A 42437-nucleotide genomic window follows, 5' to 3' on the forward strand; every position below is an offset into this window, starting at 1 on the left:
AAATAGTTTAAAATATTCATGCGTTTGTCGTGTTCCAGTCTTGAAAAATAAGTGAAAAATTGGTATCATATAATATAAAATTAAAAGAATAAATATAGATATTTATGATACAATGTAAAAAAAGGGGATGGGACGAGAATATAGTATGAATAAAAGGGAAATTGGGTTTAAGTATGAGAATGTGGCGAAGGAATATTTGATTTTGCAAGGGCTTACGTTTGTTGAGAGTAATTTTTATACTAGGTTTGGGGAGATTGACTTGATTTTTTTTGAAAAGAAGAGTCAGACGCTGGTGTTTGTGGAGGTCAAATATCGGAAGAATGATTTTTTTGGATCGGCGATTGAGATGGTGACGGAGGAGAAGCAGAATAAGATTCTTGCGAGTTCACAAATTTATCTTTTAAAAAAGGAATGGGATAAAAATGTAAGGTATGATATTGTTGGAGTAAGTCGTGGCTCTAGCAGTATTGAGTGGTTAAAAAATGCGTTTTGAGGTGATTGTATGAGAAATGATGAGAAATGTTGCAAATGTGGAGAAGAAATGTTTGAAATGAAAAAGGTGGCAATTCCTACAAAAAAAGTTGCTGGAACACAGATTGCCATTGATACATTTTATTTGAAAATATGTAAAAATTGCGGATATACAGAGATGTACTCAACTAAAATAGTTCAAAAGGTTGAGGATCCTGTTGAAGGATATTAAATTTTTTAAGGAAATAATATTTAATTTTAAAGGAATTTTATTTAGAAACCAGGATATAATTTCAGGGGTGGAATTAGTTGAGTACGGTATTGTATCGAAAGATACGAAAAATATTCTGAAAAGTTTGAAAAAATTGCGAAAATTAAATAATATTTATTATGTATGGGATTACAATAAGGAGTTTAAGAGGTTAATTTATTCTTATAAATATAACCATAGAAAAATTATGGCAAAGTTGATTGCCGAATTGATAAAGGAAGAATTTTATTATGTCTTGAAACGTGAAAAGATAGATATTGTCGTGAGTGTACCTGTCAGCAGGAAAAGAAAGAATGAAAGAGGGTATAATCAGGTTGATGAGATTTTGAACTGTCTAAAAGTGAATTATGTTCGGATTGAGAGGGTAAAAAATACTAAAAAGATGGCTGAAATTTTGGACGAAGAAGAAAGAAACAGGAATATTGAGGGAGCTTTTAGAATTTCTCAGAATATTGATTTGAGCAATAAAAAAATTTTGATACTTGATGATATTGTAACGACAGGAGCGACACTTCGGGAAATAAAAAATAGCATTTTAAGGCAATTTGATAATAAAGATAAAAAAAATGGAAATAATATAAAAATTACCGTTTTTTGTCTGGCTGCGGCTAGGGAGATTAAGGTAAATAGAGGAGAAATATGAGTTTTAAATTAAAAATGAAAGTTTTATTGTTTTTGGTAAGTTCAGTTGTTTCATTTTCTGCACAAAATGAAAATTTTCAAATGAATATTAAAAATAATGATATAAACAATCGTGAAGATTATTTGATTAGTGCAGTAAAAAGAAAAAATAAGAATAAACAGGAAAATATTGAAAATTCAGAGAATAATGAAACAGGGCAAAATGAGGAAAATTCAACAGAATCATTGAAATATAGCCAAAGAAATGATGGAGTTATCGACTTGAATTCATTAGTCCATAGGGAAGATTCTGAATTCAGGGTACTTAATGGAAATAATGTAAAGATTATGTTAAGAACGAAAAATAACGATGTTTATTCTGCGGAAGTTGTCTACAATGGCGGGAAAAAAATGATGCGTGGAATTGGAAATTATGGTGGTAATGAAATTTTTATGGCTGAAATTCCGAGCAATGTGTCAAGTTATTATTTTGTATTAACTGATGACAAGACTAAATATTATATGGGAAGAAATATCACAAAAAATCCTGTAAATGTAGAGAAATTTGAATATTCACGTTCTACAAAATTAACAACAATTCCAGAATGGGCTAGAGGCTCAGTTGGATATCAGATTTATATTGATTCATTTAGAAATGGCGATGTGGATAATGATGCGATTTTTAATGAATTTGGGACAGATGACTTTTCAGAGCCTACTGGAGAAATTCGTTCAGGAACATCTAAAAAAGACTTAGTACTGGCATATTGGGGTGGAAATGAAAAACCGCAGTTTTCATTGAATGAATGGAACAGTAACTATGAGGAAAAAAATGAATGGGAAGAAAATACGCTAAATGACGTGCAGAACTACACACGTTACTATGGTGGGGATTTACAGGGAATAATTGATAAACTTGACTACATCAAAAATCTTGGTGTGGAATACATAATTTTATCATCGCCATTTTATTCGCTTTCAAACCATAAATATGATACGATTTATTTTAATCATGTGGATCCGTATTTTGGCTACATTGAGCAGACTGGAACATCAAAAGGGCTTGATATAAAGGCAAAAGTTCATAATAACAATGGAGATAAGGAGTTAAACTTGCTTATTTTCAATCCTGAAACGGATAAAAATTTACTTGATGAGGATTTATTGAATGTGAAAAGCTGGATTTGGACAGATTCTGATTTACAATTGGCAAGCCTTGTAAAACAGGCTCACCAGAAAGGTCTGAAAGTAGTTCTGGAAGTGGCTCCTGATACAACATCGAGCAGATTTTTTGCTAGAAATAATAAAGAATTTTCCAACTGGTATTTAAAGGATACTGTACTTGACTTAAAAAATCCGCAAGTTAGAAATTATATTGAAAATGCAATGAAAAAATGGATTTTAGGGCCTGATGAGACTTTTAAGAAAGATGTATATGATGACGGAATTGACGGAATAAGATATGTTTATTACGACAACGAGAATAAAGAATATCTTGCACAAATTACAGAAAATTTGAAAAAATATAAACCTGACTTGCTAATTACAGGAGAGGTTTCAAACAGTATTACAAAAGATGTTGAAGATGGAATTTATGACAGTGGAGCAGACTATAATATTGTCAATAATATTATAAAATATACTGTAAATACTAATCCAAATTACCGAATCAACGGCGTAGAATTTGCAACAAAATTAAATGAAATTTATAACAGATATTCAAGCAATCGTTTTAATATGACACAAGTTTTTATTGGGTCACTTGATACAGATAGAATCTTTAGTGGAATGATAAATCCGAATAGAGTTTATGATAGAAATAATCAATCGGATCAAGGATATTTGAATATTCGTCCTGATTTATATGACGGAACAGCTGTAAGTAAGCTGAAAAGAGTCGTTGCAATGCAAATGATGCTGCCTGCGACACCAGTTATATATTATGGTGATGAAAAAGGAATGTGGGGAGCAGATTCGCCACGAAATAGAAAGCCTATGTTGTGGGGAGATTACGCACCATACGATCCTGAGACAGATAGTATAAGTAAATATAAAGACAGACTTAGAAGTTTTCCTAGTGTTGTGGAAGTAAACGAAGTTCAAAAATGGATTTCGTATCCTGTAAATAGCAATGCAGATATAGAAAATCATTATAAAGCCTTACTAAAAGTCAGAAAAGAACATAAAAATTTATTTAAAAATGGTAAATTAAGAATCCTTGAAGTTTACAGTGATCCCAAAACACGAGGTCGTATTGATTCAGAAATATCAGATTATTTAACTGATCAGAATAGACGGGCAAAATTGTACCAAGGGCGTGATTTTACACCAGCAAGACCAAATACAGACTTTATTTCCTACGAAATTTCAGCTGGAAATGAATCAATGATTATTGTAGTAAATAACGGAGCAGACGAATACCCATTATCATTGCAAGTACCAAAATTATTTGGATTTTACCGAAATCAGCTAAATTTAAAGGAAAATTACGCAATTTCTGATAAAAAAATTCAAATTGACGTAAAACCTTATGAAGTCAAAGTTTTATATAGTAATGCAAAAAATATGTTTGATTCATTTAGACAAAATAAAAATTAAAAATACGGGGGCAAGTCCCCCTTTTTAAAACAGAAATTATAAAATGATAGAAAAAGGAATAGATAAAATGATACAAAATTCTAAAATAGGAACGTTGGAAGTTGTTACTGGAAGCATGTTTTCAGGAAAAAGCGAGGAACTTATAAGAAGGCTTAGAAGGGCTGAGTATGCGAAGCAGAAAATTGTAGCATTTAAACATGCTATTGATAACAGATATGGGGAAGAGGGAGTATTTTCACATGGGAATGACAGTTTTAGGGCTTATCCCGTGAGTGATGTTTCTCAAATGGAAGAAATTATGGAAAAAAATGTTGATGCGGAAGTAATTGGAATTGATGAGGTGCAGTTTTTTGGAGAAAAAATAGTTGAGTTTTGTAAGAAGTATGTGGAATATGGGAAAAGAGTGATTGTCGCAGGGCTTGATATGAGCTTTAGGGCAGAGCCTTACGAGCCAGTGCCAGAACTTATGAGTATTGCCGATCAGGTGGATAAGCTTCACGCAATTTGCATGATTTGTGGAAAGCCTGCTTATGCGAGTCAGCGTCTTATAAATGGGGAGCCTGCTTATTATGACGATCCGCTGGTTATGGTTGGCGCAAATGAAAATTATGAGGCAAGATGCCGAAGGCATCATATTGTAAGGCACAGAACTGATAAAAAAGGAAAAATATATTTTATAGTCGGAACGGAAATTAATGTTGGCAAGAAACTTGTTGAAAAAATGTATGAAGAGCAGCTATTTGAAAATAAAAAAGTAACAACAATAGTTATAAAAGGGCAAATGGAGGAAAATGAAAAAAGTGATTTAATAAATTTACGTGAAAAAATAAATTTGGCATTGATTGAAAACGACTATATCTTTGTTAGAATTACTGGCGGACTTTTGTTAAAGTTGGAAGGAAGCTACAGTATTCTGGACTTTATGTGTGAATTTAGAAAAAATTCAGAAGTTATCATTGTTTCAAAAAATAAAAAAGGTGTACTTAACCAGATTTTATTAACAGTGGATTTATTAAAAAAATCGGACTTGAACTTGAAGGAAATTGTCTATAAAAATGGGAGTAGTCACGCTGGGGAAGAAAAGGAAGAAAATGGTGTTATTGAGAAAATATCGAAAATAACGGAAGTTAAATATAGAGAATTGTAAAAAATAATGAGAAAAAAGGAGAAATATGAGCAGTATTTTAGATGAATTAAATGAAGAGCAGAGAAAAGCTGCGGAAAAAATAGAAGGGCCTGTATTGATACTGGCTGGAGCGGGAAGTGGTAAAACACGTACAGTTACTTATAGAATCGCACACATGGTAAAAGAAATAGGGATTTCACCGCTTAATATTCTGGCACTTACTTTTACGAATAAGGCGGCAAGAGAGATGAAGGAAAGGGCTACGGCACTTATTGGACATGAGGCGAATAATCTTGTAGTTTCTACATTTCACTCGTTTTCGGTAAGATTGCTTAAAACTTATTCTGAAAGAATTGGATATGGGAGAAATTTTAATATTTATGATGTGGATGATCAGAAATCGATTATTACAAAGATAAAAAAGGATATGGGAATTAAGGATAATGATGGTGTTCAGCCGGGAAAACTTGCAAATAGAATTAGTAAATTGAAGGAACAGGGGATAGGAATTAAGGAGCTTGAACGTGAAATTGATATGAGAATTCCTGCGAACAGGCTTTTTGGTGAGATTTATCAAAAGTATGATGAAGTTTTGAAGGCAAATAATGCGATGGATTTTTCAGATTTGCTTTTGAATGCGAGAAAATTGCTGGATGATGCTTTTGTTTTGGAAAGAATACAGGAAAGATATCAGTATATTGTGGTGGATGAGTATCAGGATACTAACGATATTCAGTATGAAATGATTAATCTGATTGCAGCAAAATATCGGAATATTTGTGTTGTAGGAGATGAAGATCAGAGTATTTATGCGTTTCGTGGGGCAAATATTAATAACATTTTGAATTTTGAGAGAGATTACAAGGAAGCATTTACGGTAAAACTGGAAAGAAATTACCGTTCTACAAAAAAAATACTGGATACAGCCAACGAGCTTATTAAAAATAATAAAAGCTCAAAAGGGAAAACACTTTGGACAGATGGTTCTGATGGAGAAAAAATCAAGATTTATAATGCAATGACTGTTTATGATGAAGCGGATTTTATTGTGACAGAGATGAAGAAAAAGAAAAGAGACGGTGCCGATTACAAGGATATGACGATTTTGTACAGGACAAATGCACAATCAAGGGTTTTGGAGGAAAAACTACTGTCTGCAAATATTCCTTACAAAATTTATGGCGGGATGCAGTTCTTTCAACGTAAGGAAATAAAGGATATTTTGGCATATTTAAGCCTTTTAAATAATAAAAATGATAATCATAATTTTTATCGTATAATTAATGTTCCAAAACGTTCTGTTGGAGAAAAGACGCTGGAAAAAATACAGGAAGTTGCAAATGAAAAAAATATTTCGATGCTTGAAGCGCTTCATTATATTGATGAAATTCCTGTAAGAGCAGCTACAAAACTTGCATTAAAGGAATTTTACAATTTAATGCAAGGCATTTACTCAAGCCTTGAAGAAATGTCAATTAAGGAAATATTTGATGAAATTCTTATAAGAACACGTTATATTGACTCAATTGAAGACAATAAGGAAGACAGAGTTAGAAATATTGAGGAATTGTTAAACAGTATTACTGAAATTGAAAGGCAAAATCCAAGCATGTCCTTGAATGAATATCTTGATATGATTTCGTTAAGTTCAGCGACTGATGAAATGGAAGAGGATGAAAATTATGTAAAACTTATGACAATTCACAGCTCGAAAGGACTGGAATTTGATTATGTATTTCTTGCAGGAATGGAAGACGGGCTGTTCCCATCAATTTCTTTTGACGCTCCTGAAGAGGAGCTGGAAGAAGAGCGTAGACTTTGTTATGTGGCGATAACTCGTGCTAAAAAAGAACTGTTTATTTCCTATTCTTCATCAAGAAAAATTTGGGGAAAAGATGACAATTTACGTCGTCCATCAAGATTTATCTACGAAATGAAGCAAGATAACCTAGAGTATGTGGGTGGAAAATACGGAAGTTTAAAAGGGCAATCTTCAGCTCCAAGAAGTTTTACACCGAAAATAGAAAACTTTAATCCATTTTCTAAGGACAAACTAGGAACATTTGGTAAAAAATCAGGCTCTCAAACAACTTCAAATGTGAATTCTAAATATAAAGTTGGAGATGTGGTTAATCACAAGAAATTTGGACGTGGAAAAATAAAAAAAATGGATACAAAAAGCATGATTGTGGAATTTATGGTTGGAGAAAAGAAAATAGCGTTAGTGCTGGCAGATAAAATTTTGGAAAAATAAAAAAATCTTATTACAGTAAAAATCTTTTTGTTTAATTCAAAGAGGTTTTACTGTATTTTTTGTATATTTTCAAAGGGAAAAGAGTTATAATTGAATATACAAATAAAAAAATATAGGGAAGGAGAGTATGATTTTTACGTAACTTGCAATTATCATACAAAATAAAAATGAAAAATTTAATACTATCGACAGATTCTTATAAAATTACTCATCCATTTCAATATCCAGCAAATATGACGTATATGCACGATTATATCGAAAGCCGTGGTGGCTTGTACGGATATGTAAAATTTTTTGGACTGCAATATTATTTAATGGAATATTTAACAAAAAAAATTACAAATGAAATGATAGATGAAGCTAAGGAAATTTGCGAATTGCATGGATTGCCATTTTTTGAAGAGGGATGGAGGTATATTGTAGAAAAACTGGATGGGAAATTGCCACTTAGAATTAGAACCGTTCCAGAAGGCAGTGTTGTAAAAAATCATAATGTGCTGGTTACAGTTGAATCAACTGACAAAAATGTGCCTTGGATTGTGGGCTGGGTGGAAACATTGCTGTTAAAAGTATGGTATCCAATTACAGTTGCAACATTTTCATACAAGGCAAAACAGATTATAAAATACTTTTTAAAGGAAACAAGTGATAATGTGGAGTCAGAATTGAAGTTTAAATTGCATGATTTTGGTTATCGTGGTGTTTCCAGCGAGGAAAGTGCCGGAATTGGAGGAATGGCTCATCTTACAAATTTTTATGGAACAGATACCTTAAATGCACTTGTCTTTGCCCGTAAATATTATAATGAAAAAATAGCCGCTTACAGCGTGCCTGCTTCTGAACATAGCACAATGACTTCATGGACTCAGGAATATGAAAAAGAGGCATACGAAAACATGCTTGATAAATTTCCAAAAGGAATTGTTTCAATCGTTCTTGACAGCTATAATTTTTTTAATGCGGTAGAAAATATTATTGGAAAAGAGCTGCGTGAAAAAATATTGGCAAGAGATGGAATGGTTACAATACGTCCAGATAGCGGAGATGCAATTACAAATATTTTATTTGCACTCGAAAGTCTGGAGAAGAATTTTGGGTATACTGTAAACTCCAAAGGATATAAAGTGATTAACAAAGTCCGTATTTTACAAGGTGATGGAATTAATGAAGATACAATCTGGGATATTTATAAATCTTTAAAGGATAATAAGTATTCTGCTGAGAATGTTACTTTGGGCTGCGGAGGATCTCTTTTGCAAGGAAATGAAAAATCTGGCATTAACAGGGATACTCATAAATTTGCCATGAAATGCAGCTGTATAAAAATTGGAAATGAAGTTAGAGATGTTTACAAAAATCCTGTTACAGATAAAGGAAAAGTCAGTAAAAAAGGACGGCTTGACCTGATAAAAAATAAAAATGGAGAATTTGAAACAGTAAATATTTCAGATTTACCTGAAAATCAATATCATGAAGATTCCGTAATGGAATGTGTTTTTGAAAATGGAAAAATTTTAAAAACATATACTTTTGAAGAAGTAAGAAAAAATGAAAGTTTATTGTATAATCCGAGTTTAATTAGAGAAGTATCAAAATAGAAATGATAAAATTAGATAAAAATAGTTTAAATTAAAACTGTAAAAATCATACAATTTAAATTTTTACAAACGATGGATAAAATTACGAAAGAAGGAAAAAATGAAAAAAATATTATTATTAGGAGCAGCTGCAGTAGTTCTGGCTGCCTGTGGAAATAAGCCAAAAACACAAAATGAAACAGGACAGGCAGGACAGAATACAGAATATACACAATATTTGGATACTTTAAAAGCTGATAATAATTTAAAAATTACAATGGGAAAAGTTCCAATAACAATAGTTGGAAAAGAATTAAAAGTTGGCGATAAAATAAAGGAAGTACCTCTAGTAGTGAATACAAAACTGGAAGAAAAAAATATTTTTGAAGATAAAAATATAAAAGTAGTTTATACAGCGCCATCGCTTGACACAAAAGTTTGTTCATTGCAGACAAAACAGTTAAATGAAGCAGCAAAAACTCATACAAATGTGAAATTTTACTCGGTAACAGTTGATACTCCATTTGCACAGGAAAGATTTTGTACTGCCAATGAAATTAATGGATTAAAAGCAGTTTCTGACTTTAAATATCATCAATTTGGTATTCAAAATGGATTTTTCATAAAGGAAAAAGGTCTTTTAACAAGGGCACTTATGATTCTTGATGAAAATAATACTGTAAAATATATTGAATATGTTTCTGAAGAAGGAAAAGAAGCTGATGTTGAGAAAGCATTGAAATTCTTGGAAAATAATCTGATGAAAAAATAGTATAAAACTAAAAAACATATTAATTTAGAATACTATAAGAAAATATTTTTTGACACACAGAAAAAAATATGCTAACATATAGAAAAGTGAATAATTTGGATGAAGGTATGAGGAGAGATTTTGTCTCATTTATAAATTTTGTAAATGTAGAATAAAACACCGAAGAAGTGACTCTTTCAGGTAAAAGGACTCATAGTGGACGAGCCTCTGGAGAGACTGTCTTAAATGATGGCACCGAAGGAGCAAAGGAATTTTTATTCCCTAAACTCTCAGGTAAAAGAACAGAGAATGATACATATAAAATTATGGATTTTATATTTCTTTTTTAATATAAAAGAAATTTTAAGAGGTTGTTTTGACTTTATTTAAGTAAAAGACAGCCTTTTTCTTTGATTTATAATAAAATTTGTATTAAAACGCTTTAAACTTTTCTATCCATTCTAAAATTCAAAAATAAAAAACGAAGGAGAAGGATTTAGATGTTAGAAATTATTAAAAATTTTAATGAATTTTTTTGGGGAGTTATTTTAATTGTTTTGTTAGTTGGAACGGGAGTATTTTATACATTTCGACTAAAATTTATTCAAGTTAGGGAGTTTAAAAGCGGTTTGAAACAGTTGACGAGCGGATTTGACTTGAGCGGAGAAAAGGCGGATAATAACGGGATGTCGTCGTTTCAAGCTTTAGCAACGGCTATTGCGGCGCAAGTTGGAACAGGAAATCTCGCAGGAGCGGCAACAGCGATTGTATCAGGAGGACCAGGTGCAATATTCTGGATGTGGATAAGTGCATTTTTTGGAATGGCAACTATCTATTCAGAAGCTGTATTAAGTCAGATTTTTAAACAGAAAAAAGATGGAGAAATGACAGGAGGTCCAGCCTATTACATTGAAACATTATTTAATGGAGGAAAGGCAGCCAAATTTTTAGCAGGATTTTTTGCAGTTTCGTGCGTGTTATCGTTAGGATTCATGGGAAATGCGGTTCAGGCAAATTCAGTAGGAGATGCTTTTCATAACGCTTTTCATGTTCCGACTATTATAACAGGTATATTTTTGGCAATTTTATCCGGATTTATATTTTTTGGAGGAGTGAAGAGGATTGCTTCGGTTACTGAGAAAATAGTACCTATTATGGCGGTTTTATACGTTGTTATATGTGTGCTTATTATTGGGCTAAATATTGGAAATGCAGGCTTGGCATTTAAGGCAATTTTTGTAAATGCTTTTTCTACAAAGGCTGTTTTAGGTGGATTTTTAGGAATGGGAATAAAAAAAGCAATAAGATTTGGGGTAGCAAGGGGGCTGTTTTCAAATGAGGCTGGAATGGGTTCAACTCCACATGCTCACGCAATTGCAAAGGTTAAAAATCCTGAAGATCAAGGGCACGTTGCAATTGTTACAGTTTTTATTGACACTTTTGTAATTTTGACATTGTCAGCATTAGTAATTTTGATTGCAGACGGAAAAGCAGATGGAACTGGGATTTCATTGACACAGCACGCATTTCACGCAGTATTGGGGCATTTTGGAGTAATATTTGTTGCTATTGCGTTATTCTTTTTCGCTTTTTCTACTATAATTGGATGGTATTTCTTTGGAGAAGCCAATGTGAAATATCTGTTTGGTAAAAAAGCGCTTAATATTTATAGAATTTTAGTAATGATTTGCATAATTGCCGGCTCACTTCAAAAAGTTGATTTAGTGTGGGAACTTGCGGATATGTTTAACGGACTTATGGTAATTCCAAATTTGATAGCATTGATTGGATTGCGTAATCTGGTAGTAGAAGTTACGAAGAAAGATCCGCTATTAAAAGATTAGATAGTTAATAAAAATACTCAAACTGCAAAAATAAAATCTGTAGTCTGAGTATTTTTTATTGTTTAAATCAGTTCAAATTCTGACTGTGCCTTTTCCATTTCAATGTACATTTTGTAATACCGCCCTTTATTTTTCATAAGCTGCTCATGATTTCCGATTTCTTCGATTATTCCGTCGGACATAACGATAATTTTGTCATAATCTTTTATTGTATTGAGTTTATGGGCGATTGTAATTACAGTTTTATTTTTTGTAAGAATATTGAGCGATTTTCTTATTTCGTATTCATTGTCGGCATCAAGGGAAGCTGTGGCTTCATCGACTAGGATAATTGGAGTGTCTTTTAATAAGGCTCTTGCGATTGAAATTCTCTGTTTTTCTCCGCCAGATAAGGTAGAGCCACCTTCTCCGATTACAGTGTCGTATCCATTTTCACTTTCCATTATAAAATCATGACAATTGGCATTTTTAGCCGCATTTATTACCTCTTCCCTTGTAGCCTTTGGTTTTCCAAGTCTTATATTATTTTCAAAAGTGTCATTTACCAAGTAGACATCTTGAAAAATCATGCTTATATTCGTAAGCAGCTCTTCAGGATATATTTTTTGGATATTTATTCCACCAATGGTAATTTCGCCAGACTGGCAGTCCCAGAATCTTGCAATAAGGCTGGTAACGGTTGTCTTTCCAGAACCTGATGAACCGACTAGGGCAGTTTTTGTCCCCTGTTTTGCTTCAAAAGTGATGTTTTTTAGGACAGGAGTATCTTTTTCATAAGAAAAACTTACATTCTGGAATTTTATATCGTAATTTGGTAAAGTAACTTTTTCAAGTTCATAGGAAATTTCCTTTTCATTATGCACATTTATCAGTTTATCTGTGGCAAGTTTCAAGTATTGGATAAAAGTATATTGTGTAGAAAAGGCTTTTAGCACGTTTGAAAGTGAAAGTCCAATAATTATGTATGAAAAAAATTCTACTTTATTAATGGAAGAAGCCATAAAAAGTTGTGTAGACACAAGCAGAAGCAAGGCAAAGGAAATATCCGTAATAAGCTGAAAAATCATAACATAAGGGGCAAGAGCAATTTCAGTTTTTATACTTTCCCTTTTCAAATCATTAAAGCTGTCCTTTAATCTTTTAAATCGTTTCCCAGTCAGATTATATGCTTTAAAAAGTTCCATTCCAGCAATATATTCCACCATCCGTGAAACAACATTATCCATAGTATGCTTCTTTTTCAATGCTATTTTTGCACCTTTTTTCGTTCCCAGAATGACAAATACTAATCCAGTTAGCGAGATTATTAGTTGCAATATGGCAAGTAGGGGAGAAATTGCAAATATAATTAAAAGAAGATAAATTATCAGTATAGATAACTTTATAATTTCTGATGTGCTATGAGTTATAACCTGCTCAAAATCTTGTAAATCATTTGTCATAATATTAATAATATTCCCAATATTGTGACTGTTAAAGTATCCCAAATTCAAGTTTCTCAGATGATCCCCCATCCTGATTCTCAAATCCTGAATAATTTTAGCCCCCTCACTTTGAATCCCGATATATCCGATACGATTTAATATAAATCTGCAAATAATTGCAAAAATCATAATAAAAGTATAGATTATCAACTTTTCCATCGTAAAATTATTATTCATCAAATCAATAATTGTAAAATAAAACATTGCATAGTTCATCATATAAAATATAGCATCTATTGTTAGAAAAAGCATTGGCTTTTTAAGGTTTTTATATTTATTTCCAGCAAGAGTTTTTATATTTCTAATATCGTTAATCATTGTCTGCACCCCCTAAATTTCCTTATTTTCCATTAAATCATTATCGCTATATAAATTCCACAAATGCCAGTATTCTGACTTGTTTTGCAGAAGCTCCTTGTGAGTACCTTGCTCGGTAATACGTCCTTTATTCATTACAACGATATTATCGGCATTTTTTATTGTGTAAAGCCTGTGAGCAATGATAATGGCAGTTTTCCCTTTTAACAAAGTACGTAAAGCCTCCTGAATTTTGGCTTCGTTTTCAATGTCGGAGTAGGAAGTAACTTCGTCTAGCACAATAATTGGGGCATTTTTTAAAATGGCACGAGCTATTGAAATTCTCTGTTTTTCTCCACCGCTTAATTTAATTCCGCCTTCACCAATCACAGTTTCATATTTTTGAGGCAAAGACATTATAAAATCGTGAATTTGTGCCTTTTTTGCCACATTTTCCACTTCTTCCAGCGAATAGTCCTTTCCCATTCTTATATTCTCAAAAATAGTATCGTGAAGCATAAACGTATCCTGAAAAACAAACGAAACATTGTCAGCCAATCCTGTGTAAGCAAAATCCTTAATATCAGTTTCATCAATTGTTATTTTTCCGCTATTTATATCCCAAAATCTTCCAAGCAGAAGTCCTATCGTTGTTTTTCCTGAGCCAGAAGGCCCTACAAGTGCAGTTGAAGTTCCAGCCTTTATTTCCAAGGAAAAATCATTTATAACATTTTTATTTTTATATGCGAAATTTACATTTTTATATTTTATATAACCTGAAAAATTAGAAGGAAAATTTACACTTCCAGATTTTTGCTCCTGTTCCCCATTGATTTCCATAATTTTCCCTAATCCTTTAGTTAATGCGGAAAGATGGTGTGCCAAGTCAAATAATGACTTTAATGAGCTTAAAAAAATTGTACTCATTAAAATAAATAAAATGTACGCAGATACTGAAATTTGATTATAAAACAGCATAAGTCCGCCAACAGGAATAATGAAAAGCAACCCCGAATCAGTCAGACAGAGAAAAATTGAATAAAACGGAACACTTAATTCTGTAAGCTCAATCCAGTAATCCGCATATTCCTGAGTAATATCCCGATAATCCTTGAAGGATTTAGCAGTAAGGTTAAACGCTTTCATAACGTTCATTGCATTTATGTATTCCATAATAGTAGCGTTTAAGTTTGCAAGAAGAGTATAATAATGTTCTACACGACTCCCATAACTTTGAAACATTTTTCCTTGTGCCATTATGCTCAAAATAATTGGAATAAATAAAACAAGTGTCAATTTCCAGTTAAAGTAAATCATAATCCCCAAAAATATTATCGGAGTTACAAGTGCCGATGACAAATCTGGAATCTGATGTGCAATAAAAAGTTCCAATTTTTCTATATCCTCATTAATAATCTTTTTTAGTTTTCCAGACATATTTTTCTTAAAAAATCCCATATTCAGCTTTGACAAATGCTCAATCAAATCAATTCGAATTTTGTACAAAATCGAAAAAGCTGCAATATGTGAAAAAACACCTGATAAAATTTGCATAATTATTTTTACAATTATAAAAAATATCGCAATAAATACACAGAACTTTATTTTCAAATAATCAATATTTGTTTTAAAAAGTTCTAGAACAATCTGATACACAAGAAGATAAGGCACAGCAGACAATATTGTACCGATTATACTGAATATTGCTGAAAAAATCAGCTTTATCCTATGTTTACCAGATAGACTTAGCAAGTATTTCAATTCTTTCATAATAACTCCTCCATTCATTTGTTTATAAAGGACTTTCTTTTAACAGAATTTTACTTGAAAATCATTTTAGTTGAATTAATAAATTTAGAAATGTCGTGATTTTTGGAATAAAAACGATAGTTTCCTCTTTTTTTCTAATTAAGAGAAAAAACTAAAAAATATAATAAAAATTTTTATTAACAAAGAATTACTAAATTTAAATGAAAACCATAATCTAAAGACTGAAGAAAAAAATTAAAATTTTTCAAAAGTATAGATTCCTAGTCTGTTATTAACAATATAGAAGAACGGAATAAATAATTTTTTCCATCCAGGAAGATGCAATTTCATTTCATCGGTAAAATTAATAAGTCCAGTTTGCTTTAATTTTGGATTTAATTTTACAACTTCACTTCCATCCTTTACTCCCCATTTAAAAGTTGCGTTCATATTTTTTAGTACGTCGTGATGTTTTGTCGCTTTTACTGTTCCTTTGTAAAGCAAGTCAAATTGGGCTTCAAAAGAATCAAAACTGTCAGTCAGCATTTCCAAAAACTCTCTAATTTGTTTTTCCTCAAAATACATGAGAACACCTTCTGAAATGATAAGCAGTTTTTTACCATTTAACTTAATTTCCTTAGTCCAGCTCGAATCAAATGCCGATTTTGGAATGTCAGTAACCCTTTCATTAGGCTCAAAAAATAATTTTCTTTCTTCAATCACTTCAGGCAAGTCAAGGTTATACCATCGTATTTTCCCATTGTCAACTCTTAAAAATCGTGTATCAAGACCGCTTCCTATAGAGACAATCACACAATCTGGATATTTTTCCATAAATTTTCTTACTTGATTATCCATGACTTTTGCACGTGACAGAATTCCATAGTATGAAGCCCACGCTTTTTCAAATTTTGAAAAATCATAATTCAGCTGCGAAAAAATCTCGAAAGATTTTTTGTCATTTAAAATTGGATTTCTGCTTTTAGCATCTTTTGCACGTGCATATAAGGTAACAAGCATAGTTTCAGAAACATTGTCAAGTTTTATTCCCATAACATGTTCCTCCTTATCATAAAAATTTTGATTATCAAAGTATCTAATAGAATTATACCCGCATTTATTCAAAATGCAAGTTTTATTTAAAAAATAAAAATAGCTATTAAACTGTTAAAATCATATAAATTTGGTATTTGAAACCAATAATTATAATCGTAAGCCTATTTATATAAAGGAAAATTGATTGAAAAATAGCCTGAATTATGGTTATTTTATTTTTTCTCCTTTTTACAGGGGTCTCAAAAATAGTTTGTTACATACCTGTTACATAGAGCATTAATTTATTTTTTCCAATTCTTTTCTCATCTTTTCAATATTGGTATGTGTATATCTCTTAGTCATGCTTATATTGGTATGCCCTATTATTCCAGTTATTGCAGTTTCATTATCTGATACATCACTTATCATTGTCGCAAAAGTGTGTCTTGTATCATGTATAGTATGCTCCATTCCAAGCTGTTTCATTATGCCCATAAATTCCTTTGTCCTGAAGTTGTTGTACTCGTAATAGTTTGATTTTCTCCTGTTGGGTATCAGATACTCCGTTTTGTTTTCCATTCTTTTAATTACGAGCGGGAGTATTTTCGGATGTATGGGGATTATTCTGTTCTTACCTGCCTGCGTTTTGCTTCCACCGATAATTATGTTCTGCTCCAGATTTACATTTATTTTTTGAAGTTTTAAAAGCTCATTTATTCTCATGCCGGTATAGATTAATATTAAAATTACGTCAGCATATTCCAGTTCGTTAATATTTTCCCAAAGTAATTCTATCTCTTCATCTGTAAATACTTTTCTTTCTATTTTGGGCTTATGCTTAGGCAGTTTTATAAATTCGCTGTAGTCCTTGACTATTATATCCATTTCCATTGCGTCTTTGAACAGCATTCTAATAAAGGATTTTATATTTTTTAAAGTTCCTGTGGATAAATGGTTTAGACTGCTTATAAAATTCTGAAGTTCTAATGTTCTTATATCTTTCATTCGTTTATTGCATAATGGCTTTAAATAGTTGTACCACACTTTATATGATTTTTGACTTGATTTTTCAACCAAGCATTTTTTGTTTCGCATAAACCTGTCCATTACTTCCTTGAGGGTTATGCCATCCAAACTAATATCATACGGATTTTCATTATAGTCAGCAAGGGCCTTTATTGCTTTAGTCTGAGTTTCATAATAGCCCAGCGTTTTCATTATCTGTCTGCCTTCCATATCAAAACCTGTCGTAATTCTCACTATATACGGCCTTCTTCTTTTTCCACTTAATTTTGATACACTTCCGTATCCGTTTGGGTTTTTCATATTATACCACTTCCCTTTAGTCAATTACTGTGATATAATTCAGTTAGTTGGGTGATTATATCACTTTCAAGGGTAGTGCTTTGGTAGAGCCTACCCCTTTTTTATTTTATATTATGCTGCTTGATAGCAAGTTCATTTTCACGCTCCAAGATATATCAAAATTTGAGTTTTGTAATACGTGAGAAAAAATATTATCGTCCTTAAATTTCCGTACTTCATCAATGCCTCTTATAGATTTTCTTTTTTCCTGTATCGGCTTGAATATTTCAAAATGGTTATACACTTCCACGCCTTCAGGAACGACATTCATAATTTCAATTTTTCGTTCAGCCATACCCATTAAAATTATATTGTCTTTAATTCCCTCTAAAACAGCATTTAATTCAAATTCCGAAAAACTCCCTATGTTATCGAGCGTTTTACATATCTCATTGAATGCCGCAAGCTCCTCTTTCGATGCCGCTGTTTTTTGGCCAGCCCATAAATTGGTAACATACTTCTCTATAACTTCGTTTTTCTTTTCTTCGTATTCATCAGCTAAATTTGAATACTCCTGCTGCTTTTCAAACTTGAAATTTGCCAGTATGTCATCTTTATATATCTCAGCCGCATTTTCAACTTCCCTTAAAATATTCTGTCTTTTATTTTCCAATTGAGTTCCTAGCTCTTTCAATTCTTTTAATAAATCCATTTCTTGATCATCTCCTGCTTTTATATTTTTACCTGGTACCAGGCAGTTTTAAATAAATATCTTGTTAATCCTATCCTAAGGCCCATTTATCATATTATCCCCTTCTCTCCCTCTCAATCTGTTTTCCGCGTATTCTCCCGTAATTAAATACGTTCACTATTATCATTGCATTTTCAAAAAGCACTTTCTCCTTGCCCTTGTCCTTGAATAGTTTTAATAAAATATCTCTGTCATCTCCTGTTGGTATTTTCTGATTCCCAAGTATTAAATCCAAATTATCCTCTGTTATTTTTATCATAGGCTTTCCTCTCCTTATTTTTTGTTATTTACTTTTCTTTGGGGCTGTGCTATAATCTGAGTAACAAAATTAGGTAAATCCCTTATAACATTCTCCAAGTCGGAGGATGTTTTTTTATGCTCTAGTCGCTCCATAAGCTTTCAAGATAGTCATTTTCTTCACATTCCAGATTGAATATCATATAATCCAGTTCTGAAATTTCCTTGTTTATCTTTTCCTTTAAATCTTCCAGTTTTTCAAGATTGCTCCTATAACCTCGCTTACCGCCCTGAACTCGCACGCCGCCATAGGTTACTTTGCTCATGTGCAGCCCCTTAATTTCTCCTTTTTCTATTTTTTGCAAAAGTTTCTTTTTCTTCTCGATCTCCTTCTGCAGACTCTTTATCTTTTTACTATTATCAACAATTTTCCTTTTTCCCACTATCTCGCTCTTATTTAGAGCGTTCGTTACGGCAATGGCCAGTTTTTCAATCTGTTCATCATTCATTAAATATCTCCTAATAGTTATAATCAAAATTAGGTAAAATTATAGATTATTTGAATTCATGTACATCTAAAAAACTTAATATCCATTCGTACATCTTACGTATTTCCTCAATATCATCTCTAAAAATTGCCACGTCTTCCCCTGCTGTCATTTTTATCAAGATATAGGGGCCGTTTGATTTCGTGTCTAGCAATCCTACCTTTACAATATATTTTGTATTTATCAGTGTATTGCTGATCTTCAAGAACATATCTTTTTCCAAGATGTTTCCCGTGATATGCTCCGTTAAAGTCTTTGCCATTAATCCTCTCCTTATTTTAAAATTGTTACAGTTTTCTTATTCATCTGTCTTATTTCACAAGTTTTTATTTCTAATACAGGACACCCTCAAACCTCGATTATCCCAGCGTTTTAATGCTTTTTTGTCTTGTGTCCTGTGTAAATTCTGAAAATCTTTATATATTTATTTATATATTGTATTAAATTATATTATATATATTTTTATATATAATATATTTATTAAGAATAAATATATACAAGACAAAAGACAAATCACATTGAACTTTAGTGTTTATAACACTTTGGGTATGTCTTGTATCTGTCCTATAAAACTAATGAAAAAGGACAATTTTACTCAAATACATAAATTCTTTCTCCGTCTATTCTTTTTTTGTTTTATCTCCAATTTATCCGTTCCAGTATATCCGTGGCGTTACAAAAGTTTTATTTTATAAGCCTTTCCGCTTATTATGGAACGGATGAACGGATAAAATCCCAATTTCTTTATATACAACATAATATTATATATAAATTCATTTCATATACTTTTTTTATCCTACTTATTTATAAATATAAATATATCCGTGTATGTGTTCCAATACTCTCATAAAACCTTTATTTACAACATTTTCAATATGGAACGGATAATTATTTTTATGTGTTCCAATCTGTGTCATCTGTTCCAATGTCGTAGTATTTATATTTTTTTCCTTTATCATCTCTTTTAGATTTTACAGCTGTTCCAGTGAATGCTGTAAATTCACGTGAAAATGTGATTTTATGTTTGGGCTTTCTTCCATTAATACCGCAGTAAATTGTATATTTATTGTATACTTCCTGAGTAGACTTATTAATGTACCAATTACTGTTTTCTTCATCTTCCATTGTTTCGTGATAAAAGGCTTTTATTGTATTATTTTCCATGTCGTACTCAAGCAAACTTTTTTTCATTTTCTCGTCCTCTTCAATGTATCCTCTGTCTATCAAGTCGCCTAAGGCATTTAATGATAAGTAGAGCAGTGCCTCAAGGTTATTTTCATTCATAATCTTGTCAAATATCTTTTCATCCCTTTCAGGACTTCCAACAGAAAAATCATTATCGAACTTTATAAATATTAATCTTCTTAATATTGCTCCTGTTGGGTCATCGATTCCTGGAACTTTATTGGCTGTAAATATTAAAGTTATTGAAAAACTGGTGTCTATGCCCTGCTTTCCTTTTTCTTCCACGTTCATACTCTCTCCTGTTACCAGTTTTTTGAATATGTCTGTTTCAATTATAAATTTTCCTGAAATATCATCACCCAAATTAACAATTTTACCTTTTAACAATATAGTGGAAAATCTATTGCCTAATGCCTTTAAATCCAGTGTACTTCTATTATCCTTACCCAAAAGATTTTCAAGCAATCTGAAAAACACGCTTTTACCGTTGCTCATATTCCCTATAATCATAAAAGCCTTTGCTATTTGGTTTTTATTCGGGTAGAATATCGAACCTATCATTTCATAAATAAGTCTTTTGTCAAATTCCCTGTACTTTACAAAACTTCCTATAATTCTGTCAATCTCTTTGGTATCCGCATTTGGATTATAATTTGTAGGTATTCTATTCGTGCAAACAACACTGGGGTTAAAATCTATAAGTTTTCTGTTTTTTATATCCCATAGTCCATTTTTTAGTGCTTTATACCATTGATTAACCTCTACCGTATCAACCATTGTTTCGATATGATCCATAACTTCTCGTTTCTGTCTTATAGTTAAACCTGGTATCATTTTAGACATTGCTTTTTTTACCGCCAATATATCATTTGTATATATACCATTATCATAAATGTGAAGTTTATTTTCGATTTTAACTATATTATGAGTGATTATTAAATACTCCCCAAAAAGGTGATGCATAAATCTGCCTTTCTCATTAAAAAACATTTCAGCGGTTACTTTGTCCAATGGTATTTTATCATTATATAGCCGCTCGCTATCGTCATCAGGTACAATGCCCTCATCTCTCATTATTGATTCAAATTCTGATTCAGGCAGCGGCGCATAGAACATATACCTATCTATTATAGTGCATATTTTCAGTATTTCATCGGCAGTATAGTGTCTTCCCATTTTGAAAAGGTGATGTTTATGTGCCGATAAAAATGTGTTCCTTGTGTCCATACCTTCCGTTTTGATAACGCCCTCTATCTTCTTAAATCTGTAATTTTTCTTTTCCTGAAAAGGAACATATAAGAATATTGGCAGGTCAGGTATCTCAGCAGTATCATTTATTATTTTCCGCTCCTCTCCTGCAACCGTTAAAAACTCAAGTCCGCCTTTGCTCCCAAGTTTTATATCTATTTCAATACCTATTGGGGTATAAAATTTTGTATCAGACTTCTTATATCCGTAAATATCTTTAAAAAGAAAATGATAGCCCTTATCTGATTCAATCATTGGGCAGTTTATACCTAAATCGGTTAAAATCTCAATAAGCTTTTTCCCTTCTTCCTTTGTGTCCACGTCAATAAGAATTATATTGGAGGCAAGCACTCCCACTATGCTGTTATAGTTTTGGGGCATATTTTTAGCCTGTGCAAATGTCTTTAATTTCTTCTTCTGCCTGTACGGTTCCATTTTCACAAATTTCTTGACGTTTCCGTTCCTGTCTTTTCCTGTATAGGTTCTTATCCTCTTGTCGGGCCTTTTCTTCTCCTGGTTATAGAACTTTTCCATGTCAGCCCATATAAATCCCCTGTAACATTCCTCAAATTTCATCTGTTCACCCCTTTAAACCAATTTTTCTCTTATATCCTTAACACTGCTGATAATATCCATTCCCATATCTAGCAAATGGGCAAATGCTGCTGTTCTGTACTCAAATCCATCTCCATTTGATACAGCATAATACATTGCGTCTAATAGTCCAGTTAATTCCTCGCATTTATTCTGCAGTTTTTCAACCTGTATAATTGTTTCTATCATTATCTCACTTCCCCCTTAATCAGCCTTTTTATTCTGTTAATTATCTTCTTCTGATTCTTTTCCCTTGCCTTGTCGCTGTTCTCATTTACTATTCCTACAGCTTCAAATTTGTGTTTCATTCCTTACCACTCCATTTCCAAATTAATTTTCTGTCGATTAGTCCAAAAATATTTCAGCTACTTCATCATTTGAAAGATTCAGCAATTTTTTAAGTTTTGAGATTTCTGGCTGTGTAAATACCCTTTTACCGTTCAACCTGTCTCTTATACTTCCAGTAGATAATTGCAAATTCTTACCTATCGTCCCATAAGTAAAATTGTACTCTCTTAATCTACCTTTCAGTTTATTCAAATTCATATAATCCCTCGCTTTCTTTTGTTATTAAAAATAAGACTTTTTTGTCTTAATATGGTATAAATAGTTATAAAAATAAGGTTAGGCGGCATTGATATGAATAACGAAAAAATAGGAAACAATATAAAAAAATGGAGAAAATTAAAAAAACTAACTCAACAAGAATTAGGGTTATTAATAGACAAAAATGTTAAAAGTATTCAACGATACGAAACAGGAGTAAATCCTATTCCCATAGATGTATTAAGTAACATCGCTAAAGCCCTTAATATCGGAATTGATAAACTGATATATGAAAATAGTGGTTTTTCTAATAAAATTGAGAATAATAAGTACGATCCTTTTATTAAATTATTATCTTCACTAGGCTATGAAATTGAACAGTTCCCATTGTATATTGGAGAGGACAACTGGGAAGATGTTTTAATACTGAAAAAAGAGAAAAAAGAGTTGCAATTAAATATGGAAGATACAAATGTTTTATTTAGCGATATAGAGAAGTATATAGATTTTTCCGTACACAAAATGGAAAACAGCACGGAATTTAAAGACGAGTCAATAGAAGATAAAATTGAGAATAGTATAGACAAGTACTATACTGATGGATTCATTGAAAAAATAAAGGAGCAAATTGGGTATTATGGAAGTGAGTATATAGAACCTTTAAATACTGCTCAAAGATTAGTATGGGAAAAATGGAAAGAGGAAAATATAGACAAGAAATAATCACTTCAACTGAATACCTATTAAATACAGCCAATAGGGATAATACCACTTCCTTTTGGTTGTTTTTTATATTATAACCATGATATATCCCTTTAATTATTGGGGTATATAGAACTGGGCGGAAAAATCAGCCCAAACCATTTTTGGACTGGGCAAACATATTAAATTATCTATTAAATTGAATTGCCCTAAAACTTCAGGTGAATTAAATTTATTTCCGTTTTATACCAACATTTTCCAATACGTCAACAAATGTCAACAATTTTCCTTATAACTTTTTCCAGCATAAATAAGTGATAACCCTGATACGAAAATTTTTCGTACCGTGAATAATAATTTTTTTTCGTTACCTCGTGAAACACAACCCCATATAATCCAAATACAAGCCCATACAGGCTTTCAATTCAATTCCTTGATATTTTCTTGCTTAACTTATCAAAATACTTCCACAGCTTGTTTTTGAGCTCACAGCATTGTGAAACTTACAGACAATTAATTTACATTTGGGCCTTTTGAAAACTCTCTATAATTCCCCGAATAGCCTGTAAAAATTAAAATGTCAAGTTTTGTCTATTTTTTAATGCTAATAAAAATTAAATCTCAAGTTTTCTCAGGTTTTATATTCGTACTGTCTAAATCCAAATTTAGTATTTTTTAGTAATTTGTATTTTATAGTTCTCGGTTTATTCCTAAGATGTTTACCATACGAGCATAGAGGGGGTATCACGTTCGTTAAATTAAATTTTGATATAAATCTATGGGTAGAGTATAAATCTATCTTAAATCGCTTAATTTTCATTAAAAATTTATTTTTATTTTTAATTTTTACAGGCTATTCGCGTTTTTAGGCAAGTTTTGGCAAGCTATACAGCAGAATCCCAAAAATAGAATTGCCCTGAAACTTCCGGTGAAATAAATTAATGATTTCTCCGAGAATGGAACTTTCCGTTCTCATATCAAAATATCTAATTAGAACTGCCATAGCGTTTGCCAAATAAAATTTTGGTAGTATTCCTTGTCTAACTTAATTTTAAGATCTTAAATCGCTTAATTTACATCCAATATAAAAAGAGCAGCCGTTAAACTGCTCTGAATTTTATATTTTAATGATTATACTATATATTGTGGTCAATCACTTATTTTAACCTCAATATATATTGTATTTTTGTTACATACCTGTTACATACATACTAATTTTAAGGGATTTTTATGTGATATTTTTTCTTTTCTCATACCTTTAACACGAGTAAATATCGTTATTTACCCATTTCACAGTTTTGTGATTGTAAAATAGCCTGAATTATGGTAAAATTAGTTATATTTTTATTGAGGGAAATTGATAAATTTGGAGATTTATAAATGGTTAAAAATAAGGACAGATTTTTTAATTTTGATATTTTAAAATGTATTGCAATTAGTATGGTTTTATTTATTCATATTGTTGCAAGCGAGCTATATAATTATGGTAAAATATCTGGAAACAGATGGATGATGGCAAATATTGCAGATTCATTTAGCAGAATGTGTGTGCCGATATTTGTTATGGTTAGTGGATTTTTTCTGTTGAGAAAAGAGGAGGATGTGAAAATATTTTTTAAAAAAAGATTTGCAAAAATTCTTCCTAAGTTTTTTGTATATTCTGTTATTTTTTTTATATTTACAATAATTTTTAAAGGTGTTAAAGATAATGAATTATTTTCAGTTTTTTTTAGAAAATCAACTTATAAGACTATAATTTTGATTTTTTTCCAGAAAGAAAGTTATAATAATTTTTTTTCAAACTTTTTTCAAGGAAAAATTTACTATCATTTGTGGTATATTTATATGATATTGTCGCTTTATTTGATAACTCCGTTTTTACGAAAAGTTGTAGCAAAAATTGATAGAAAAAGTATTAATTATCTGATTTTTGTGTGGATAATATTTATGATTTTAGTACCATTTCTAAATGTGATTTTTAAGAAAAATATAAAAATATATTCTCCAGCTGGGCAATATGTCGGTTACTTCTTAATTGGCTATTTACTTGCAGAAAAGCCTTTGAATATGAAAAAATGGCAAAAATATACAGGTTTTTTAATAGCAGTGTCACTAACTGTCTTTTTAACATATATATTTACAAAATCAAGTGGAAAATTTTTTGACTATTTTTACGATTATCACTCAGTTAGTGTATTTGTAGCCACAGTTTTTCTTTATGATTATATTGTAAATATTTTTGATGGAGAAAAAGTTTTAGGCAAAGTAAAAGGAATTATAAAGCCTGTATCAGCAAAAACTTATGATATTTATTTAATTCATCCGATTTTTTTATTTTTTTGCGAAAGAATATTAAAGTCCAGAATGAATTATTTTTTATATATAATTATTACGTTTTTAATAGTATTTTTACTATCATTTTTTACAAGTGAAATATTAGATAGAATATATAATTTTTTAGCTGGAATGAATAAATGGAGGGAGAAATATGGCGGAAAAAAAGACTAGAAATAGAAAGCCATTGCCAATAGGGGTGTCTGATTTTAAGGAAATTGTAGAAAATAATTATTATTATATTGATAAAACAAAGCTAATTGAAGATATTTTACATTACAGGGCAAAAGTAAACTTATTCACACGTCCAAGAAGATTTGGAAAAACCCTTAATATGTCAATGATTAAATATTTTTTTGATATAGAAAATAAAGAAGAAAACCGAAAATTATTTGAAGGATTAAGTATTTCTGAAAGTGAACAGATGCAGGAGCAGGGGCAATATCCTGTTATATATATAAGTTTTAGGAACATGGAAGAAGTTAGCTGGGAAAACTGTCTGAGTCAGATAAGAGACTTAATAAGAAATATTTATATAGAATTTAAGTATATAAGAAAAAAATTGGATGAATTTGATTTGATGGATTTTAACAATATTTGTTTTAATAATGAAAATTCAAATTGGAAAGGCTCATTGAAAGCACTGACAAAATATTTGTATGAATATTATGGGAAAAAAGCTGTTGTGCTGATAGATGAATATGATACGCCGATAATTCAGGCTTATCAGGAGGGATATTATAAACAGGCAATTTCTTTTTTTAAGAAGTTTTGTGGAGATGCAATGAAGGATAATGAATATTTACAGTTTGGAATTATGACTGGAATATTGAGAATTGCAAAAGAAGGAATTTTTTCAGGATTAAATAATTTGAAAGTAAATAATATCTTTAGTGAAAAATATTCAGAGTATTATGGACTTACCGAAAATGAAGTTGTTGAGGCTGTGAAATATTATGGGCTGGAATATGAGATGGAAGATGTAAGGGAGTGGTATGACGGTTATCAGTTTGGAGAAACTGAAATTTATAATCCTTGGTCGATTATTAACTTTTTGGATGAAAAAAAATTACGTCCTTATTGGATAGGCGTTTCAGGAAACAAGACAATATATGATTTATTAGGAAAAGCAGATAAAAAAGTAATAGAAGATTTGGAAAAACTTTTTGTGGGGAAAACGGTTTATAAGGCAATAAATGAGTATATGGAATATGTATTTAATGCAAGTGATATATGGGAATTATTTTTGTACAGCGGATATTTGACAACCGATGGTGAGAAAAAGGGTGAACTCTATCCATTAAGGCTTCCAAATAAAGAAATACAGACTTTTTTTAGAAAAATTTTTATAGATAGATTTGTTGGAAATTATACACAGTTTTCAAATATTGTAGAGAATTTAAAAAATGGAAAAATAGAAGAGTTTGTAAAAGGGCTTCAAGACGAGATACTTTCCTCACTTAGTTATTTTGACACGGAAAAAGATGAAAAGTATTACAAAATATTTTTAATTGGAATATTTATAATACTTGCAAATGACTATATTAGACTATCAGAAAGAGAAAGTGGCTATGGAAGGGCAGATTTAGTTTTAGAACCTAAAAACAAAATAAATCCAGCGTATATATTTGAATTTAAAGTTGTAAATAATGAAGATGAACTGGAAAATTATGCAAAAACTGGATTTGAGCAGATAAAAGAAAAAGAGTACGATGTGGAATTAAGAAATAGAGGAATAGACAAAATTGTCTGTGTTGGGCTTGCGTTTTATAGAAAAAAACTTAAAATGAAATATGAAATAATGAAGTAAAATTATAATTAACTATTATTCAGCAAGAATAAGGCAATAGGTGTTAAGTTGCTGAATGTATATTGTAAAAATGGAATTATTAAGTTATGAACATTTAATTTTAAAGAAGAAAAATAAAAAAGGAAGTGTAATTTAGAATGGCAGTAAGCGGGATGAAAAAAAATTATTCCTATTTGTTTGGGATATTGACAATTGTAACGTATTTTATAGGATTATTACTTGTAAATCGTGGACTTGGATTTACAAATGTGGCTGTGATTGTTTGTTCAATGATAATATATTATGTGGCAAATGTATATAATATGACTGGAATCTACAGATTGAGGGATATTATAATTATTGTTGGAATTAATTTTATACTTGTTGTAATTACAGCGTTTTTACGTATTTTTATTGTAAATGAAGCAATAATTCTATTTGGGCTGATTACAATGTTTCAGATTATATATCGTTATATTATAATTGTAGGGCTTTCAGAACGAAAAAGAGTTGTTTTTGTTGGAGAAAATGGATATACAAATGATTTGTTGGAGAGTATAAAGAAAGACCGTCAATATAAATTATCGGACTTTCTAAAAGAAGAAAAAAATTTGAGTTCTTTGACAGAAAAACTGTTAACTTTATGTGAAAATAAAAAAGTTGACATAATCGTTGATTTTACAAGCAATCTTTTATACGATACTAAACTTGTGGATAAGCTTTTACAGTACAAACTTGGTGGAATGCAATATTATAACTATTTAGAATTTTATGAAATGTATGAAAATAAATTGCCAGTTTCAAACTTGAGTCCAAAATGGTTTTTGGAAAATACAGGATTTGAAATTTACTACAACAGTTTTAACTTGAAAGCCAAACGTATTCTCGATATAATTTTTGCACTTTTAATCGGAGTTTGTGTAATTCCAATTATGATTGTTGCTGCAATAATAATAAAACTGGAATCGAAAGGACCGATATTCTTTATACAGGAAAGAATCGGCGAAGGAAACAAGCCATTTAAAATAGTAAAATTTCGTTCAATGACAACTGATGCCGAAAAAGATGGACCAAAATGGGCTACAAAAAATGACAATCGTGTCACAAAATTTGGTAAATTTATGCGTCTTACAAGAATTGACGAATTGCCACAACTGTGGAATGTGCTACGTGGAGAAATGAGCTTTGTTGGACCACGTCCAGAAAGAGAATTTTTTATAAAACAGCTGGAAAAGGAAATTATGTACTACAATTTAAGACATACTGTAAAACCAGGGCTTACTGGCTGGGCACAAGTTATGTATCCGTATGGAGCAAGCATTGAAGACGCTTACAGAAAATTGCAGTATGACTTGTATTATATAAAAAATCACGATATTTTATTTGATGTGAAGATATTGTTAAAGACAGTTACGATTGTGATTTTTGGAAAAGGGAGATAGGATAAAATTAAAAGTTGGAGGAGAAAGATGGTAGAAATGATAGAAATTAAGCAATATAGAAAATTGAAAGATATAACATTAAATTTTGTCAAAGGTATTAATATTATATCAGGAAGTAATGGAACTTGCAAAAGTTCCCTGCTATATATAATTAGTAATTCATTTCAGAAAATAACTAAAAATAACTTAAAAAATAAAGAATCAGTATCAGTTATTTCCAATATAAATAAATTGATGAATCCTAAAATAGAAAGTTTGACAAGAGGAGATGAAAAATATAATGATCCAGCACCTAATGTAAAAGGAGAATTGTACAAGTGTAAATATTTTGATAATGATATGAAATTAGATTTTAGACGACACAATAGTGGAAGAGAAAATAAAGAGAAAAAAAGATTTTCAATAAGACCTAAGTATAAAAAAGGAAATAATGAAAAAATACCTGCTATGCCTGTAATATATCTAGGACTTTTTAGATTATTTTCTTATGGAGAATTTCTGAATGATAAAGAAATAAAAAAAATTACTAAAAAATTACCAAAAAAATATCTTAATATTGTGACAAGAATATATAAGAATTTTACAAATATGGAAGTACTTTTTGATGAAGAAAATAATTATCATGGAATAAATATGGGGGGGATAAAGAAAAGAGGAAATTTTTCAACAACTTATGATGGTATAGATTCGAACACTATTTCTGCTGGGGAAGATAATTTATATATTATCTTAACAGCCTTAGTTTCTTTGAGATATTATTTTGAAAATGAAAATAAAAGTAGTATTTTATTAATTGATGAATTAGATGCGACTTTACATCCATCTTATCAAATAAGATTATATAAATTAATGAAAAAATATTCCAAAAATTATGAAATACAAATATTTTTTACAAGTCATAGCTTGAGTTTAATAGAATATGCGTTAGAAGACAAAGAAGACAAAAAAGATTCTAAAGTTTTTTATTTTTTAGAAAATCCAAATGTGAGACTAATGGAAGATGTATCAATAAACAAAATAGGAATGTGGTTAAAAAATCAATCAAGAATAGAAAATAATAAAAAGATACCAGTTTATACTGAGGATAAAGAAGCAAGGGAGTTTTTAGAATCTTTATTTAAATATTTAAAAAAACATTATACTGTAGGTGATGTATTTAAATATTTTCATTTAGTTGATATAAATTTTTCATCGGAAATCCTAAAAAACTTATTTAAATATAAAGAAGTTAATATATCTCCAATTAATACAGGTTCTATTTGTATACTAGATGGAGATCAACAAGAAGAAAAAGCCTTGAGTTATAATATGACTTTTTTACCATCGGATGGCTTAAAATCACCAGAAAATTTAATTTTTGATTATTCAATAAAATTATATAATGAAGGAAAGGAAGATTTTTGGAATCAAAATGAGGTAGAAAATTCAGGATTTACGACAGATTATTTTAATGAAAATATAAAAAGTAAAATTGAAGAAAATAGAAATAAAATAGAAGAATTAAAAAAACAAAATGAATCAACACATGGTAAGGAAAGAGAATTTAATAAAAAATTGTTTAATGATAAATTGGATTTTTTTAGGTTAGTAATAGAATATTGGATTGAAAATAATGAAAAGGAAGTAGATAAATTTTATGAAAATTTAAAAATCTTATTTAAAAAGGTATCATCATATCACAAAATTGACTCAAATTTATGGAAAGAAAAAGAATAGGAGATGATATAAATGATAAACATTATATCTCCACTAAGATACCCTGGTGGTAAAGCTAAAGTATATAATATTATAATTTCTCTTTTTGAAAAAAATGATATTAGAAATCCTGTATATATAGAGCCTTTTGCTGGAGGAGCAGGTTTAGCATTATTGTTGCTAAAAAAAGAAAAAGTAAAAAAACTGGTACTTAATGATATAGATAAAGGTATTTATTCTTTTTGGTATTGCGTTTTAAATCATACAGAAAAGTTTTGTAATATAATAGAAAATATTGAAATTTCTCTTCTTGAGCGAGAGAATCAAAAAAAAATATATATAAATAAAGAAAATTTGAATTTGTTGGTGGAAGAAAATATTTTAAAATTAGGTGTAGCTACTTTTTATTTAAATAGAGTGAATAGATCTGGGATTTTGAAAGCAGGTGTAATAGGTGGTAATTTGCAAAATGGAAATTATAAAATGGATTGTAGATTTAATAAAAATAAATTGATAAAGCAAATAAAAGAAATAGGTAGATTAAAAGATAAAATAGAGTTTTATAATTTGGATGTTTTAGAATTTCAGAAAAATATAATAAGCAAAATAAAAAGAGAAAAATTTATATTTTTTGATCCGCCATATTATAAAAAAGGCCCTGAATTATATACAAATTTTTATAATCATAAAAATCATTTGGAACTTTATGAAACTATAAGAAAAATAACTAAAAATTGGATTGTTACTTATGATAATTGTGAAGAAATAAAAAAAATTTATAAAAAATTTGATTTTGTAGAATTTGATATAAATTATTCTTTAGAAAATAAAATGAAAGCCAAAGAAATTATGATATTTAGCAAGAATATAAAAAATCATGATATTTTTATTATGAAATAAATCGGAAGAAAAGAGGAAACAAGTGTACTTAAAAGCATTGGAGCTGACAGGGTTTAAATCGTTTGCAAATAGGACTGTTGTGGAGTTTGACAACGGGATTACTTCGATTGTCGGGCCTAACGGGAGTGGAAAGAGTAATATTTTGGATGCGATTTTGTGGGTTTTGGGAGAACAGAGTTATAAAAATATACGGGCAAAAGAGAGTTCGGATATTATTTTTTCTGGCGGGAAGAATAAGAAGCCAAAGTCTATGGCGGAAGTCAGTCTTATTATTGATAACGGAGATAGATATCTGGATGTAGATTTTTCAGAGGTTAAGATTACTCGAAGGATTTTTAAGACGGGGGAAAATGAATATCTTATAAATAATAAGAAATCTAGACTTAAAGATATTCATAATCTTTTTATGGATACTGGAATTGGAAAGCAGGCTTATTCTATAATTGGACAAGGGCGTGTAGAGAGAATTATTGGATCTTCTCCAAAGGAATTAAAGGAAATTATTGAAGAGGCGGCGGGAGTAAAGAGAGCTAAAATTGAAAAGGAAGAGTCTGAGAAAAAGCTGCAGGACTTGAAAAATGAAATTGAAAAAATTGAATATGTAGAAAAAGATTTAAAAAAACGTGTTGATTATTTAAAAAATGAGCAGGAAAAAGCTAGACTTTTTAAAGCATACACAAAAAAAATTGATGTGCAGCGATTTATGATTCTTGAATACAATGTCAATGAAAAAACTTCATTAAAATATGAATATGAGGAGAAAAGTCAGGAAATAAAGGAAGAACTGGAAAAAAATGAAAATAATTTTTCAGAAAAGCAGGTTGAACTTGAAAAGACCAATGAAATAAGAAAAGAATTGTACGAAAATCTGGAAAATCAGAAAAATGAAAACAGCGAAAACTTTAAAAATATGGAAATTCTGAAAGAAGAATATTCAAAACTTGTAAATCAAAACTCTAACTTAGAAACTGAGGCCAATGAAAAAAATAAAAGAAAAAGTATTTTGGAAAAAGATATTACTGAAAAAAAAGAACTCTTGAATAATTCCAGAAATGAGCTTGATTTGATAACAAGGGAGTTGGCTGTGAAGGAAGAAGAAAAGGATAAATGGGAGGCTAAAGTTGGAGAACTCAAGCATAAATGTGATAAAATTACAATTGAATTAAAAGAACGAACGCAAAAGAATTCTAATTTTGAAGTGGATAAGATAAAAGTCGCCGGAGAAAATGAAGATCTTGAAAAAAGAGTTCAAGGGGCAAAAAATGAAAATAAAAGACAAATTGCCGAAAGAAATGATGTAGAAGCTGAGTTTAATAAAATAAATAAGGAAAAACAGACATTTGAAATTCAAAAGTCAGAAAAGGAAAAAGAAAAGCTTGAAAAAGAGCTGAAAATAAAAAAACTTAACGAAAAGATTGATGAACTTAGAAAAGAATATGCTGAAATAAATAAGCAAAAAAATGAAATTAGTTATAAACTTGAAAGTTTTGAAGTTAAGCATAAGGCGATAGCTAGTGCAATTGAAAAAAATGAGACTTTTAACCGAAGTATAAAACATATTTTGAATGAAAAAATTGATGGTGTAATTGGAGCCTTTGTTAACTTGATTGATGTTCCAGCGGGATTTGAGGAAGCAATACAGACTTTGTCTGGTGGAATGTTTCAGGATATTGTAGTAAGAGATAGTGAAATTGGAAAAAAATGTATTGAAATTCTGAAAGACAGAAAACTTGGAAGAGCTTCGTTTTTGCCAATTGAAAATATTCGAATTTCAAGAATGAACGAATTTTTGCCAAAAATTGAACAAGTTTCACAGCAAAAAAGTTTTCAAAATAAAATGGCTCAAGATGAAGTTCAAAATATTATTTTAAATACAAAGGGGAAAAATGGAATTATTGACTTTGCAAGAAATATTGTAAAAGTTGATAAGAAATTTTTGAATGAAGATGTAGAAAAGGTTATTCAGTTTGTATATGGAAATTCAGTTGTTGTGGAAAGTCTGGAAGTTGGGACAGAACTTTTGAAAAAAGGATTTAACAACAGAATTGTTACACTTGAAGGAGATATTATCACTTCTCGTGGGAGAATGACAGGAGGGCATTCATTTAAGGGTAAAGATGAAATTCTCGAGCGAAAAAAGGAATTGAAACATCTGGAAAGTGAAATTGAGAAAAATAAAAAGAGCTTTGAGGAATTTGAGAAAAAATTATCGGAAATAGTTTTAGAAGCTGAAAAAATTGAAGCAGAAAGAACGGAAGCAGAAAAATTATTTGAAAAATTTAAAAATGAATATCAGGAATTTAATGAAAATTATGACGATTTTAGCATAAAATTTAACCGAAAACAGCGAGAAATCAATACTTTGAACTATGAAATTTCTGAAAATGAGAAATTTATTTTGGAAAAAGAAAAAAAAATAAAAGAAAATAAAGAACTAATTCAGAATATTGAAAAATATATTGAAGAAAATAATCTGAAAATGCAAAATCTGAATGAAGAACTTAAAAAATTTGAAAATATTGATGAATTTATTCAGAAATTGAATGAGACGGATAGAGATTACGAAATTTTGAAGGTTCGAACTGATAACAATAAAAATCGTTTTTCAGAAATTGAGTCTGATTACAAGAAACTTTTAAGTGAAAAGGCAGAACTGGATGAATTTGAGAAGAAAAGAGAGATGCTCAGGAATGAACTTTCTGAAAAACTTTCAGATAAGAAGACTGAAATTGAAAAAAATGAAAAAATTAATGAAAATATATTGAATGAAATCAAGGAATTTGAGAAAAAAATACAGGAAATTGAAGTAAAAGAAAGAAAGTTAATTAGTGAAATTAAAGATATCGAAGTAAAAATACTGGAAAATAAAAATAATTATGAAAAAATTGTTGAAAAAATTACACGTAATGAAAGTGAGCTTGAATTTCAAATAGCGGAATTTAAGGAACTTGAAAGCGAAGAAATACTCGAAAATGAGGAATATTTTGAAATTGCTGATGAAGAGGAACTTACAGCAACAAGAAGAAAATTGTCATCAAATGAGAGAAGCCGTACAGATATTGGGGCAGTCAACCTTGCTTCAATAGATGAATTTGAATATGAAAATGGACGATATCAGGATATTGTGGCACAGAAGAAGGATTTGCTGGAAAGCCGTGAAACATTGTTTGGATTTATTCGAGAAATCGAAGAGGAAGTTACAAACAAATTTTTTATAGCTTATGAGCAGATAAACAAGAATTTTCAGTATATGTGTGAAACCATTTTAAACGGAGCAAAAGGAATAATTAAAATGACAGACCCTGAAAACTTGCTTACTACAGGGCTGGAACTGAGTGTAAAATATAAAAACAAGCCAGAGCAGACTCTTCTTCTTCTTTCAGGTGGGGAAAAATCAATGCTTGCAGTGTCATTTATAATGGCAATCTTTATGTTTAAACCAAGTCCATTTACTTTCTTTGATGAAATTGAAGCAGCTCTTGATGAAAAAAATACAAAGAAAATTGTTGAATTATTACATCAGTTTATTGATAAATCGCAATTTATATTAATTACTCATAATAAGGAAACAATGAAAGGATCTCATAGACTTTATGGAGTTACGATGAATAAAGAAATTGGAGAAACTAAGATTGTTTCAGTGGACATATAATTTGATAAACTTTTTTACTGGAAATTTTTTGATATTTTTGATAAAATATAGTTAAAATAAATAAAAAGTATAATTTTTGAAAATTAGAAAGGAGAAATGTGAAAAAGTTTTCACATAGATTGAAAATTATGTTAAAAAAAATATTGGGTTTAATGATGGTACTTGTGTTTTCAGTTATTGGACTTGCTGAGATAGATACATCACAGATTGCAAATGATTATCCATATAAGGAAAGTGCCATAATGGCGACTGTTCTTGGAACGCCTGCAGAGCAACACTATAAGTTTAAAAATCCAAAAGGTCCTAAAGTAAGAAAATTCAAAACAACAAAGACAATTCCTGAGATTCTTAGACAATGGAGTAACTATGAATATGGTGTTTGGACTCAAAAGAAAGAAGCACCACTAATGATTGTAATTTCAGGTACAGGTTCACTTTATAATAGTGGGATGTCACTTTATTTGGCAAATGTATTTTATGATAGAGGCTATAATGTAATCACATTCAGCTCGCCAACGACAATGCCGTATATTGTAAGTCAAAGCAAAAATGCATATGCAGGATATATAAAAGATGAAACTGTCCAAATATATGATTTAATAGAAAAAGCAATTTCAAGAGAGAAAGCTGATGGTATGAAATTAAACGGGAGAGTATATATTGGTGGTTACAGTTTGGGAGGATTTCAGTCTCTTCAAATTCATGAGCTGGATGCCAAAAAGAATAGAAGAATAGGAATAAATAAGTCGCTTATGTTAAATTCACCAGTCAGTATTCTAACTGCAACACAGAATTTAGACGGCTTTTTAGTAAAAAATGGAATTTATGATGCAAGAAGCTTGGAAAAATATTTAGATACAATATTTAGCAGACTTATGTATGATAAGTCAATTCAGATAAAGGACATTGAGTTCTCAAATCTAACAACTTCATTAGGAAAACTGGGACTTGGAGAAAAAGATTTTGAAGTTCTGACAGGACTTCTATTTAGATTCTATTCAGCAAATATGACTTTTGCAGGAGAAGTTTTTAGTGGAAATAACGCGATTGGAAGATTATCTAATAAAAAATCATATAAAAGATTTGATTCAGTTACTCAGGAATTTAGGGAAGGATTGTCTGTCTCATTTGATGAATATGCTAAGGAAATACTATATCCATACTTAAAAAAATATAAAAATCCTAGTCTTGATTTTAATGATTTCATAAATGAATTTGATTTAAGAAGTAGTCAGGATTTTATAAATAAAAATAATAAAAATATTATATTTATAACATCAACAAATGATGTTTTGTATTCAAATGATGATATAAATTATATAAACAATACGTTTTCAAACAAGGTATTAATACCGTTTGGAGGGCATACTGGAGTCTTATGGCATGCCGATGTGGCAAAATTAATGGTAGATAAATTGGAGGAAAAATAAAAAATGGCAGGAAAAAATAAATTTATATTACTAACAGCAATGCTTACTGTTGCAACAATTTCTCAGTCACGAGGTAACGAATTAAAAAATGAGGAAACAGTAATGTTCGCTGAAGAAATTGAAAAGGAAGCAAACGATGATATTTATATTGAATTTGTAGATGGAAAGGTTGCTGAAGCACCCGGAAAAAATATTGACAAAGTTTCACGCACAAATATAGCTATGAAGAAAAATAAGAAGGACACTAATGGATACATTGCCTTTGAACAAGATGGATACGGAGTTCTTGCAACAAATTTGGAAGAACTGAATGAAGATTATATTGTTTCAAGTCAGGTGTTTCAGCTAACAGGAATAAATGATTCGCTAGAACCTTTAAATAGAAGAATGTACGCTTTTAATACACAGCTTGATAGAAAGGTTCTGTATCCAGCTTCACGTGTATATTCGGCAATAGTTCCAAAACCAATAAGAAAAGGAATCTCAAATTTCTATCAGAATTTCAGTGAGATACCTACATTCGTAAATTCACTGTTGCAGTTAAAACCTGGAAAGGCTGCAAATGCGCTTGGAAGATTTGTGGTAAATTCGACAGTAGGAGTACTAGGAGTAGCTGATGTCGCTAAAAATATGGGAATGAAAAAAGATCCTGAAACTATGGGAGATACATTAGGACATTACGGAATGGGGACAGGACCATACTTAGTGTTGCCCATGTTTGGACCAAGCAACCTGAGAGATGCCTTTGGAACTGCCATAGATTCTGTTGGGGAAGGTGCAGTACGTGGTGTTGTTGATAAAAAACTATTTTTTGATACGGGAGTATTTGACAAGAATGTATATGGATTTACAAGACCTGTTGTAACAGGGTTGAATGCACGTTCTATGCTTAGCATGAAGTATGGAGATCTGAATTCGCCGTTTGAATACGACTTAATAAAAGCACTTTATTATAATTATAGAAAAATACAAGTTATAAAATAGACAATATTTAAAAATTAAAAGTTGTGTTATTCGATAGGAATTATTTAATTTTAAATAAAATTAGGAGGAAATTAGAATGAGCTATATAAAAGATGCAGATTTAGAAGTTTATAATGCAATTATGGAAGAGGAAAAAAGGCAAGAGGAAGGAATTGAGTTGATTGCTTCAGAAAATTTTGTTTCAAAGGCAGTAATGGAAGCGGCTGGGTCTGTGTTTACAAATAAATATGCAGAAGGTTACCCTGGAAAGAGATATTACGGTGGATGTGCAAATGCTGATGTTGTAGAAAGTCTTGCTATTGAAAGATTGAAACAAATATTTGGGGCAAAATATGCAAATGTGCAGCCACATTCTGGATCTCAAGCAAATATGGGAGTTTATGTTGGACTACTTGAAGCTGGAGATAAAATTCTAGGAATGAGCCTTAGTGCTGGTGGACATTTGACACATGGTTATAAAATCAATTTTTCAGGAAAAAATTACATTGGATTGGAATATGGTCTAAATCCCGAAACAGAACTGATTGATTATGAAGCAGTCAGAGAAATTGCATTAAGAGAAAAGCCTAAAATGATAGTTGCAGGAGCAAGTGCTTATTCAAGAATAATTGATTTTAAAAAATTTAGAGAAATTGCTGATGAAATTGGTGCGTATTTGATGGTAGATATGGCTCATATCGCTGGACTCGTAGCGGCTGGACTTCATCCAAATCCAATAGAATATGCAGATGTAGTAACTTCTACGACTCATAAGACCCTAAGAGGACCTCGTGGTGGAATAATTTTGACAAATAACGAAGAAATTGCAAAAAAAATTGATAAAACAATATTCCCTGGAATACAAGGAGGACCGCTAGTTCATATAATTGCGGCAAAAGCTGTTGCATTTAAAGAGGCACTTAGCCCAGAATACAAAAAATATCAGGAGCAAGTGGCAAAAAATGCTAAAATTTTGTCAGAAGAATTGGTAAAAGGCGGGCTTAGAATTGTAAGCGGCGGTACTGACAACCATTTAATGCTTGTTGATTTACGTCCAATGGGAGTTACAGGAAAATTAGCCGAAGCAAAATTAGAAGAAGCTGGAATAACTTGTAATAAAAATGCTATTCCAAATGATCCTGAAAAGCCATTTGTTACAAGTGGAATAAGACTAGGAACACCTGCAATTACAGCTCGTGGATTTAAGGAAGAAGAAACAAGACAGGTGGCACAATTTATATTAACAGTATTAGGAAATATAAATGACAATGAAAAAATTGCCCAAGTAAAAGAGCAAGTTTTAAAATTAACTGAAAAATTTCCACTTTATAAAGGTAAATAATTTAAAGATAAAAAATTAGGAGAAAATGTGAGAAATAATAATAGAAAAAACGATGAAATGCGTGAAGTAAAAGTAACTAAAAATTATATTGTCCATCCAGAAGGTTCTGTTTTAATCGAATTTGGAAATACAAAGGTTATTTGTAATGCAACAATTGAAGAAAAAATCCCAAGATGGCTAAAAGGAACGGGCTCAGGATGGATAACTGCCGAATACAGCATGCTTCCAAGAGCAACACATACACGTATCCAAAGAGAATCAATAAAAGGAAAACTATCTGGAAGAACAATGGAAATCCAGCGGTTAATAGGAAGAGCCTTGAGAGCAGCGATAGATTTGGAAAAACTTGGTGAAAGAACTATAATGATAGACTGTGATGTAATTCAGGCAGATGGAGGAACAAGAACAGCTTCAATCACGGGAGCCTATCTTGCTCTAGAATTAGCAGTTGAAAGACTTATAGATGAAGGAAAATTAAAAGAAATTCCAATAAAATCAAAAGTCGCAGCAATAAGTGTTGGAAAAGTTCGAAATGAAATGCTTCTTGACTTAGAATATGAAGAAGACTCGAAAGCTGATGTAGATATGAACATTGTAATGAACGACAAAGGTGAGTTTATTGAATTGCAGGGAACAGGAGAAGAAGCAACTTTTACTCATGCAGAACTGATGAAGTTTATTGAATTGTCTAAAAATGCCTTTGATAAGTTATTTAGTTTATAAATCAAAAAAATTTAAGAAAGGATGGTGAAAGAATAGATGAAGAAAAATGGAATGGAAAAATTATTTGATGAATATATGAAAAGAATACAGGCTGGGGACACAAAGGCTATGAATGAAATTGGGATGATTTTTCAAAATAGCTATGATAATGAAAATGCGAAAAAATGGTTCTTAAAGGCTATTGAGGCAGGAGATTATGAGTTTGCAAATAATTTGGGATATCTTTATGCTAGTCAGCATGATTTTGAGAATGCTGAAAAATATTATTTAATTGCGATTAATAATAAAGATTATGATGCTTTAAATAATTTAGCAATTTTGTATGAGCAGAATGGGAAAAATGAAGAAGCAGAAAAATATTACTTAATAGCTATTGAAAAGAACTGTGAAGGTGCGAAAGAAAATCTTTTGACATTTTATAATTCAACTAAACAGACGGAAAAAGAAAAGGACATTTATTTACAGATGGCTTGGAAAGATGACATCAATGCGATGAATCATCTAGGAATGATTTTTGGTAATGAAGGAAATTATAAGGAATCTGAGAAATGGTTTTTAAAGGCTGCGGCGCTTGGAGATAAGCATGCAAAAAATAATTTAGAAGTATTGAGAAATAACTTGAAAAAATCAAATTAATAAAAATAAAAAAGTCTTACTAAGTGAAAAAGAAAAATTTGACTAATTTGATTATATGTGGTAACATTAAAACAAGATAATTAAATATAAAATAAATAAATTGGAGGAATTTAGAATGGGATTATTTGATTTATTCAAAAAAGGTAATAAAGGTGAAGAAGTTAAACAGGAATTTGATGGGAAAGTAATAGCTCCTATTTCAGGAAACTTATTGCCTTTATCAGAAGTACCTGATGAGGTTTTTGCTAAGAAAATGGTGGGAGACGGAGTTGCCATAGAGCCAAATGCATCAGGCGTAATGTTGGCACCAGCTTCTGGAAGAATAGAAAAAATCTTCGATACTAACCATGCTTTCAGTATTGTAACACCTGCTGGAATTGAAATTTTTGTTCATTTTGGAATGGATACAGTTCAACTGGAAGGAAAAGGATTTGAAAGAATCGCTGAAGAGGGAGCAGTAGTAAAAGTAGGAGATCCGTTAATTAAATATGATTATGATTTCTTAAAAGCAAATGCAAAATCAATTATTACACCAGTAATTATTTCAAATTATGAAAGCTACAGTGCATTAAATCCAGTTGAATCAGGAGCAGCAGTAGCTGGAGAAACAACAGTTTTAAATGTTGAGAAATAGTTTAATTAAAAACAAGCTTTAATAAATAATCTCTATTTAAGTGAACTATATTTACTTTTTTAGAGATTTTTTTGTAATGTTATTTCCCTTTTTTCTAGTCGATACTTTTCACTAGAATAAAGAATATTAATCCTGTTAGTATATTTGAAAATAAATTTTCCTTAAGAATTGAGGAAAGAGCAAGATATTGTGAAATCATAAACAAACTAAATCCAATTATGGAATATATGAATTTGTAAAGCTTTATTAGAAATTTCAACAACTTTCGAGACGTTTGTAAAATGGCATGGAGATTGGAAGAATCAAAACAATTGTTAAAATAGAAATTAAAAAACAAATGATATTGATATTAGAAACAATTCCTTGTACGTTTAGAACAATTGCACCAAATTTTTTTATTTCTTTTTTATAAGAAGAATCTAAGATAAAAAGGCACAGTTTAAATATTTTCTTAGTCTTGAGTTTATAAGCATTAAGATCTTTATTAATTCTTCTGTTTCTATCTTTAATATACCGATCTTCTTTGGATAAAATTTTCTTAGAAGACGTTACTGTTTTTGTTGCATCTTTTCTGCCACGAGCAACAAGGAGCTGAAAAATAGAAATCTATTCCTATTTTCTCTAATTTTTTTAAGAAAATTTTAATGCTCTTTTTGGAATATTGACTGTCAGACGCTCTTTTGCTTCCAACTTTATTGCTACATAAAATCGTGTCTTTAATTCCAAAAATGTTGCAAAACAGGCTTTACTTTCCCCTTTGGATGAAACTACAGAATTCAGTTCCTAATGACTGGAAGTGCTTACTTTAGACGATCTTTCGTCAATTGATTTGCCAATATTGAATTTTCCTCTTGGTTTTTTAGTCTTTCCTTTTTTCCCTTTTCTTCTCAAAATATCTAAAGAAATATTCAAAAGATTCTTATGCAGCCAATTGTAGATATTTTAAAAGATAATTTTCTTTTCAATTCTCTTCTTGCAATTTGTTTTGGTGACCATGTTTTACAAAGTCTAGATTTTATTAAATTTTTTAATTCAGCAGTAATTTTATAGTTTCTGCCTTTTTTACAGACTTTGTTATCAGCATCTTTCTGAGCTTTCTCAGCAGAATATTCGTTTTTAACTCTCTTAATTTTCCAATAAATAGCAGCTTTATTTTTTTCAAGAATCTCAGCAATTCTCGTTATTTTGTAATTTTCTTTTAGCAAAATCTCTAGTTTATTTCTTTCAATTATGGTAAAATGCTTGTGACTCATGATATATTTCCTTTCATTAATGTTTTTGTGATTACTAACATTTTAATATAAAATTATCATGAGTTTTATTTTAAATTTGTTGCGTTTTATTATACAATCTATCATGAAAGGCAAGAGAGTGAGAAAAGTTAAAATTTTATTTTTGATGTTGCTAGGAGTACTCGGGTTAAATTGTTGTTTTGCATTAGCAACTACGGGAGCGATAACTTATTTTGGAAGGACAATGTTGGCATATGGTTATGCTGAAAATCCAAATTTTTGTAATCCGTTTTTAGAAAAGTCTAAAACTCCAGAGTAGATAAAAAAAGGGGAAAATCTTTAGTAGACCTAATCGCCAACCTTGAATAAAAAATAATATTGGAGTATACTAATACTAGTGACGAAAATGATAAATAATATTAAAAGAATAAAAAAAATTAAAGAAGAAAACTATCAGAAAATTTTTGGCAT

Annotated in this window: 35 protein-coding genes and 1 riboswitch; of the genes, 23 read left to right on the plus strand and 12 right to left on the minus strand. The window is 30.4% G+C overall.

Features of this window, described 5'->3' with window-relative positions; genetic code table 11:
- The first annotated feature begins 145 nt into the window (after positions 1-145).
- The 9 genes from HMPREF1552_RS02690 to HMPREF1552_RS02730 all read left to right on the plus strand — a co-directional run bounded on the left by HMPREF1552_RS02690 (position 146) and on the right by HMPREF1552_RS02730 (position 11513).
- Entirely contained in the window at positions 146-493 is a 348-nt protein-coding gene (locus HMPREF1552_RS02690; RefSeq protein WP_039901037.1) for a YraN family protein, read from the plus strand.
- 9 nt (positions 494-502) lie between these two features.
- Positions 503-703: a zinc ribbon domain-containing protein gene (locus tag HMPREF1552_RS02695; RefSeq protein ID WP_006804457.1), complete on the plus strand. Its 201-nt coding sequence runs from the start codon at positions 503-505 to the stop codon at positions 701-703.
- On the plus strand, positions 690-1385 hold the full coding sequence (locus HMPREF1552_RS02700; RefSeq protein ID WP_021743527.1) for a ComF family protein: 696 nt from the start codon (positions 690-692) through the stop codon (positions 1383-1385). The genes HMPREF1552_RS02695 and HMPREF1552_RS02700 overlap by 14 nt, the downstream gene beginning before the upstream one ends.
- Positions 1382-3961, plus strand: coding sequence for an alpha-amylase family glycosyl hydrolase (locus HMPREF1552_RS02705; RefSeq protein ID WP_021743528.1), 2580 nt, complete (start codon positions 1382-1384; stop codon positions 3959-3961). Before HMPREF1552_RS02700 ends, HMPREF1552_RS02705 begins: the two co-directional genes overlap by 4 nt.
- A 67-nt stretch (positions 3962-4028) precedes the next feature.
- Entirely contained in the window at positions 4029-5108 is a 1080-nt protein-coding gene (locus HMPREF1552_RS12880) for a thymidine kinase (RefSeq protein WP_039901045.1), read from the plus strand.
- Positions 5109-5133: 25 nt separating this feature from the next.
- Positions 5134-7341: an ATP-dependent helicase gene (locus HMPREF1552_RS02715; RefSeq protein WP_021743530.1), complete on the plus strand. Its 2208-nt coding sequence runs from the start codon at positions 5134-5136 to the stop codon at positions 7339-7341.
- Between the two features lie 167 nt (positions 7342-7508).
- A complete protein-coding gene (locus HMPREF1552_RS02720; protein WP_021743531.1) occupies positions 7509-8939 on the plus strand; it encodes a nicotinate phosphoribosyltransferase in 1431 nt (476 codons plus the stop codon).
- A gap of 100 nt (positions 8940-9039) precedes the next feature.
- Entirely contained in the window at positions 9040-9690 is a 651-nt protein-coding gene (tpx, locus tag HMPREF1552_RS02725; RefSeq protein ID WP_021743532.1) for a thiol peroxidase, read from the plus strand.
- Positions 9691-9887: 197 nt separating this feature from the next.
- Positions 9888-9985: riboswitch (glycine riboswitch) on the plus strand.
- Positions 9986-10169: 184 nt separating this feature from the next.
- Positions 10170-11513, plus strand: coding sequence for a sodium:alanine symporter family protein (locus tag HMPREF1552_RS02730; protein WP_021743533.1), 1344 nt, complete (start codon positions 10170-10172; stop codon positions 11511-11513).
- A gap of 62 nt (positions 11514-11575) precedes the next feature.
- Here the strand turns inward: HMPREF1552_RS02730 and HMPREF1552_RS02735 are convergent, their stop codons facing one another.
- The 11 genes from HMPREF1552_RS02735 to HMPREF1552_RS02785 all read right to left on the minus strand — a co-directional run bounded on the left by HMPREF1552_RS02735 (position 11576) and on the right by HMPREF1552_RS02785 (position 22492).
- A complete protein-coding gene (locus tag HMPREF1552_RS02735; protein WP_021743534.1) occupies positions 11576-13315 on the minus strand; it encodes an ABC transporter ATP-binding protein in 1740 nt (579 codons plus the stop codon).
- Positions 13316-13327: 12 nt separating this feature from the next.
- Positions 13328-15064: an ABC transporter ATP-binding protein gene (locus HMPREF1552_RS02740; protein ID WP_039901039.1), complete on the minus strand. Its 1737-nt coding sequence runs from the start codon at positions 15062-15064 to the stop codon at positions 13328-13330.
- A gap of 234 nt (positions 15065-15298) precedes the next feature.
- Positions 15299-16096, minus strand: coding sequence for a class I SAM-dependent methyltransferase (locus tag HMPREF1552_RS02745; RefSeq protein WP_039901041.1), 798 nt, complete (start codon positions 16094-16096; stop codon positions 15299-15301).
- Positions 16097-16375: 279 nt separating this feature from the next.
- Entirely contained in the window at positions 16376-17404 is a 1029-nt protein-coding gene (locus HMPREF1552_RS02750) for a site-specific integrase (RefSeq protein WP_021743537.1), read from the minus strand.
- Positions 17405-17510: 106 nt separating this feature from the next.
- Positions 17511-18095 carry a hypothetical protein gene (locus HMPREF1552_RS02755; protein WP_021743538.1) on the minus strand — a complete coding sequence of 195 codons (585 nt, stop codon included), beginning with the start codon at positions 18093-18095 and terminating at the stop codon, positions 17511-17513.
- Between the two features lie 94 nt (positions 18096-18189).
- Positions 18190-18393: a hypothetical protein gene (locus HMPREF1552_RS02760; protein ID WP_021743539.1), complete on the minus strand. Its 204-nt coding sequence runs from the start codon at positions 18391-18393 to the stop codon at positions 18190-18192.
- 121 nt (positions 18394-18514) lie between these two features.
- Entirely contained in the window at positions 18515-18880 is a 366-nt protein-coding gene (locus HMPREF1552_RS02765) for a hypothetical protein (protein WP_021743541.1), read from the minus strand.
- 46 nt (positions 18881-18926) lie between these two features.
- On the minus strand, positions 18927-19181 hold the full coding sequence (locus HMPREF1552_RS02770) for a hypothetical protein (protein ID WP_021743542.1): 255 nt from the start codon (positions 19179-19181) through the stop codon (positions 18927-18929).
- A gap of 632 nt (positions 19182-19813) precedes the next feature.
- Positions 19814-21787 (minus strand): phage/plasmid primase, P4 family, encoded by a 1974-nt coding sequence (locus HMPREF1552_RS02775; RefSeq protein WP_231370736.1) that lies wholly within the window; start codon positions 21785-21787, stop codon positions 19814-19816.
- A 153-nt stretch (positions 21788-21940) separates the two neighbouring features.
- Positions 21941-22135: a hypothetical protein gene (locus tag HMPREF1552_RS02780; protein WP_021743544.1), complete on the minus strand. Its 195-nt coding sequence runs from the start codon at positions 22133-22135 to the stop codon at positions 21941-21943.
- A 156-nt stretch (positions 22136-22291) separates the two neighbouring features.
- Complete coding sequence (locus HMPREF1552_RS02785) at positions 22292-22492, minus strand: toxin-antitoxin system antitoxin component Xre family (RefSeq protein ID WP_021743546.1); 201 nt, start codon at positions 22490-22492, stop codon at positions 22292-22294.
- A gap of 93 nt (positions 22493-22585) precedes the next feature.
- Between HMPREF1552_RS02785 and HMPREF1552_RS11550 the strand changes: the two genes are divergently transcribed.
- The 13 genes from HMPREF1552_RS11550 to HMPREF1552_RS02850 all read left to right on the plus strand — a co-directional run bounded on the left by HMPREF1552_RS11550 (position 22586) and on the right by HMPREF1552_RS02850 (position 40734).
- Complete coding sequence (locus tag HMPREF1552_RS11550) at positions 22586-23215, plus strand: helix-turn-helix domain-containing protein (RefSeq protein ID WP_021743547.1); 630 nt, start codon at positions 22586-22588, stop codon at positions 23213-23215.
- 1359 nt (positions 23216-24574) lie between these two features.
- On the plus strand, positions 24575-25702 hold the full coding sequence (locus HMPREF1552_RS02795; RefSeq protein ID WP_021743549.1) for an acyltransferase: 1128 nt from the start codon (positions 24575-24577) through the stop codon (positions 25700-25702).
- The gene (locus HMPREF1552_RS02800; protein WP_021743550.1) at positions 25683-27338 is read left to right on the plus strand and encodes an AAA family ATPase; all 1656 of its coding nucleotides are present in this window, start codon (positions 25683-25685) and stop codon (positions 27336-27338) included. Before HMPREF1552_RS02795 ends, HMPREF1552_RS02800 begins: the two co-directional genes overlap by 20 nt.
- A 137-nt stretch (positions 27339-27475) precedes the next feature.
- A complete protein-coding gene (locus HMPREF1552_RS02805; RefSeq protein WP_021743551.1) occupies positions 27476-28759 on the plus strand; it encodes an exopolysaccharide biosynthesis polyprenyl glycosylphosphotransferase in 1284 nt (427 codons plus the stop codon).
- Positions 28760-28786: 27 nt separating this feature from the next.
- Positions 28787-30475: an AAA family ATPase gene (locus tag HMPREF1552_RS02810; RefSeq protein ID WP_021743552.1), complete on the plus strand. Its 1689-nt coding sequence runs from the start codon at positions 28787-28789 to the stop codon at positions 30473-30475.
- Between the two features lie 12 nt (positions 30476-30487).
- Complete coding sequence (locus HMPREF1552_RS02815; protein ID WP_021743553.1) at positions 30488-31354, plus strand: DNA adenine methylase; 867 nt, start codon at positions 30488-30490, stop codon at positions 31352-31354.
- A gap of 22 nt (positions 31355-31376) precedes the next feature.
- Positions 31377-35006, plus strand: coding sequence for a chromosome segregation protein SMC (smc, locus tag HMPREF1552_RS02820; protein WP_021743554.1), 3630 nt, complete (start codon positions 31377-31379; stop codon positions 35004-35006).
- Positions 35007-35104: 98 nt separating this feature from the next.
- Positions 35105-36436 (plus strand): alpha/beta hydrolase, encoded by a 1332-nt coding sequence (locus HMPREF1552_RS02825; RefSeq protein ID WP_231370737.1) that lies wholly within the window; start codon positions 35105-35107, stop codon positions 36434-36436.
- 3 nt (positions 36437-36439) lie between these two features.
- Positions 36440-37420: a VacJ family lipoprotein gene (locus tag HMPREF1552_RS02830; protein ID WP_021743556.1), complete on the plus strand. Its 981-nt coding sequence runs from the start codon at positions 36440-36442 to the stop codon at positions 37418-37420.
- 76 nt (positions 37421-37496) lie between these two features.
- Positions 37497-38741, plus strand: a complete 1245-nt coding sequence (gene glyA, locus HMPREF1552_RS02835) for a serine hydroxymethyltransferase (RefSeq protein ID WP_021743557.1) — start codon at positions 37497-37499, stop codon at positions 38739-38741.
- 27 nt (positions 38742-38768) lie between these two features.
- Positions 38769-39464 carry a ribonuclease PH gene (gene rph, locus HMPREF1552_RS02840; protein ID WP_021743558.1) on the plus strand — a complete coding sequence of 232 codons (696 nt, stop codon included), beginning with the start codon at positions 38769-38771 and terminating at the stop codon, positions 39462-39464.
- 36 nt (positions 39465-39500) lie between these two features.
- Entirely contained in the window at positions 39501-40100 is a 600-nt protein-coding gene (locus HMPREF1552_RS02845) for a tetratricopeptide repeat protein (protein ID WP_021743559.1), read from the plus strand.
- A 115-nt stretch (positions 40101-40215) separates the two neighbouring features.
- Positions 40216-40734, plus strand: coding sequence for a glucose PTS transporter subunit IIA (locus HMPREF1552_RS02850; protein WP_021743560.1), 519 nt, complete (start codon positions 40216-40218; stop codon positions 40732-40734).
- Positions 40735-41642: 908 nt separating this feature from the next.
- Here the strand turns inward: HMPREF1552_RS02850 and HMPREF1552_RS02855 are convergent.
- Positions 41643-41987: a hypothetical protein gene (locus HMPREF1552_RS02855; protein WP_021743562.1), complete on the minus strand. Its 345-nt coding sequence runs from the start codon at positions 41985-41987 to the stop codon at positions 41643-41645.
- Between the two features lie 118 nt (positions 41988-42105).
- Between HMPREF1552_RS02855 and HMPREF1552_RS12095 the strand changes: the two genes are divergently transcribed.
- Positions 42106-42285 carry a hypothetical protein gene (locus HMPREF1552_RS12095; protein ID WP_155827482.1) on the plus strand — a complete coding sequence of 60 codons (180 nt, stop codon included), beginning with the start codon at positions 42106-42108 and terminating at the stop codon, positions 42283-42285.
- Positions 42286-42437 lie beyond the last annotated feature (152 nt).

The sequence above is a fragment of the Leptotrichia sp. oral taxon 879 str. F0557 genome, assembly GCF_000469385.1.
Lineage (GTDB): Bacteria > Fusobacteriota > Fusobacteriia > Fusobacteriales > Leptotrichiaceae > Leptotrichia > Leptotrichia mesophila.

What these genes read in the sequence shown, in the direction of transcription:
- HMPREF1552_RS02805 (WP_021743551.1), top strand. Translation starts at nt 27,476, where the DNA reads ATGGCAGTAAGCGGGATGAAAAAAAATTATTCCTATTTGTTTGGGATA.
- HMPREF1552_RS02765 (WP_021743541.1), bottom strand. Translation starts at nt 18,880, where the DNA reads ATGAATGATGAACAGATTGAAAAACTGGCCATTGCCGTAACGAACGCT.
- HMPREF1552_RS02755 (WP_021743538.1), bottom strand. Translation starts at nt 18,095, where the DNA reads ATGGATTTATTAAAAGAATTGAAAGAGCTAGGAACTCAATTGGAAAAT.
- HMPREF1552_RS02690 (WP_039901037.1), top strand. Translation starts at nt 146, where the DNA reads ATGAATAAAAGGGAAATTGGGTTTAAGTATGAGAATGTGGCGAAGGAA.
- HMPREF1552_RS11550 (WP_021743547.1), top strand. Translation starts at nt 22,586, where the DNA reads ATGAATAACGAAAAAATAGGAAACAATATAAAAAAATGGAGAAAATTA.
- HMPREF1552_RS02740 (WP_039901039.1), bottom strand. Translation starts at nt 15,064, where the DNA reads ATGAAAGAATTGAAATACTTGCTAAGTCTATCTGGTAAACATAGGATA.
- HMPREF1552_RS02770 (WP_021743542.1), bottom strand. Translation starts at nt 19,181, where the DNA reads ATGGCAAAGACTTTAACGGAGCATATCACGGGAAACATCTTGGAAAAA.
- tpx (WP_021743532.1), top strand. Translation starts at nt 9,040, where the DNA reads ATGAAAAAAATATTATTATTAGGAGCAGCTGCAGTAGTTCTGGCTGCC.
- HMPREF1552_RS02750 (WP_021743537.1), bottom strand. Translation starts at nt 17,404, where the DNA reads ATGAAAAACCCAAACGGATACGGAAGTGTATCAAAATTAAGTGGAAAA.
- HMPREF1552_RS02780 (WP_021743544.1), bottom strand. Translation starts at nt 22,135, where the DNA reads ATGATAGAAACAATTATACAGGTTGAAAAACTGCAGAATAAATGCGAG.
- HMPREF1552_RS02795 (WP_021743549.1), top strand. Translation starts at nt 24,575, where the DNA reads ATGGTTAAAAATAAGGACAGATTTTTTAATTTTGATATTTTAAAATGT.
- HMPREF1552_RS02720 (WP_021743531.1), top strand. Translation starts at nt 7,509, where the DNA reads ATGAAAAATTTAATACTATCGACAGATTCTTATAAAATTACTCATCCA.
- HMPREF1552_RS02695 (WP_006804457.1), top strand. Translation starts at nt 503, where the DNA reads ATGAGAAATGATGAGAAATGTTGCAAATGTGGAGAAGAAATGTTTGAA.
- glyA (WP_021743557.1), top strand. Translation starts at nt 37,497, where the DNA reads ATGAGCTATATAAAAGATGCAGATTTAGAAGTTTATAATGCAATTATG.
- HMPREF1552_RS02800 (WP_021743550.1), top strand. Translation starts at nt 25,683, where the DNA reads ATGGCGGAAAAAAAGACTAGAAATAGAAAGCCATTGCCAATAGGGGTG.
- HMPREF1552_RS12880 (WP_039901045.1), top strand. Translation starts at nt 4,029, where the DNA reads ATGATACAAAATTCTAAAATAGGAACGTTGGAAGTTGTTACTGGAAGC.
- HMPREF1552_RS02745 (WP_039901041.1), bottom strand. Translation starts at nt 16,096, where the DNA reads ATGGGAATAAAACTTGACAATGTTTCTGAAACTATGCTTGTTACCTTA.
- HMPREF1552_RS02705 (WP_021743528.1), top strand. Translation starts at nt 1,382, where the DNA reads ATGAGTTTTAAATTAAAAATGAAAGTTTTATTGTTTTTGGTAAGTTCA.
- HMPREF1552_RS02845 (WP_021743559.1), top strand. Translation starts at nt 39,501, where the DNA reads ATGAAGAAAAATGGAATGGAAAAATTATTTGATGAATATATGAAAAGA.
- HMPREF1552_RS02775 (WP_231370736.1), bottom strand. Translation starts at nt 21,787, where the DNA reads ATGGAACCGTACAGGCAGAAGAAGAAATTAAAGACATTTGCACAGGCT.
- HMPREF1552_RS02850 (WP_021743560.1), top strand. Translation starts at nt 40,216, where the DNA reads ATGGGATTATTTGATTTATTCAAAAAAGGTAATAAAGGTGAAGAAGTT.
- HMPREF1552_RS02785 (WP_021743546.1), bottom strand. Translation starts at nt 22,492, where the DNA reads ATGAATTTGAATAAACTGAAAGGTAGATTAAGAGAGTACAATTTTACT.
- HMPREF1552_RS02815 (WP_021743553.1), top strand. Translation starts at nt 30,488, where the DNA reads ATGATAAACATTATATCTCCACTAAGATACCCTGGTGGTAAAGCTAAA.
- HMPREF1552_RS02830 (WP_021743556.1), top strand. Translation starts at nt 36,440, where the DNA reads ATGGCAGGAAAAAATAAATTTATATTACTAACAGCAATGCTTACTGTT.
- HMPREF1552_RS02855 (WP_021743562.1), bottom strand. Translation starts at nt 41,987, where the DNA reads ATGAGTCACAAGCATTTTACCATAATTGAAAGAAATAAACTAGAGATT.
- HMPREF1552_RS02715 (WP_021743530.1), top strand. Translation starts at nt 5,134, where the DNA reads ATGAGCAGTATTTTAGATGAATTAAATGAAGAGCAGAGAAAAGCTGCG.
- HMPREF1552_RS02730 (WP_021743533.1), top strand. Translation starts at nt 10,170, where the DNA reads ATGTTAGAAATTATTAAAAATTTTAATGAATTTTTTTGGGGAGTTATT.
- HMPREF1552_RS02810 (WP_021743552.1), top strand. Translation starts at nt 28,787, where the DNA reads ATGGTAGAAATGATAGAAATTAAGCAATATAGAAAATTGAAAGATATA.
- HMPREF1552_RS02735 (WP_021743534.1), bottom strand. Translation starts at nt 13,315, where the DNA reads ATGATTAACGATATTAGAAATATAAAAACTCTTGCTGGAAATAAATAT.
- HMPREF1552_RS02760 (WP_021743539.1), bottom strand. Translation starts at nt 18,393, where the DNA reads ATGATAAAAATAACAGAGGATAATTTGGATTTAATACTTGGGAATCAG.